The organism is Pseudomonas sp. 39004 (assembly GCF_028682155.1).
GTDB lineage: Bacteria > Pseudomonadota > Gammaproteobacteria > Pseudomonadales > Pseudomonadaceae > Aquipseudomonas > Aquipseudomonas capeferrum.
In genome coordinates, this window is record NZ_JANIAG010000004.1 from 1 (window position 1) to 55,599 (window position 55,599).

54 protein-coding genes and 1 pseudogene (1 of these 55 only partly in view) are annotated in these 55,599 nt (G+C 62.7%); 32 read left to right on the forward strand and 23 right to left on the reverse strand.

The window, feature by feature from the left end; genetic code table 11:
• Nucleotides 1-505: pseudogene (locus tag NP534_RS01120) on the reverse strand (glutamine synthetase); the annotation flags it as partial.
• Between the two features lie 244 nt (nucleotides 506-749).
• Between NP534_RS01120 and NP534_RS01125 the strand changes: the two are divergent.
• The 5 genes from NP534_RS01125 to NP534_RS01145 all read left to right on the forward strand — a co-directional run bounded on the left by NP534_RS01125 (nucleotide 750) and on the right by NP534_RS01145 (nucleotide 5,419).
• Entirely contained in the window at nucleotides 750-1,622 is an 873-nt protein-coding gene (locus NP534_RS01125; protein ID WP_274097469.1) for a LysR family transcriptional regulator, read from the forward strand.
• A 179-nt stretch (nucleotides 1,623-1,801) separates the two neighbouring features.
• Nucleotides 1,802-2,065, forward strand: a complete 264-nt coding sequence (gene rpoZ, locus NP534_RS01130) for a DNA-directed RNA polymerase subunit omega (protein WP_012312123.1) — start codon at nucleotides 1,802-1,804, stop codon at nucleotides 2,063-2,065.
• A 59-nt stretch (nucleotides 2,066-2,124) separates the two neighbouring features.
• Nucleotides 2,125-4,233, forward strand: coding sequence for a bifunctional GTP diphosphokinase/guanosine-3',5'-bis pyrophosphate 3'-pyrophosphohydrolase (gene spoT / locus NP534_RS01135; RefSeq protein ID WP_033702320.1), 2,109 nt, complete (start codon nucleotides 2,125-2,127; stop codon nucleotides 4,231-4,233).
• Nucleotides 4,234-4,256: 23 nt separating this feature from the next.
• Nucleotides 4,257-4,637, forward strand: a complete 381-nt coding sequence (locus NP534_RS01140; RefSeq protein ID WP_033702322.1) for a RidA family protein — start codon at nucleotides 4,257-4,259, stop codon at nucleotides 4,635-4,637.
• A gap of 56 nt (nucleotides 4,638-4,693) precedes the next feature.
• On the forward strand, nucleotides 4,694-5,419 hold the full coding sequence (locus NP534_RS01145; RefSeq protein ID WP_033702323.1) for a hypothetical protein: 726 nt from the start codon (nucleotides 4,694-4,696) through the stop codon (nucleotides 5,417-5,419).
• Nucleotides 5,420-5,482: 63 nt separating this feature from the next.
• On the opposite strand, the gene NP534_RS01150 is transcribed toward NP534_RS01145, so the two are convergent.
• Nucleotides 5,483-6,340, reverse strand: coding sequence for an SDR family oxidoreductase (locus NP534_RS01150; protein ID WP_274097470.1), 858 nt, complete (start codon nucleotides 6,338-6,340; stop codon nucleotides 5,483-5,485).
• 192 nt (nucleotides 6,341-6,532) lie between these two features.
• Between NP534_RS01150 and exbB the strand changes: the two genes are divergently transcribed.
• From exbB to NP534_RS01180, 6 genes are all read left to right on the forward strand, one after another.
• The gene (exbB, locus tag NP534_RS01155) at nucleotides 6,533-7,525 is read left to right on the forward strand and encodes a tonB-system energizer ExbB (protein ID WP_274097471.1); all 993 of its coding nucleotides are present in this window, start codon (nucleotides 6,533-6,535) and stop codon (nucleotides 7,523-7,525) included.
• Nucleotides 7,526-7,528: 3 nt separating this feature from the next.
• Complete coding sequence (gene exbD, locus NP534_RS01160; RefSeq protein ID WP_033702331.1) at nucleotides 7,529-7,957, forward strand: TonB system transport protein ExbD; 429 nt, start codon at nucleotides 7,529-7,531, stop codon at nucleotides 7,955-7,957.
• Nucleotides 7,954-8,685, forward strand: a complete 732-nt coding sequence (locus tag NP534_RS01165) for an energy transducer TonB (protein ID WP_033702333.1) — start codon at nucleotides 7,954-7,956, stop codon at nucleotides 8,683-8,685. Before exbD ends, NP534_RS01165 begins: the two co-directional genes overlap by 4 nt.
• 94 nt (nucleotides 8,686-8,779) lie before the next feature.
• Nucleotides 8,780-9,706 (forward strand): hydrogen peroxide-inducible genes activator, encoded by a 927-nt coding sequence (locus tag NP534_RS01170; protein WP_033702334.1) that lies wholly within the window; start codon nucleotides 8,780-8,782, stop codon nucleotides 9,704-9,706.
• A gap of 3 nt (nucleotides 9,707-9,709) precedes the next feature.
• A complete protein-coding gene (recG, locus tag NP534_RS01175) occupies nucleotides 9,710-11,788 on the forward strand; it encodes an ATP-dependent DNA helicase RecG (protein WP_274097472.1) in 2,079 nt (692 codons plus the stop codon).
• Between the two features lie 78 nt (nucleotides 11,789-11,866).
• A complete protein-coding gene (locus tag NP534_RS01180; RefSeq protein WP_274097473.1) occupies nucleotides 11,867-13,270 on the forward strand; it encodes an aminoacyl-tRNA deacylase and HDOD domain-containing protein in 1,404 nt (467 codons plus the stop codon).
• A 54-nt stretch (nucleotides 13,271-13,324) separates the two neighbouring features.
• On the opposite strand, the gene NP534_RS01185 is transcribed toward NP534_RS01180, so the two are convergent.
• The 4 genes from NP534_RS01185 to NP534_RS01200 form a co-directional block, all read right to left on the reverse strand.
• On the reverse strand, nucleotides 13,325-13,699 hold the full coding sequence (locus NP534_RS01185) for a helicase (protein WP_274097474.1): 375 nt from the start codon (nucleotides 13,697-13,699) through the stop codon (nucleotides 13,325-13,327).
• Between the two features lie 147 nt (nucleotides 13,700-13,846).
• The gene (locus NP534_RS01190; protein ID WP_274097475.1) at nucleotides 13,847-14,146 is read right to left on the reverse strand and encodes an HU family DNA-binding protein; all 300 of its coding nucleotides are present in this window, start codon (nucleotides 14,144-14,146) and stop codon (nucleotides 13,847-13,849) included.
• A gap of 187 nt (nucleotides 14,147-14,333) precedes the next feature.
• Nucleotides 14,334-15,482, reverse strand: a complete 1,149-nt coding sequence (locus tag NP534_RS01195; protein ID WP_274097476.1) for an NAD(P)/FAD-dependent oxidoreductase — start codon at nucleotides 15,480-15,482, stop codon at nucleotides 14,334-14,336.
• 33 nt (nucleotides 15,483-15,515) lie between these two features.
• Nucleotides 15,516-15,683: a rubredoxin gene (locus tag NP534_RS01200; protein WP_274097477.1), complete on the reverse strand. Its 168-nt coding sequence runs from the start codon at nucleotides 15,681-15,683 to the stop codon at nucleotides 15,516-15,518.
• 179 nt (nucleotides 15,684-15,862) lie between these two features.
• Between NP534_RS01200 and NP534_RS01205 the strand changes: the two genes are divergently transcribed.
• The gene (locus NP534_RS01205; RefSeq protein ID WP_274097478.1) at nucleotides 15,863-16,420 is read left to right on the forward strand and encodes a chorismate--pyruvate lyase family protein; all 558 of its coding nucleotides are present in this window, start codon (nucleotides 15,863-15,865) and stop codon (nucleotides 16,418-16,420) included.
• Nucleotides 16,420-17,310, forward strand: a complete 891-nt coding sequence (ubiA, locus tag NP534_RS01210; RefSeq protein WP_156309979.1) for a 4-hydroxybenzoate octaprenyltransferase — start codon at nucleotides 16,420-16,422, stop codon at nucleotides 17,308-17,310. Before NP534_RS01205 ends, ubiA begins: the two co-directional genes overlap by 1 nt.
• Before the next feature lie 61 nt (nucleotides 17,311-17,371).
• Here the strand turns inward: ubiA and NP534_RS01215 are convergent, their stop codons facing one another.
• Nucleotides 17,372-17,743 (reverse strand): COG4315 family predicted lipoprotein, encoded by a 372-nt coding sequence (locus NP534_RS01215; RefSeq protein WP_274097479.1) that lies wholly within the window; start codon nucleotides 17,741-17,743, stop codon nucleotides 17,372-17,374.
• A 173-nt stretch (nucleotides 17,744-17,916) separates the two neighbouring features.
• On the opposite strand from NP534_RS01215, the gene phoB reads away from it, so the two are divergent.
• From phoB to NP534_RS01230, 3 genes are all read left to right on the forward strand, one after another.
• Nucleotides 17,917-18,606, forward strand: coding sequence for a phosphate regulon transcriptional regulator PhoB (gene phoB, locus NP534_RS01220; RefSeq protein ID WP_003253341.1), 690 nt, complete (start codon nucleotides 17,917-17,919; stop codon nucleotides 18,604-18,606).
• 132 nt (nucleotides 18,607-18,738) lie between these two features.
• Nucleotides 18,739-20,046: a phosphate regulon sensor histidine kinase PhoR gene (gene phoR / locus NP534_RS01225; RefSeq protein ID WP_274097480.1), complete on the forward strand. Its 1,308-nt coding sequence runs from the start codon at nucleotides 18,739-18,741 to the stop codon at nucleotides 20,044-20,046.
• Between the two features lie 139 nt (nucleotides 20,047-20,185).
• Complete coding sequence (locus NP534_RS01230) at nucleotides 20,186-21,526, forward strand: hemolysin family protein (RefSeq protein WP_033702357.1); 1,341 nt, start codon at nucleotides 20,186-20,188, stop codon at nucleotides 21,524-21,526.
• 34 nt (nucleotides 21,527-21,560) lie between these two features.
• On the opposite strand, the gene NP534_RS01235 is transcribed toward NP534_RS01230, so the two are convergent.
• From NP534_RS01235 to NP534_RS01265, 7 genes are all read right to left on the reverse strand, one after another.
• Nucleotides 21,561-22,457, reverse strand: coding sequence for a peptidoglycan DD-metalloendopeptidase family protein (locus NP534_RS01235; RefSeq protein WP_033702359.1), 897 nt, complete (start codon nucleotides 22,455-22,457; stop codon nucleotides 21,561-21,563).
• Between the two features lie 148 nt (nucleotides 22,458-22,605).
• A complete protein-coding gene (locus NP534_RS01240) occupies nucleotides 22,606-23,502 on the reverse strand; it encodes a response regulator (RefSeq protein ID WP_274097481.1) in 897 nt (298 codons plus the stop codon).
• Between the two features lie 165 nt (nucleotides 23,503-23,667).
• On the reverse strand, nucleotides 23,668-24,438 hold the full coding sequence (phoU, locus tag NP534_RS01245; protein ID WP_033702363.1) for a phosphate signaling complex protein PhoU: 771 nt from the start codon (nucleotides 24,436-24,438) through the stop codon (nucleotides 23,668-23,670).
• Between the two features lie 94 nt (nucleotides 24,439-24,532).
• Nucleotides 24,533-25,366 (reverse strand): phosphate ABC transporter ATP-binding protein PstB, encoded by an 834-nt coding sequence (gene pstB, locus NP534_RS01250; protein WP_033702365.1) that lies wholly within the window; start codon nucleotides 25,364-25,366, stop codon nucleotides 24,533-24,535.
• A gap of 102 nt (nucleotides 25,367-25,468) precedes the next feature.
• The gene (gene pstA, locus NP534_RS01255; RefSeq protein ID WP_274097482.1) at nucleotides 25,469-27,139 is read right to left on the reverse strand and encodes a phosphate ABC transporter permease PstA; all 1,671 of its coding nucleotides are present in this window, start codon (nucleotides 27,137-27,139) and stop codon (nucleotides 25,469-25,471) included.
• 17 nt (nucleotides 27,140-27,156) lie between these two features.
• Nucleotides 27,157-29,445, reverse strand: a complete 2,289-nt coding sequence (locus tag NP534_RS01260) for an ABC transporter permease subunit (RefSeq protein WP_274097483.1) — start codon at nucleotides 29,443-29,445, stop codon at nucleotides 27,157-27,159.
• 139 nt (nucleotides 29,446-29,584) lie between these two features.
• Nucleotides 29,585-30,583 (reverse strand): phosphate ABC transporter substrate-binding protein PstS, encoded by a 999-nt coding sequence (locus tag NP534_RS01265; RefSeq protein ID WP_274097484.1) that lies wholly within the window; start codon nucleotides 30,581-30,583, stop codon nucleotides 29,585-29,587.
• Nucleotides 30,584-31,149: 566 nt separating this feature from the next.
• Between NP534_RS01265 and rpsF the strand changes: the two genes are divergently transcribed.
• The 6 genes from rpsF to NP534_RS01295 all read left to right on the forward strand — a co-directional run bounded on the left by rpsF (nucleotide 31,150) and on the right by NP534_RS01295 (nucleotide 37,152).
• The gene (gene rpsF / locus NP534_RS01270) at nucleotides 31,150-31,575 is read left to right on the forward strand and encodes a 30S ribosomal protein S6 (RefSeq protein WP_033701800.1); all 426 of its coding nucleotides are present in this window, start codon (nucleotides 31,150-31,152) and stop codon (nucleotides 31,573-31,575) included.
• 28 nt (nucleotides 31,576-31,603) lie between these two features.
• Nucleotides 31,604-31,834 (forward strand): 30S ribosomal protein S18, encoded by a 231-nt coding sequence (gene rpsR, locus NP534_RS01275; protein ID WP_003249563.1) that lies wholly within the window; start codon nucleotides 31,604-31,606, stop codon nucleotides 31,832-31,834.
• A 34-nt stretch (nucleotides 31,835-31,868) separates the two neighbouring features.
• Entirely contained in the window at nucleotides 31,869-32,732 is an 864-nt protein-coding gene (locus NP534_RS01280) for a hypothetical protein (protein ID WP_274097485.1), read from the forward strand.
• Between the two features lie 20 nt (nucleotides 32,733-32,752).
• The gene (gene rplI, locus NP534_RS01285; RefSeq protein WP_033701798.1) at nucleotides 32,753-33,199 is read left to right on the forward strand and encodes a 50S ribosomal protein L9; all 447 of its coding nucleotides are present in this window, start codon (nucleotides 32,753-32,755) and stop codon (nucleotides 33,197-33,199) included.
• A gap of 113 nt (nucleotides 33,200-33,312) precedes the next feature.
• Complete coding sequence (dnaB, locus tag NP534_RS01290) at nucleotides 33,313-34,710, forward strand: replicative DNA helicase (protein WP_186652730.1); 1,398 nt, start codon at nucleotides 33,313-33,315, stop codon at nucleotides 34,708-34,710.
• Nucleotides 34,711-34,851: 141 nt separating this feature from the next.
• A complete protein-coding gene (locus tag NP534_RS01295; protein ID WP_274097486.1) occupies nucleotides 34,852-37,152 on the forward strand; it encodes a YgiQ family radical SAM protein in 2,301 nt (766 codons plus the stop codon).
• Between the two features lie 43 nt (nucleotides 37,153-37,195).
• On the opposite strand, the gene NP534_RS01300 is transcribed toward NP534_RS01295, so the two are convergent.
• Complete coding sequence (locus tag NP534_RS01300; protein WP_033701796.1) at nucleotides 37,196-37,783, reverse strand: TIGR00730 family Rossman fold protein; 588 nt, start codon at nucleotides 37,781-37,783, stop codon at nucleotides 37,196-37,198.
• A gap of 349 nt (nucleotides 37,784-38,132) precedes the next feature.
• Here NP534_RS01300 and azu point away from each other — a divergent pair, with 349 nt between their 5' ends.
• Nucleotides 38,133-38,582, forward strand: coding sequence for an azurin (gene azu / locus NP534_RS01305; RefSeq protein ID WP_274097487.1), 450 nt, complete (start codon nucleotides 38,133-38,135; stop codon nucleotides 38,580-38,582).
• 130 nt (nucleotides 38,583-38,712) lie between these two features.
• Here the strand turns inward: azu and nadE are convergent, their stop codons facing one another.
• Together nadE and pncB are read right to left on the reverse strand one after the other, a co-directional pair.
• Nucleotides 38,713-39,540, reverse strand: a complete 828-nt coding sequence (gene nadE / locus NP534_RS01310; protein ID WP_274097488.1) for an ammonia-dependent NAD(+) synthetase — start codon at nucleotides 39,538-39,540, stop codon at nucleotides 38,713-38,715.
• A 3-nt stretch (nucleotides 39,541-39,543) separates the two neighbouring features.
• Nucleotides 39,544-40,749, reverse strand: coding sequence for a nicotinate phosphoribosyltransferase (gene pncB, locus NP534_RS01315; protein ID WP_274097489.1), 1,206 nt, complete (start codon nucleotides 40,747-40,749; stop codon nucleotides 39,544-39,546).
• Between the two features lie 457 nt (nucleotides 40,750-41,206).
• Here pncB and NP534_RS01320 point away from each other — a divergent pair, with 457 nt between their 5' ends.
• The 6 genes from NP534_RS01320 (at nucleotide 41,207) to NP534_RS01345 (ending at nucleotide 47,668) form a co-directional block, all read left to right on the forward strand.
• Nucleotides 41,207-42,343 (forward strand): branched-chain amino acid ABC transporter substrate-binding protein, encoded by a 1,137-nt coding sequence (locus NP534_RS01320; RefSeq protein WP_274097490.1) that lies wholly within the window; start codon nucleotides 41,207-41,209, stop codon nucleotides 42,341-42,343.
• A gap of 157 nt (nucleotides 42,344-42,500) precedes the next feature.
• Complete coding sequence (locus tag NP534_RS01325) at nucleotides 42,501-43,415, forward strand: ABC transporter permease subunit (RefSeq protein ID WP_033701789.1); 915 nt, start codon at nucleotides 42,501-42,503, stop codon at nucleotides 43,413-43,415.
• 2 nt (nucleotides 43,416-43,417) lie between these two features.
• Entirely contained in the window at nucleotides 43,418-44,719 is a 1,302-nt protein-coding gene (livM, locus tag NP534_RS01330; RefSeq protein WP_274097491.1) for a high-affinity branched-chain amino acid ABC transporter permease LivM, read from the forward strand.
• Nucleotides 44,716-45,591: an ABC transporter ATP-binding protein gene (locus NP534_RS01335; protein WP_047582330.1), complete on the forward strand. Its 876-nt coding sequence runs from the start codon at nucleotides 44,716-44,718 to the stop codon at nucleotides 45,589-45,591. Before livM ends, NP534_RS01335 begins: the two co-directional genes overlap by 4 nt.
• The gene (locus NP534_RS01340; protein WP_274097492.1) at nucleotides 45,588-46,304 is read left to right on the forward strand and encodes an ABC transporter ATP-binding protein; all 717 of its coding nucleotides are present in this window, start codon (nucleotides 45,588-45,590) and stop codon (nucleotides 46,302-46,304) included. The genes NP534_RS01335 and NP534_RS01340 overlap by 4 nt, the downstream gene beginning before the upstream one ends.
• Nucleotides 46,305-46,900: 596 nt before the next feature.
• Nucleotides 46,901-47,668 carry an SDR family oxidoreductase gene (locus NP534_RS01345; RefSeq protein WP_274097493.1) on the forward strand — a complete coding sequence of 256 codons (768 nt, stop codon included), beginning with the start codon at nucleotides 46,901-46,903 and terminating at the stop codon, nucleotides 47,666-47,668.
• Nucleotides 47,669-47,678: 10 nt separating this feature from the next.
• Here the strand turns inward: NP534_RS01345 and NP534_RS01350 are convergent, their stop codons facing one another.
• The 3 genes from NP534_RS01350 to NP534_RS01360 all read right to left on the reverse strand — a co-directional run bounded on the left by NP534_RS01350 (nucleotide 47,679) and on the right by NP534_RS01360 (nucleotide 49,900).
• The gene (locus tag NP534_RS01350; protein WP_274097494.1) at nucleotides 47,679-48,776 is read right to left on the reverse strand and encodes an AGE family epimerase/isomerase; all 1,098 of its coding nucleotides are present in this window, start codon (nucleotides 48,774-48,776) and stop codon (nucleotides 47,679-47,681) included.
• A 50-nt stretch (nucleotides 48,777-48,826) separates the two neighbouring features.
• On the reverse strand, nucleotides 48,827-49,459 hold the full coding sequence (locus NP534_RS01355; RefSeq protein WP_033701781.1) for a TetR family transcriptional regulator: 633 nt from the start codon (nucleotides 49,457-49,459) through the stop codon (nucleotides 48,827-48,829).
• A 123-nt stretch (nucleotides 49,460-49,582) separates the two neighbouring features.
• A complete protein-coding gene (locus tag NP534_RS01360; RefSeq protein WP_274097495.1) occupies nucleotides 49,583-49,900 on the reverse strand; it encodes a hypothetical protein in 318 nt (105 codons plus the stop codon).
• Between the two features lie 338 nt (nucleotides 49,901-50,238).
• On the opposite strand from NP534_RS01360, the gene NP534_RS01365 reads away from it, so the two are divergent.
• Nucleotides 50,239-52,305 carry an AsmA family protein gene (locus NP534_RS01365; protein WP_274097496.1) on the forward strand — a complete coding sequence of 689 codons (2,067 nt, stop codon included), beginning with the start codon at nucleotides 50,239-50,241 and terminating at the stop codon, nucleotides 52,303-52,305.
• Between the two features lie 31 nt (nucleotides 52,306-52,336).
• Here the strand turns inward: NP534_RS01365 and NP534_RS01370 are convergent, their stop codons facing one another.
• Both NP534_RS01370 and osmE read right to left on the reverse strand, forming a co-directional pair.
• Entirely contained in the window at nucleotides 52,337-52,867 is a 531-nt protein-coding gene (locus NP534_RS01370) for a ferritin-like domain-containing protein (protein WP_033701778.1), read from the reverse strand.
• Nucleotides 52,868-52,915: 48 nt separating this feature from the next.
• Nucleotides 52,916-53,257: an osmotically-inducible lipoprotein OsmE gene (gene osmE / locus NP534_RS01375; RefSeq protein ID WP_033701777.1), complete on the reverse strand. Its 342-nt coding sequence runs from the start codon at nucleotides 53,255-53,257 to the stop codon at nucleotides 52,916-52,918.
• 123 nt (nucleotides 53,258-53,380) lie between these two features.
• On the opposite strand from osmE, the gene NP534_RS01380 reads away from it, so the two are divergent.
• On the forward strand, nucleotides 53,381-54,271 hold the full coding sequence (locus tag NP534_RS01380; RefSeq protein ID WP_186652722.1) for an esterase/lipase family protein: 891 nt from the start codon (nucleotides 53,381-53,383) through the stop codon (nucleotides 54,269-54,271).
• Here NP534_RS01380 and NP534_RS01385 read toward each other — a convergent pair.
• Entirely contained in the window at nucleotides 54,252-55,145 is an 894-nt protein-coding gene (locus NP534_RS01385; RefSeq protein ID WP_274097497.1) for a DMT family transporter, read from the reverse strand. The two genes, NP534_RS01380 and NP534_RS01385, sit on opposite strands and share 20 nt — an antisense overlap.
• Before the next feature lie 133 nt (nucleotides 55,146-55,278).
• Here NP534_RS01385 and NP534_RS01390 point away from each other — a divergent pair, with 133 nt between their 5' ends.
• Nucleotides 55,279-55,599: the 5' end (the start) of an AraC family transcriptional regulator gene (locus NP534_RS01390; RefSeq protein ID WP_274097498.1), read on the forward strand. Its footprint extends 468 nt past the window's final position; only the first 321 of its 789 coding nucleotides appear in the window; it begins with the start codon at nucleotides 55,279-55,281; the stop codon falls past the right edge of the window.

The following is a 55,599-nucleotide window of genomic DNA, read 5'->3' on the forward strand; positions in this document are numbered from 1 at the left end:
TCAGGTACACCTGGGTCGACTGCGGGCGCTTGCCGGAAATCGGTGAGCGCGGCGGCTGTGGGCGGCCGTTGAGGTTGTCCTGGTCGATCAGGTAGAACTCGAGTTCGAATGCGGCACAGATATCCAGGCCCAGGTCATCGAACTTGCTCACCACCTGGCGCAGCACTTCGCGCGGGTCGGCGAAGAACGGCTGGCCTTCGATTTCGTGCATGGTCATCAGCAGCTGCGCGGTGGGGCGTTTCTGCCACGGCTCGTTGCACAGCGAGCCGGGGATGGGGTAACAGATGCGGTCGGCATCGCCGATATCCAGGCCCAGGCCTGTGCTTTCAACGGTCGAACCGTTGATGTCGAGGGCAAACAGGGACGCCGGCAGGTTGATGCCTTTCTCGTACACCTTGTGCAGGCTGGCCCGCTCGATGCGCTTGCCACGTACCACGCCGTTCATGTCGGAGATCAGCAGATCGACATACTGAGTGTCCGGATGGGCCTGGAGGAAGTCTTTCATCTCGCTGGAAGAACTGGCGCACGGAGTGACCGACGTCATGGTGTACATCCTTTGATTTGCTGCGGCGATGTGGGGATACGGCTGGCGCCTCACGGGCGACGATGGTTGCAGCTGTTGTTTTTTTCACTTTCCCATCGTGGGGATTGGTTGCCCGACCGGGCGCATTGATTCCCAGGGGCGGTTCCACTATAAAATGGCCTCAACGCAACAGACATTGGCATTTCGGCAAGCAGAGCGTGCACCAATGCAATATCAGATTACCCATGCCGACCTCTCCCTGGTCCTGGCCCTGGAACGTGGCCGCTCCCTGGCAAAGGCTGCCGAACTGCTCAAAGTCGATGTTTCGACGGTGTTCCGTTCGATCCGCCGGCTGGAGTCGGCACTGGGCACGGCACTGTTCGTAAAGAGCCGTAAAGGCTACCTGCCGACCGACACGGCGCAGGCCTTGGCGGAGCAGGCCGAGCGCGCCGAGCAGGCGCTGGAGGCCGCACGCATCGCCATGACCAGTGGCGAGCAGGTAGTCAGCGGTACCGTTCGTCTGACCTGCACCGAGGCAGTGATGCACAGCCTGCTGTTGCCGGCTTTGGCTGAATTCATGCCCAACTACCCGGCCTTGTCGCTGGAAATGGGCACTTCCAATACCTTCGCCAACCTCAGCCGGCGCGATGCCGACATTGCCCTGCGCCTGACCAACACGCCACCGGAGCATCTGGTCGGCCGGTGCCTGGGTTCGACTTCCTATGTGATCTGCGGCCACCCGCAGTGGCGCGAGCGCCTGAACGAGGCGGCCAACAGCGTGCCGTGGATCGCACCGGACGATTCGATGCAGGACCACCCCACCGTGGTCTGGCGCAACCAGCAATACCCCGGCCTGAGCCCGCGTTACCAGTGCAGCGGCATGTCGACCATCGCGCAGCTGGTCAGCACCGGGTTGGGCGTGGCGGCGTTGCCCGATTACATGGTGCACGCCTTGCCAGGCGTCGATGCGCTGAGCGGGCCGCTGGCCGGTTGCGACACCCAGCTGTGGCTGCTGACCCGGCCCGATTGCCGGGCATTGCGCTCGGTGCAGACGCTGTTCGAAGAACTGACCCCACGGTTGCGCGGCGCGATGTTGTGAGATACAAGATCAGGGTGTCTGTTCCGGCCCTTTCGCGGGCAAAGCCGTTACCACAGGGAGCGCTATGATCCGCACCCGGCAAAACATCGCTTCCCTATTGGCTGGTGATTTTTTAAACTATTGAGTCCGCCTGCCCAAATTGGGCTGCACGCCTACCGCATTTGCTACTGAGGAAGACCATGGCCCGCGTAACTGTTGAAGACTGCCTGGAACACGTGGATAACCGTTTTGAGCTGGTCATGCTCTCGACCAAGCGCGCCCGTCAGCTGGCGACCGGCGGCAAAGAGCCACGCGTAGCGTGGGAAAACGACAAGCCGACCGTAGTTGCCCTGCGTGAAATTGCCGAAGGCATCGTCACCAACGAGTTCATCGCCGCTGAAGAGATCGTCACCGAGGATCCGGTCTTCGCCGCGTTCGAGGACGAGTCCAACGAGGCTGTCTGATTGATGCCAGGTCGACGTCGCGCGGCACAAGGCCCTCTTCCTCTGCAAGAGGTGAACCCATGCCGGGTATAGAAGCCTTAGCCGAACGGCTGTCGACCTACCTGGGCCCCGAACAGGTCAACCTGGTTCGTCGCGCCTATTTCTACGCCGAACAGGCCCACGATGGGCAGCGCCGCCGCAGCGGCGAGCCCTACGTGACCCACCCGCTGGCCGTGGCCAGCATCCTCGCCGACATGCACATGGACCATCAGAGCCTGATGGCGGCCATGCTGCACGATGTGATCGAAGACACCGGCATCGCCAAGGAAGCCCTCAGCCAGCAGTTTGGCGAGACGGTCGCCGAGCTGGTCGATGGGGTCAGCAAGCTGACCCAGATGAACTTCGAGACCAAGGCCGAGGCGCAGGCCGAGAACTTCCAGAAGATGGCCATGGCCATGGCCCGCGATATCCGCGTGATCCTGGTCAAGCTGGCCGACCGCCTGCACAACATGCGCACGCTGGAAGTGCTGTCTGGCGAAAAACGCCGACGCATCGCCAAGGAAACCCTCGAAATCTACGCGCCCATCGCCAACCGGCTGGGCATGCACACCGTGCGCGTCGAATTCGAAGACCTCGGTTTCAAGGCCATGCACCCGATGCGCTCGTCGCTGATCCATCGGGCGGTCAAGAGCGCCCGCGGCAACCGCAAAGAGATCGTCGCCAAGATCGAACAGTCGCTGGCCAACTGCCTGGCCGCCGACGGTATCGAGGGCGAGGTCAGCGGCCGGCAAAAACACCTCTATGGCATCTACAAGAAGATGCGCGGCAAGCGCCGCGCCTTCAACGAGATCATGGACGTGTACGCCTTCCGCATCATCGTCGACAAGGTCGACACCTGCTACCGCGTGCTCGGCGCCGTGCACAACCTGTACAAACCGCTGCCCGGTCGCTTCAAGGACTACATCGCGATCCCCAAGGCCAACGGCTATCAGTCGTTGCACACCACGCTGTTCGGCATGCATGGCGTGCCCATCGAAATCCAGATCCGCACCCGCGAAATGGAAGAGATGGCCAACAATGGCATCGCCGCGCACTGGCTGTACAAGTCCAACGACGACGAACAGCCCAAAGGCAGCCACGCCCGTGCCCGTCAGTGGGTCAAGGGTATTCTCGAGCTGCAGCAGCGTGCGGGCAACTCGCTGGAATTCATCGAGAGCGTGAAGATCGACCTGTTCCCGGACGAGGTCTACGTGTTCACGCCAAAAGGCCGCATCATGGAGCTGCCCAAAGGCTCCACGGCCGTCGACTTTGCCTACGCGGTACACACCGACGTTGGCAACAGCTGCATCGCCTGCCGCATCAACCGCCGCCTGGCGCCACTGTCGGAGCCCCTGCAGAGCGGCTCGACGGTAGAGATCGTCAGCGCGCCGGGCGCCCGGCCGAACCCGGCCTGGCTCAACTTCGTGGTCACCGGCAAGGCGCGCACGCACATCCGCCACGCGCTCAAGCAACAGCGCCGCTCCGAGTCCATCAGCCTCGGCGAGCGCTTGCTGAACAAGGTACTGACCGGCTTCGACAGCAGCCTCGAAAAGATCCCCCAAGAGCGCATTCAGGCGATTCTCGCCGAATACCGCCTGGAGCTGATCGAAGACCTGCTCGAAGACATCGGCCTGGGCAACCGCATGGCCTATGTGGTCGCCCGCCGCCTGCTGTCGGCCGAAGGCGAGCAACTGCCGGCACCGGAAGGCCCGCTGGCGATTCGCGGCACCGAAGGCCTGGTACTCAGCTACGCCAAGTGCTGCACGCCGATCCCTGGTGACCCGATTGTCGGCCACCTGTCGGCGGGCAAAGGCATGGTCGTGCACCTGGAAAATTGCCGCAACATCAGTGAAATTCGCCACAACCCAGAGAAGTGCGTGCAGCTTTCCTGGGCCAAGGACATCGCTGGCGAATTCAACGTCGAGCTGCGCGTCGAGCTGGAGCACCAACGCGGCTTGATCGCGCTGCTGGCCAGCAGCGTCAATGCCGCCGACGGCAATATCGAGAAGATCAGCATGGACGAACGCGACGGCCGTATCAGCGTGGTCCAACTGGTGGTCAGCGTGCACGACCGCGTGCACCTGGCGCGTGTGATCAAGAAGCTGCGTACCTTGACCGGTGTGGTCCGCATCACCCGCATGCGTACGTAGTCCGCCAACCGCAAGGAGTCATCATGAGCAAGTCCGTCATTACCAGCGACAAAGCCCCCGCCGCTATCGGTACCTACTCGCAAGCGATCAAGGCCGGCAACACCGTCTACATGTCGGGCCAGATCCCGCTGGACCCAAAAACCATGGAACTGGTCGAAGGCTTCGAAGCTCAGACCGTTCAGGTCTTCGAGAACCTCAAGGCCGTGGCTGAAGCCGCTGGCGGTTCGTTCAAGGACATCGTCAAGCTGAACATCTTCCTCACCGACCTGAGCCACTTCGCCAAGGTCAACGAGGTGATGGGCCGCTACTTCGAACAACCTTACCCAGCCCGCGCCGCGATTGGCGTTGCCGCGCTGCCGAAAGGCTCGCAGGTCGAAATGGACGCGATCCTGGTCATCGAGTGATGCCCCCGGTGACGGGCGCTCTGCCCGTCACGCTCTCTCCCCCAAGGTTACCTACCATGCGTCAAGCACTGCCCCTCGCGCTGGCAGCCCTGCTTTTGAGCGGTTGCGCCAGTCATAAACCCGAAGACTTCAACGGCACCTGGATCAACCAGGACGCCATCAAAGCCGCCGTCAAGGGTGGCAGCCTGCGTCAGGCCCTGAATGAGCATGGCCCGGTGTTCGAGTGGAAACTCGATATAGCCGACCAGCAGGCCAGCTTCAGCAATGGTTTCGAGGCCGCCGATGGCCAACTGAGCGCCACTGAAAAGCAGTGGCAGGCCAGCTTCCAGGGCGGGCAGACCGAGCAGCTTGAGCTGGACGGTGACGAGCTGAAAACCACCGACCAGTCCGGTGCCAAGCAGACCTTCGTGCGCGCCAAGCAGCCGGGCAATGCGCCCCTGGGTGGCAGCTTCGAGAAGGCGCTGTATCAGGCTTACCTGGGCGGCGACTGGAAGATCGTCGAAGGCCAGGGTCAAGGTAGCGTGGTGCGTTTCGCCGATAACGGCGGCGTGACCGGCCTGCCCGGCCCGGACCGTTTTGCCCTGTGCCTGGCGGGCGATTGCGCGACCATGGGCGGCAGCAACGACAGCCTGTGGCTGGAGCGCAAGCAACGTGGTGCGCCGTTCATTCTCAAGCGTGATGGCGACAAGCTGGAGATTTTCCAGGCGGTGAACCGTGCACAGCCGGACGAGATGCCTGCATTGGCAGCCGGTTCTCGTCAGTGGGTGCTTGAGAAGAACTGAAGCCATTCGCGGCCTTGCCGGCCCCGGACCGGCCGGAAAGGGCCGCTAAGCGGCCCCAGCCCGTCAGCCTTTCCCTTGCAGAATGGCCGCGTACCCTTCCTTGTAGCTCGGATACGCCGGCACCCAGCCCAATGCCCGCACGCGGGCATTGCTGCAGCGCTTGCTGCCGGTACGGCGCACCCGCTGCTCATCCGACCACTCGGTAACCCCCATGTACCCGCGCAACCAGGCCACCACATCGGCCAGCGGCGCCGGGTCGTCATCGACACCTATATAGCAATCGTCCAGCGCCACGCCGTCGGCATCCGCCTGCAGCAGGAAGGCCAGCAGGCTCGCTGCATCCTCGGCATGGATGCGGTTGCCATACAGCGGCGGCTGCTCGGCCACCCGATACCCCTGGCGTACCTGGCTCAGCAGCCACTCACGGCCCGGCCCGTAGATGCCGGTCAAACGCACCACGCTTGCCGGGATACCACTGGCCAACGCCAGGCGCTCGGCTTCAAGCATTACGCGCCCGGAATACCCTTCAGGTTCAGTGGCCGCCGTCTCATCGATCCACTCACCCTCTTGTTGCGCAAACACGCTGCTGCTGGACACGAACAACAGGCGTCGTGGGTGCTGCCCACGCGCTGCCAGCCAAGCCAGAACATGGCGCAGGCCGTCAACATAGGCGGCCTGATACCCCACCTCATCGTGCTGGCTGGCCGCCACGCAATACACCAGATAATCCGGCGCACGCTGCGGCCACGCTGCGGGGATGGCCGCATCGGACAGGTCGGCAGCCACCGGCACAACGCCCTCGGGCAGTTGCGCGATCGAACGGCGCAAGCCGCTCACCAGCCAGCCACGGGCAAGCAATTGCCGGGCAAGCCGGCCACCTACATCACCACAACCTACGACCATTACGGACAGGTCCAACATCTCAAAACTCCCTAGACCAGTGGATCAAACCAGCCACGCTACACGATGGGCGGCTAGACGATAGGCGAAAAAAGCAACGAGATTACTTTTGTTAACAAGAATTACTTGCAATAATGGCGCCCCTATCTGTTCTCGGCCGCTCTCGAGGCCTTGGAGAACGTTCACTCTTTTTCTTCATCAGGTCCGGCTAGCATGACACGTACTCAACCCTCCGCTTCGCCAACCCCGTCGCGCGCCTGGCGTGCCATCGCCGCGCTGATGTTCAGCCTGGTGCTGGCCCCAGTGGCCATGGCCGATGAGCCAACCGCCAACGCCAGCACACCTGCTGCTGCCGCTGCCGCCCCCGCTACTCCCGCCGCCGCCCCAGCCCCGGCCGCTGATGGCTCGGCGCCCGTTGCCGACGCGCCTGCCGCGACCCCGGTCGATGCACCGGTCGCTGTAGACCCGGGCGTCGAAGCACTGGTCGAGGATACTACCCTGGGCATGGCCCACGACCTGTCGCCATGGGGCATGTACAAGAACGCCGACATCGTGGTGAAGATCGTCATGATCGGCCTGGCCATCGCCTCGATCATCACCTGGACCATCTGGATCGCCAAAGGCTTCGAGCTGATGGGCGCCAAGCGTCGTCTGCGCGGCGAGATCGCCCAGTTGAAGAAGTCCGCCAGCCTCAAGGAAGCCAGCGAGGTCTCCAACAAGGAAGGCACCCTGGCCCACACCCTGGTCCACGATGCCCTCGAAGAAATGCGCCTGTCGGCCAACGCGCGTGAAAAAGAAGGCATCAAGGAACGCGTCGCCTTCCGCCTGGAGCGCCTGGTCGCTGCCAGCGGCCGCAACATGAGCAGCGGCACCGGCGTACTGGCCACCATCGGTTCCACCGCACCCTTCGTCGGTCTGTTCGGCACCGTATGGGGCATCATGAACAGCTTCATCGGCATCGCCAAGACCCAAACCACCAACCTGGCAGTCGTTGCCCCCGGCATCGCCGAAGCCCTGCTGGCAACAGCCCTGGGCCTGGTTGCGGCAATCCCGGCCGTGGTCATCTACAACGTCTTCGCCCGCTCCATTGCCGGCTACAAGGCTCAGGTGTCCGACGCTTCTGCCCAGGTGCTGCTGCTGGTCAGCCGTGACCTGGACCACCAAGGCAGCGAGCGCGCCGCCCCGCACATGGTGAAAGTGGGGTAAGCCATGGGCCTGCATCTCAACGAAGGTGGCGACGACCTCGCCGAAAACCACGAAATCAACGTTACGCCGTTCATCGACGTCATGTTGGTACTGCTGATCATCTTCATGGTGGCGGCGCCCTTGGCAACGGTCGACATCAAGGTCGACCTGCCAGCCTCGACCGCCAAGCCGGCGCCGAGGCCCGAGAAACCCGTGTTCGTCAGCGTCAAGGCCGACCAGAAGCTGTATGTCGGCGACGACCAGGTACCTGCACCCGCGCAACTTGGCGCGATGCTCGACGCCAAGACCAAGGGCGACAAGGAAACCACCATCTTCTTCCAGGCCGACAAGGGCGTGGATTACGGTGACCTGATGGAAGTGATGAACAACATGCGCGCGGCCGGCTACCTCAAAGTCGGTCTGGTAGGTCTCGAGACGGCAGCCAAGAAATGACGAAGACGCGGCACAATCTGGCGCGTTACAGCGGCAGCCTGGCACTTGTGCTGGGTGTCCATGCCGTCGCTGTGCTGCTCACGCTCAACTGGTCGGTGCCTCAGGCCATCGAGCTGCCGCCGGCAGCCATGATGGTCGAGCTGGCACCGTTGCCGGAGCCTGCGCCACCACCTCCTCCCAAAGCCGCCCCACAGCCGCCGGCACCGGTCGAAGAACTGCCGTTGCCCAAGCTGGTGGAAGCGCCTAAACCCAAGATCGCCATCGCCAAGCCGCCCAAGCCGAAGGCCAAGCCACAGCCGCCCAAGCCTGAGAAAAAGCCTGAGCCGCCGAAGGAAGCGCCTCCGACCGAGGAGGTGGTGGATGCACCGCCAAGCAATACGCCGCCCCAGAAGTCCGCAGCACCGGCACCGAGCATCGCGTCCAACAGCAACGCCCTGCCTACCTGGCAGAGCGACCTGCTGCGCCACCTGGCCAAGTACAAGCGCTATCCGGAAGACGCGCGTCGTCGCGGCCTGCAGGGCATCAACCGCCTGCGTTTCGTGGTCGATGCCGAAGGCAAGGTAGTGTCGTACGCCATGGCGGGTGGTTCGGGGAGTGCAGCACTGGACCGCGCAACGCTGGAAATGATCCGTCGCGCCGGCACGGTACCCAAGCCGCCACCGGAGTTGCTGAACAACGGCACGATCGAAGTCGTGGCGCCGTTCGTCTACTCGCTGGACCGCCGCTGAGACTTTTGTTTCTGTCACAAATCGGCAAGTCTGATAACGTGCGTCTATCGATTGCAGCCGCTATGCTGGGCTCGCAACTTCATGGACGCACGTTATGACCCTCACAGAATTACGCTACATCGTCACACTCGCCCAGGAACAGCATTTCGGCCACGCGGCCGAACGTTGCCACGTGAGCCAGCCGACCCTGTCGGTCGGTGTGAAGAAGCTCGAGGACGAGCTTGGCGTGCTGATCTTCGAGCGCAGCAAGAGCGCGGTTCGCCTGACCCCGGTCGGTGAAAGCATCGTTGCCCAGGCGCAGAAGGTACTGGAACAGGCCCAGGGCATCCGTGAGCTGGCCCAGGCCGGCAAGAACCAACTGACCGCCCCGCTCAAGGTCGGTGCCATCTATACCGTCGGCCCTTATCTCTTCCCGCACCTGATCCCGCAGTTGCACCGCGTGGCACCACAGATGCCGCTGTACATCGAAGAGAACTTCACCCACGTACTGCGCGAAAAGCTGCGCAACGGCGAACTGGACGCGGTGATCATCGCCCTGCCGTTCAACGAAGCCGACGTGCTGACCCTGCCGCTGTACGATGAGCCATTCTGCGCCTTGATGCCCGCCGATCACCCGTGGACGGCGAAAAAAACCATCGATACCGCCATGCTCAACGACAAGAGCCTGCTGCTGCTGGGCGAAGGCCACTGTTTCCGCGACCAGGTCCTGGAAGCCTGCCCGACCCTGAACAAGGGCGGTGAAGGCGCCCGGCACACCACGGTGGAATCCAGCTCGCTTGAAACCATTCGCCACATGGTCGCCTCGGGCCTTGGCGTCTCGATCCTGCCGCTGTCGGCGGTGCACAGCCACCACTACGCGCCGGGCGTCATCGAAGTGCGCCCACTGACGGCACCGGCACCGTTCCGTACCGTGGCCATTGCCTGGCGTGCCAGCTTCCCGCGGCCCAAGGCCATCGAGATCCTCGCCGACTCGATCCGCCTCTGCTCGGTCGCCAAACCCTCTGCGGAACAGCCGGCCTGAGTCATGAGTGAGCTGTCGAAGGTCCCGGTCACGGTACTCAAGGGCGTGGGCGATGCCATGGCGGAAAAACTCGCCAAGGTCGGCCTGGAGAACCTGCAGGACCTGTTGTTCCACCTGCCGCTGCGCTACCAGGACCGCACCCGCGTGGTGCCCATCGGCGCCCTGCGCCCAGGCCAGGACGCGGTCATCGAAGGGGTGGTCAGTGGCGCTGACGTGACCATGGGCAAGCGCCGCAGCCTGGTGGTGCGCCTGGGTGATGGCAGCGGGGTGCTGAGCCTGCGCTTCTATCACTTCAGCAACGCGCAGAAAGAAGGCCTGAAACGCGGCACGCACCTGCGCTGCTATGGCGAAGCCCGCCCTGGCGCCTCTGGCCTGGAGATCTATCACCCAGAGTACCGGGCGCTGAACGGCGACGAGCCTCCACCCCCGGTAGAACAGACCCTGACGCCGATCTACCCGACCACCGAAGGCCTCACCCAGCAACGCCTGCGCCTGCTCTGCCAGCAAAGCCTGGGCATGCTTGGCCCGCGCAGCCTGCCAGACTGGCTGCCCGATGAGCTGGCCCGGGACTACCAGCTGGCGCCGCTGGACGACGCCATCCGTTATCTGCACAACCCGCCGGCCGATGCCGACCTCGACGAGCTTGCCGAAGGCCAGCATTGGGCTCAGCACCGCCTGGCTTTCGAGGAACTGCTGACCCATCAGCTGTCGCAGCAACGGCTGCGCGAGAGCCTGCGCAGCCTGCGTGCCCCCGTGCTGCCCAAGGCCAGCCGGTTGCCGGCGCAGTACCTGGCCAACCTGGGCTTCAAGCCGACCGGTGCCCAGCAGCGTGTGGCCAACGAAATTGCCTACGACCTTGCCCAGGCCGAGCCGATGATGCGCCTGGTACAGGGCGATGTCGGTGCCGGCAAGACGGTGGTCGCTGCACTGGCGGCGCTGCAAGCGCTGGAGGCCGGTTACCAGGTGGCGTTGATGGCGCCCACCGAGATCCTCGCCGAACAGCACTACATCACCTTCAAGCGCTGGCTCGAACCGCTGGGCATCGAGGTGGCATGGCTGGCTGGCAAGCTCAAAGGCAAGGCCCGCGCCAGTTCACTGGAGCAGATCGCCAACGGCGCACCGATGGTGGTGGGCACCCATGCGCTGTTTCAGGAAGAGGTCAAATTCAAGTACCTGGCCCTGGCGATCATCGATGAACAGCACCGATTCGGCGTGCAGCAACGCTTGGCCCTGCGCAAGAAAGGCGTGGCCGGCGAGCTTTGCCCGCACCAGTTGATCATGACCGCCACACCGATCCCGCGGACCCTGGCGATGAGCGCCTACGCCGACCTCGATACCTCGGTGCTCGACGAGTTGCCACCCGGCCGTACCCCCGTGAACACCGTGCTGGTGGCCGACAGCCGCCGCTTCGAGGTGGTCGAGCGGGTACGCGCCGCCTGTGCAGAAGGGCGCCAGGCCTACTGGGTGTGCACCTTGATCGAAGAATCCGAAGAACTCACCTGCCAGGCGGCCGAGAGTACCTATGAGGAGCTTGGCAGCGCCCTGGGCGAGCTGCGGGTCGGCCTTATCCACGGGCGCATGAAGCCTGCGGAAAAGGCCGAAATCATGGCGCAGTTCAAGGCCGCAGAGCTGCAGCTGCTGGTCGCGACCACGGTCATTGAGGTGGGCGTGGACGTGCCCAATGCCAGCCTGATGATCATCGAGAACCCCGAGCGCCTGGGCCTGGCCCAGCTGCACCAGCTACGCGGCCGGGTAGGCCGGGGCAGCGCTGCAAGCCATTGCGTGTTGCTGTATCACCCGCCGCTGTCGCAGATCGGCCGCGAACGCCTAGGGATCATGCGCGAAACCAACGATGGCTTCATCATCGCCGAAAAAGACCTGGAACTGCGCGGCCCTGGCGAGATGCTGGGGACCCGCCAGACCGGTCTGCTACAGTTCAAGGTCGCTGACCTGATGCGCGATGCCGACCTGCTGCCGGCCGTGCGTGATGCCGCCCAAGCCCTGATCGCGCGCTGGCCGGACCACGTCAGCCCGCTGCTTGACCGCTGGCTGCGCCATGGCCAGCAATATGGCCAAGTGTGACGCCAGTTCCAGAATGGATCCAGATTTGCGACGGGACTGGTTATACTTCGCGTTTAAAAGAACGAGTGGATACGGACCATGACTGAAGTTGCCCTGGACACCGCAACCCCACACGCCCCCTCTGTCATCAGGCTGCTGCTCGATAAGGTGGGCGTCACCTACCGCGAAGTGGTCGAGCATGCGCAATTGCCCGCCGCCTCGCGGGTGCAGGCGGTCTTGCTCGACGACGAAATCGGCGCCCTGATGGTGTTGTTCCCACAGAGCCAGCTGCTTGACCTCAATCGCCTGGGCGAGCTGACCGGTCGCAAGCTGACGGCGGTATCGGTGCCACGGCTCAAGCAGATGCTCGACAAGCACCACCTCAAGCGCCTGCCGGGCATTCCGGCGCTGACCAGCTCGCCGTGCCAATACGAAAAAAGCCTGCTCGACTGCGAGACCGTGCTGATTCAGTCCGGTGAAGCCGGCCTGCTGCTCGAGATCGACCGCACGAACTTCAAGCGCATGCTCACCAAGGCCAGCGCCAGCAGCTTTGGCCAGGAGGTCAAGGCCATCAGCCCTAACCTCGACCGGCCGCATGACGACCCCCACGAGATCAGCCAGGCCGTCCAGGCCTTCACGGCACGCCGCATCCAGAAACGCCTGGAAGAAACCATCGAAATCCCGCCATTGGCCGACACCGCGCAGAAGATCATCAAGCTGCGCGTAGACCCCAACGCCAGCATCGATGACATTACCGGCGTGGTCGAGACCGACCCGGCGCTGGCTGCCCAGGTGGTGAGTTGGGCGGCATCGCCCTACTACGCCTCACCCGGCAAGATCCGCTCGGTGGAAGACGCCATCGTGCGCGTGCTGGGCTTCGACCTGGTAATCAACCTGGCCCTTGGGCTGGCCCTGGGCAAGACACTGAGCCTGCCCAAAGACCACCCGCAGCAAGCCACGCCGTACTGGCAACAGTCGATCTACACCGCAGCCATCATCGAGGGCCTGACCCGCGCCATGCCGCGGGCAGAACGCCCCGAAGCTGGCCTGACCTACCTGGCCGGGCTGCTGCACAACTTTGGCTACCTGCTGCTGGCGCATGTGTTCCCGCCCCACTTCTCGCTGATCTGCCGCCATTTGGAGGTCAACCCGCACCTGTGCCACACCTACGTGGAACAGCACCTGCTGGGTATCAACCGCGAACAGATCGGCGCCTGGCTGATGAAACTGTGGGACATGCCCGAAGAGCTCTCGACTGCGCTGCGCTTCCAGCACGACCCGTCCTATGACGGCGACTACGCGGCATTCCCCAACCTGGTATGCCTGGCGACGCGCCTGCTGCGTTCGCGCGGCATTGGCTCAGGGCCACAGGAGGAAGTACCCGATGAGCTGCTGGAGCGGCTGGGGGTAACGCGGGACAAGGCCGAGGATGTGGTGAACAAGGTGCTGGAGGCAGAGACCTTGCTGCGCGAGCTGGCTTCGCAGTTCCACGCCCCGCATTGATGCGCATTGGCCTCTGTGTGGGCGGGTCAACCCGCTCCCGCAGGGCCTGCGACCTCAGCGCTTTTTCTTCGGCTTCAGGTACTTCATCAAGCCCTGGAACCACATCACCAGCGCCGGATTGCCCTTGATCTGGATGTTCTTGTCCTGAATCCCCTGCATGAAGGCCAGCTGCTTGTTGCCCGCCTGCAGCGTGGCGAACCCGTAAGCGGCATCCTTGAACGCAATGGCGAAGGCAGGCTCTGGGTGCGCGCCACCTTTGCTGCTGATGCGTTCGTCACTGACGATGAAGTGCCGGGCGATTTTGCCGTCCAGGGTCTGCATCTGGAAGACCAGGTCCTTGTCCTTGAGCTGCTGCTTGAACGCCGGGTTGTTACGGCTGGCCCTGGCCATCAACAGCCCCATGGCCCAGAGAAGAAAGCGGAACTTCATCAACGCGCCTCGAATAAAAAATGACTGAGTCGCGCAGTTTATCCTCTTATCGAACGATTTACGCAAGTTCGCAACATATCCCCACACAAAGCACAACGGGCGCCCTGGGGCGCCCGCTTGGCTGACACTGAGGTTGTCAGGTGTGGATCATTTGCCTTTCTTGGCCGGCTTGGCAGGCGTGTTAACACTATCGCGCAGGTTCTTTCCAGGCTTGAAGGCTACGGTGTTGCTGGCCTTGATCTTTACCGGCTCGCCGGTCTGTGGGTTCTTGCCGGTACGCGCACCACGGTGACGTTTTTCAAAGGTGCCGAAACCGACCAGGGTCACGGTGTCCTTGTCCAGGGCACCGGTGATGCTGTCGAGAATCGCATTCAGCACCACGTTGGCCTTTTCCTTGGTCAGGTCGGCCTTATCGGCGATGACAGCGGCGAGTTCTGGTTTGCGCATGGTAAAGCCTCTTTGACGGGATTTTTGTTGTTATGCCGTGCTGCCTCTGGGGGCAGCGCTCAAGGCACCGCAGGCTCTAATCTGCGGCAGACGGAAGTGAGAATGGCACGCCCACCGAGGCCGCGCCAGTATCTGGGCGGCCATTGTGTGGGCAACAACCGGGTAAATCCGACAGAACGCCGTCTATTTAGGCCATTACAGGCGGTAACTGGCGATTCAGGGCCAGCTTCTCCATGACTGCCGCACCGGTCAGGGCATAGCCCAGCAGCGTGCCGTCGGCATCGTGGCACAGCACCTTGAGGTCACTGCCCTGCCCTTGCACCTGCCAAGTGCCTTCACGCCCCTGCGGTGGCGGCGAGACAACCAGCGGGCATGCGGGGGTCTTCACGGTGATCGGCATCGGGCCGTAGCTGACGGCCGTGGGGTTGCCGGCCAGGGTCTGCGCCAAGGCCCGGGCACAGCTCATCAGCGGCATGACATAGAGCAGGTTGATGCCATCGACCTCGGCACAGTCGCCCAGGGCGTAGATGTTGTCGTGGGAGGTTTGCAACTGGCGGTCCACAGCCACACCGCGGTTGATCCTGAGGCCGGCGGCAGCGGCCAGATCGGTACGTGGGCGCAGGCCGATGGCCGACACCACCAGGTCACAGGCGATCACGCTGCCATCCGACAGGTGCCCCTCAAGGCCTTCAGCCACGCGCTGCAGACGCGTCAGCACCGGGCCCAGGTGAAAGCGCACGCCAAGCCCTTCGAGCCCGGCCTGCACGGCGGCGGCAGCGGCTGGGTGCAACAGGGTCGGCATGACCTGTTCGCACGGGGCCACCACATCGACCTTGAACCCGCCCAGGCTCATGTCATTGGCAAACTCGCAGCCGATCAGCCCGGCACCCAGCACCAGCACGCGCTGTTTGCCGGCGGCGGCGGCGCGAAAGCGTGCGTAATCCTCCAGGTCATTGATCGGGAAAACCTGCCCGCCAGCATCGCCCTCGATCGGTACCTGCACGGTCTGGGCACCCCAGGCCAGTACCAGGTCGCGATAGGCCACGGCCTCTTCGCCGATCCACAGGCGCTTGTGCCCGGGGTCGATACCGCTGATGCGCGTGTGGGTGCGGATTTCGGCCTTGAGCTGCTCGGCCATCGCGCCCGGCTCGGCCATGCACAGCCCATCGGCATCCTTGAGCTTGGCGAAGCCCGTGGAGAGCATGGGTTTGGAGTAGGAACGACCATCGTCGGCGGTAATCAACAGCAGCGGCGTCTCGCCATCGAGCTTGCGAAATTCACGGGCCAGGTTGTAACCGGCCAGGCCAGTACCGATGATGACAACAGGGGACGTCATGTCGTGCTTTCCTCAGTTGAAACAGGGTTGTGATCAGCCGATGGCGATCATTTCGAAGTCGCTCTTGCCCACGCCGCAGTCGGGGCACAGCCAGTCCTGCGGCACATCTTCCCAGCGGGTACCAGGCTCGATGCCGTCATCCGGCCAGCCTTCGGCCTCGTCGTAAATCAGGCCACAGACAATACATTGCCACTTCTTCATGGGTACGCGGTTCCTCGGTTCAGGCGTTGTGTCGCTGCTGATGGGTTTTCGCGGGCAAGCCGCACACAGGGCCATCGCGCAATCTTTGGGGGCTTTTTACTGGCCCTGCCAGCAGTATGCAAGCAGTCGGGGCAACATGCTAAGCTCGCCGCCTCTCTGGCTGTAACAAGCATACCGACGTGTCGTACGAATCCCCGCAAGCAGCCGCTGTCGCGTGGCTGGCGTATTCACAGCTGGCGACCAAGCTCGACCAGCCGACCCTGGGCTGGCTGTTCGACGAGGGCTCGCTGACTCGCCGCCTGACCCACCTGTCCCGCGAGCACTTCTGCGTGACCCCGCTGCTTGAAGGCTGGCAGACCCTGCGCGATGACGAGTGCCAGGCGCTGGGCATTGCGCCCGGGGCGCAAGGCTGGGTGCGCGAAGTCTACCTGCGCGGTCATGGCCAGCCCTGGGTATTCGCCCGCAGCGTGGCCAGCCGCAGCGCCCTGGAGCGCGGCGGTCTGGACCTCGAGACCCTGGGCAGCCGCTCGCTGGGCGAGTTGCTGTTCTGTGATCAGGCATTCATTCGCCACCCTATCGAGGTGTGCAGTTATCCACAGGCCTGGTTGCCGGCCGAAGCCGCGCACGACAGGCTCTGGGGCCGCCGCTCACGTTTCGAACGGGACGGCCTGGACCTGCTGGTGGCCGAGGTATTCCTGCCAGCCTTGTGGCAAGCGGCCAAGGAGGAAACCCGCTGATGTACCTGCAATTGCTCAAGTCGCTTAACCGCTGGCACCCGCGCGCCTGGGATTTTGTCCAGCTAAGCCGCATGGACCGCCCGATCGGTATCTACCTGCTGCTGTGGCCTACCCTGTCGGCGGTGTGGATTGCCGGGCAAGGTTCGCCGACCCTGGCCAACGTGCTGATCTTCGGCCTTGGCGTTGTGCTGATGCGCGCCGCAGGTTGCTGCATCAATGACTTTGCCGACCGCAAGGTCGATGGCCACGTCAAACGCACCGCCGACCGCCCCCTGGCCAGCGGCCGGGTCAAGCCACGCGAGGCTCTGGCGCTGTTCGCGATTCTGGTCGCGGTAAGTTTTCTGCTGGTGCTGTGCACCAACAGCCGCACGGTCTGGCTGTCGTTCGGGGCGGTAGCCCTGGCGTTCTGCTACCCGTTCATGAAGCGCTACACCTATTACCCGCAGGTGGTGCTGGGCGCCGCGTATTCCTGGGGCATCCCCATGGCCTTCACGGCGGCCGGGGGCGAGCTGCCGGCCAGCGCCTGGCTGCTGTACATCGCGAACCTGCTGTGGACCGTGGGCTATGACACCTACTACGCCATGGTCGATCGCGACGATGACCTGAAGATCGGCGTGAAGTCGACGGCCATCCTGTTCGGCGAAGCGGATCGGGTGATCATCCTGACCTTGCAGCTGCTGTCGTTGGGCTGCCTGCTGCTGGCGGGGAGCCGCTTCGAGCTGGGTGGCTGGTTCCACCTGGGGCTGCTGGCGGCTGCCGTGTGCTTTGCCTGGGAGTTCTGGTCGACACGCAAACTGGACCGGGATTCATGCTTCAAGGCGTTTTTGCACAATCACTGGGCGGGGCTGCTGGTCTTCATTGGCGTGGTCCTGGACTACGCGCTGCGCTGACAGTCAATACAGACCCTGTGGGAGCGGGTCTAACCGCTTCCACAGGGTCATGCAAAGTGCCTCAAGGCTTGGCGACGTGCCAGACGTCTTTCACGCCATCACCGGTCATGTCACCGGCTTTCTTGTCCTTGATGAAGGTATACAGTGGCTTGCCGTCATAAGCCCACTGCTTGGCGCCATCATCACGCATTACCACCGACCACTTGTCCTTGGCAGGCTCATCATCGGCTTTCACCATCAATGGCGGCCAGTTCTTGGCACACTCGCCATTGCACATCGACTTGCCACCGGCGTCTTTGTCAAAGGTGTACAGCGTCATGCCGGCATGATCGACCCACATGCCGTTCTTCTCCATCGCATGGTGGGCCGAGGCCACCCCCGGGAGCGCCAGCGCAGCGAAAAGGGCCATCCAGCTCAGCGTATGTCGTGTCATTGGATTCACCATTGTTACGGGGGAAATGAGTTCGGATTTGCCGCCACAGCGGCCCCTTGAAGCCTAGCCCAGTCATGCAATGTCGCCATAACAGCCAATGTCCTGTCACACAGCTGCAATAATTCCGTTATCTAATGCGGGCCAGACACGATTTTCCAGGAGAGGTTTTGAGCATGGTTGGCAGGAACATTCTGATCGTCGACGACGAAGCGCCTATTCGCGAGATGATCGCCGTTGCATTGGAAATGGCCGGCTACGACTGCCTGGAAGCAGAAAACTCCCAGCAGGCCCACGCGATCATCGTCGACCGCAAGCCTGACCTGATCCTGCTCGACTGGATGCTGCCGGGCACCTCGGGTATCGAGCTGGCCCGCCGCCTGAAGCGTGACGAGCTGACCGGGGACATCCCGATCATCATGCTCACCGCCAAGGGTGAAGAGGACAACAAGATCCAGGGCCTGGAAGTGGGTGCCGACGACTACATCACCAAACCGTTCTCGCCGCGCGAACTGGTCGCCCGCCTGAAGGCCGTGCTGCGTCGCACCGGCCCGAGCGACAGCGAGGCACCGATTGAAGTAGGCGGCCTGCTGCTCGACCCGATCAGCCACCGCGTGACCATCGACGGCAAGCCCGCCGAGATGGGCCCCACCGAATACCGCCTGCTGCAGTTCTTCATGACCCACCAGGAACGCGCCTACACCCGTGGCCAGCTGCTCGACCAGGTCTGGGGCGGCAACGTCTATGTCGAGGAGCGTACCGTCGACGTGCACATCCGCCGCCTGCGCAAGGCGCTGGGTGAAGCTTACGAAAATCTGGTACAAACCGTCCGTGGCACTGGCTACCGCTTCTCGACCAAAAGCTAGCTGCAAGCTGCAAGCTGCAAGCAAAAGCCGGCAGCGTGAAGGCTAGAAAAAGGACTATCAGCATCACAGATCCGCTTCTTCTTGCAGCTTGAAGCTTGCAACTTGCAGCTGGATCCGAAGGATCCCGTCAAATTGAACCAGAACTGGCACGCGACCCTGATTCGCCACCTGCTGCTGCTGATCACTGTCTGCCTGGTCGGCGGGCTGGTCAGCGGCTATTACGGCTGGAGCCTGGCCATCGGCCTGGCGCTGTACCTGGGTTGGACCCTCAAGCAGCTGCTGCGCCTGCATGACTGGCTGCGCAACCACCAACCCGACGAGGCGCCACCCGACGGTTACGGCCTGTGGGGCGAAGTGTTCGACAGCATCTATCACCTGCAACGTCGCGACCAACGCGTGCGCGGCCGCCTGCAAGCGGTGATCGACCGGGTCCAGGAGTCTACTGCCGCGCTGCGCGATGCGGTGATCATGCTCGACAGCGACGGCAACCTGGAGTGGTGGAACCGCGCCGCAGAAACCCTGCTGGGCTTCAAGACCCCGCAGGACGGCGGCCAGCAGGTGACCAACCTGGTACGCCACCCGCGCTTCAAGGAGTACTTCGAAGCGGAGAACTACGTCGAGCCACTGGAAATCCCCTCGCCGATCAATGACCGTATGCGCGTGCAGCTGCACATCACTCGCTACGGCAACAACGAGCACCTGATGCTGGTGCGCGACGTCACCCGCATCCACCAGCTCGAACAGATGCGCAAGGACTTCGTCGCCAACGTTTCCCACGAGCTGCGGACACCGCTGACGGTGATTACCGGCTACCTGGAAACCCTGCTGGACAACGTCGAGGACGTGAACCCGCGCTGGCGCCGGGCCCTGCAGCAGATGAGCCAGCAAGGCTCGCGCATGCAGACCCTGCTCAACGACCTGTTGCTGCTGGCCAAGCTGGAAGCCACCGACTACCCCTCCGACAACCTGCCAGTGTCGATCGATGCCTTGCTGCAGTCGATCAAGGGCGATGCCCAGGCGCTGTCCGGGCCGCGCAACCAGCGCATCAGCCTGGAGGCCGCACCCGGCGTGTGCCTGAAGGGCAGCGAGGCCGAGCTGCGCAGTGCGTTCTCCAACCTGGTGTTCAACGCGGTCAAGTACACCCCGGACGAGGGCAGCATTCGCATCCGCTGGTGGGCCGATGCGCACGGCGCACACCTGAGCGTGCAGGATTCTGGCATTGGTATCGATGCCAAGCATTTGCCGCGATTGACCGAGCGGTTTTACCGGGTCGACTCCAGCCGGGCGTCCAATACCGGGGGCACAGGGCTGGGCCTGGCGATCGTCAAGCATGTGCTGTTGCGCCATCGCGGGCGGTTGGAGATCAGCAGTGTGCCGGGGCATGGGAGCACCTTCACCTGCCATTTCGCACCAGCACAATTGGCTAACGGCAAGGGTTGAACGGGCTGCCCAACAGCCCCATCACGTCCATCACCCTTTGCTTTTGCGGCTTCAACCGCTACATTGGATCCCCTGTGCCAGCCTGTGCTGGCACTTTTTTTCTCCATTCCCCAAAGACGGACCCCGTAAAAAATCCATCATGGACCCTTCCCCTGGTATCAGCCTCACCTCGTTATTCGCCGATTTCGGCATGATCATCTTTGCCTTGCTCCTGGTACTGCTCAACGGCTTCTTCGTAGCCGCCGAGTTCGCCATGGTGAAGCTGCGCTCCACCCGCGTCGATTCCATCGCCGAACTGCACGGCTGGCGTGGCAGCATCCTGCGCAAGGTACACAATCAGCTGGACGCCTACCTGTCCGCCTGCCAGCTGGGCATCACCCTCGCCTCGCTGGGCCTGGGCTGGGTCGGTGAGCCGGCCTTCGCCCACCTGCTGGAGCCGCTGCTGGCCTACTTGGGCGTCGACACGCCGGAGCTGATCAAGGGCATTTCGTTCTTCGTCGCCTTCTTCGTCATCTCTTACCTGCACATCGTGGTCGGTGAGCTGGCGCCCAAGTCCTGGGCGATCCGCAAGCCCGAGCTGCTGTCGCTGTGGACGGCAGTGCCGCTGTACGTGTTCTACTGGGCAATGTACCCGGCCATCTACCTGCTCAATGCCAGCGCCAACACCATCCTGCGCATTGCCGGCCAAGGCGAGCCTGGCCCGCACCACGAGCATCACTACAGCCGCGAAGAGCTCAAGCTGATCCTGCACTCCAGCCGCGGCCAGGACCCGAGCGACCAAGGCATGCGCGTGCTGGCCTCGGCGGTGGAAATGGGCGAGCTGGAAGTGGTCGACTGGGCCAACTCCCGCGAGGACATGGTCAGCATCGACGCCCACGCCCCGCTCAAGCAGATCCTGGCACTGCTGCGCCGCCACAAGTTCAGCCGTTACCCGGTGTACGACGCCGAGCGCGAAGAGTTCACCGGTTTGCTGCACATCAAGGACCTGCTGCTGGAGCTCGCCGAGCTCGACCACCTGCCCGAAACCATTGACCTTGAAGACCTGGCCCGGCCGCTGGAGCGCGTCTCCCGGCATATGCCGCTGTCGCAGCTGCTGGAGCAGTTCCGCAAGGGCGGTGCGCATTTCGTGCTGGTGGAAGAAGCCGATGGCAAGGTGATCGGCTACCTGACCATGGAAGACGTGCTTGAAGTACTGGTGGGCGACATTCAGGACGAACACCGCAAGACCGAGCGCGGCATCCTCGCCTACCAGCCGGGCAAGCTGCTGGTGCGCGGTGACACGCCGCTGTTCAAGGTCGAGCGCCTGCTGGGTATCGACCTTGACCACATCGAGGCCGAAACCCTGGCGGGGCTGATCTATGAAACCCTCAAGCGCGTACCTGAGGAAGAGGAAGTGCTGGAGGTCGAAGGCCTGCGCATCATCATCAAGAAGATGAAAGGGCCGAAGATCGTCCTGGCCAAGGTGCTGAAGCTGGATTGACCTCAGGCGGGGCCGCCTTCCGGCCCCAGCCCGCTCAAGGGTTGCCGGCGGTGAAGTCCGGCAGCCCGCTGATTGGCCTGTCGAACTGATACGGTATCGACTCCAGCGCCAAGCCCACGTTGCGCTGCACCACAAAATGCAGGTGCGGTCCGCTGCTGTTGCCGGTATTGCCTGACTTGGCCAGCATCTGCCCCTGCTTCACCCGCTGCCCCTCGCCCACCACCACCGAACCGCGCATCAGGTGCAGGTACACGCCCATGGTGCCGTCCGCGTGCAGCACCCTGACGAAATTGCCCGAGGGGTTGCTGCCGCGCCCGGTCTGGCTGTTCTCGACCCTTACCACCACGCCTTCGCGTGCGGCAACGATGGTGGTGCCCTCAGGCATGGCGATGTCCATGGCGTAGCGCCCTTTGGGGCCGAAGTGGCTGAAACGGCCGTTGGGCCCCTGGCTCACCCGGAATGGCCCGCCAAGCCAGGGGAAGGCGTAGCGAAAGCCCTGCGGCCGCAGCCCCGGGTCGCCCATGGCTTGCAGCAGCGTCGAGCGGTAACCCAGCAACGTACCGGGGCGGCCCCTGAGCACGCTGAGCATTTGCGTTGAACGCCCTGGCAGCACCCTGCGCACGATACGGGGGGCATTGCCGCCCTGCGCGTTTATCAGCTTGTCCAGGTGCAACTCGACCTGCACCGGCACGTGCGACTCATTGCGCGCAGAGAAGCTGACGCCACCTTGGAAGACGACCGCGTTGAGCCGCACCTGGCTTTCCTGGTACTCGACCATGGATTCGCGCAGCTCCAGTGGCTTGGCGCCGGGGCCTGGCCGGTCGGAATAGGCCGCTACACCGTCGGCATCGGTGATCGGGTAGAGGGTCACGCCCAGGCTCGACGCCGAGGCCATGAGCAATGCACAGAACAGCAGCAGGCGGGCGGGCATGATAGTGGCTTTTTGACAGGTATGATCTGTCGAAGCCTAGCAGCGGCTTTTGCGGTGAGTATGACAGTTGGTCGGATGGTGATCGTCCGCTGTGGCAGCGGCCTTGCGTCGCGCAAAGCCGCACGCACCCACAGGAGGACAGTGGCTATCAGGCGCCGGGCGTGAAGTGCTTTTGCGCCGTGCCGCGGGCAATCAGCCGCGACAGATAATCGAGCTTCTGCGCATCCTGATCGACGAACTTGAACGTCAGCTGCAGCCAGTCGCTGTCGGGCTTGGGCTCCAGCGCCGCGACGGCATGCAGGTAACCGTTCAGCCGCGCAACTTCGGCGTTTTCGCCCTGTTCCAGGTCCAGTACCGCACCTTCTAGCACCTGCGGCAGCGCCTCGCTGCGGCGTACCACCAACAGCGCTTCCTTCAGGCTCAATGCCTTGATCACGCAAGGCTGAATCCCGCTGGCCAAGCGCAGCTGGCCTTGGCCACGGCCAGACGGTGCGGCTGTGGCTGTGGCTGGCGCAGATGCCTTCGCCAAAGGCTTCACCGGCGCTGGCGCAGGTGCCGCAACCTTGGCCGCTTGAGGGTTGCCGCCGGTCAAGGCACTCAAGGAATCATTGGCAAACGCCGAATTCACCCGCGCAGGCCCGGTTGCCATCAGGCTGTCGAGCTTGCCGATCTTGGCCAAGGCCTTCTTCACCTTGGTCAGCAACTGCTCATTGGTGAACGGCTTACCGACGAAGTCGGAAACCCCCGCCTGAATGGCCTGGATCACGTTCTCCTTGTCACCACGGCTGGTCACCATGATGAACTGCAGGCTCTTCAACGCGGGCTGCTGGCGGCACCAGCTGAGCAGCTCAAGGCCAGACATTTCCGGCATTTCCCAGTCGCACAGGACCAGGTCGAACGGCTCCTTGCCCAACATGGCCATGGCCTTGCGACCGTTGACCGCATCGTCGATGACCATGCCGGGAAAGGCATTGCGCAGGCATTTCCTGACCAGGTCGCGGATGAACGGGGCGTCGTCCACGACCAGTACATTGACTTTACTCATCGATACTCCTCTTGAATCCCGACTAGCCTACCGGCAAGCAATGGCCATTTGCCACAACTGCGCGTGTAGCGGGACTTCTTCACACCGTTCGCGGGTGCCTGGTGGCTGCTCGACCGCAAACGAAAACGCCCGGCCTAGGCCGGGCGTTGATGCTCGGGAGCAGTACTATTTATCGTCCGGTTCAGCCGGAACATTAGCGCTTTCAGCCTCTTCGACGGGGGTGCCCTGCACTTCCGCCTTCATGCGCTTGAGGCCCATGTGGCGGACGTCGGTGCCGCGTACCAGGTAAATCACCAGCTCGGAGATGTTGCGCGCGTGGTCGCCGATGCGCTCCAGCGAACGCAAGGCCCAGATGACGCTGAGCACCCGCGAGATCGATCGCGGGTCTTCCATCATGTAGGTCACCAGCTCACGCAGGGCGGTCTTGTACTCGCGGTCGATGGTCTTGTCGTACTGTGCCACCGACAGTGCCAGGTCGGCGTCGAAGCGGGCAAAGGCGTCCAAGGCATCGCGGACCATGTTGCGCACCTGGTCGCCGATGTGGCGCACCTCGACGTATCCGCGCGGCGACTCGCCCTCTTCGCACAGCTGGATGGCACGACGGGCGATCTTGGTCGACTCGTCGCCGATACGTTCCAGGTCGATCACCGACTTGGAGATGCTGATGATCAGCCGCAGGTCGGAGGCCGCCGGCTGGCGGCGGGCAAGGATGCGTACGCACTCCTCGTCGATGTTGCGCTCCATCTGGTTGATCTGCTCATCGACCTCGCGCACTTGCTGGGCCAGGCCCGAGTCGGCCTCGATCAGTGCGGTCACCGCGTCGTTGACCTGTTTCTCGACCAGGCCGCCCATGGCCAGAAGGTGGCTGCGCACCTCTTCAAGCTCGGCGTTGAACTGCTGGGAGATGTGATGCGTAAGGCTTTCTTTGTTGATCATCGTTTCGCTCCGCGAAAAAGCTGCAAGCCTCAAGCCGCAAGCTTCAAGTCGTTCGTGTTATCCCTTGGCCCCCGGCCTGCGGCTGGCAGACCGACTAGCCGTAGCGACCGGTGATGTAGTCTTCGGTCTGCTTCTTCGCCGGGTTGGTGAACAGGGTATCGGTATCCCCGAATTCGACCAGTTTGCCCATGTACATGAACGCGGTGTAGTCCGAAACGCGCGCCGCCTGTTGCATGTTGTGGGTCACGATGACGATGGTGTACTTGGATTTCAATTCGTAGATCAGTTCTTCGACCTTCAGCGTCGAGATCGGGTCCAGTGCCGAGCACGGTTCGTCGAGCAGCAGCACTTCCGGCTCCACGGCAATGGTACGGGCGATCACCAGACGCTGCTGCTGGCCACCGGACAGGCCCAGGGCCGAGTCATGCAGGCGGTCCTTCACCTCGTCCCACAGGGCCGCGCCCTTGAGTGCCCATTCGACCGCTTCGTCGAGGGTGCGCTTCTTGTTGATGCCTTGGATGCGCAGGCCGTAGACGACGTTCTCGTAGATGGTCTTGGGGAACGGGTTCGGCTTCTGGAACACCATGCCCACACGACGGCGCAGCTCGGCCACGTCCTCGCCCTTGCGATAGATGTTGGTGCCATACAAGTTGATGGCGCCCTCCACGCGGCAACCGTCAACCAGGTCGTTCATGCGGTTGAAGGTACGCAGCAGGGTCGACTTGCCGCAGCCGGACGGGCCGATGAAGGCGGTCACGCGCTGCTTGGGGATATTCATGCTGACGTCGAACAAGGCTTGCTTGTCGCCGTAGTACAGGCTCAGGCCCGGTACTTCGATGGCCACGGTCTCTTCGGCCAGGCGCAGGCTCTGCTTGTCGCGGCCCAGGGCAGACATGTCGATGCCGTGGGTATGGGATTCGTGCTGCATGGTCTCACTCCGTTTGTAGCTGCAAGCTTTAAGCTGCAAGCTGCAAGTTAGGGCAAAGCGGCACTCCTTTGGGAGCTTGCCGCTTGTGGCTTAAAGCTTCAATCAGTGGTCGAGGGCCTTGTACTTCTCGCGCAGGTGGTTACGGATCCACACTGCCGAGAGGTTGAGGGTGGCGATCACCAGCACCAGCAACAACGCGGTGGCGTACACCAGCGGCCGTGCGGCCTCGACGTTCGGGCTCTGGAAGCCGACGTCATAAATGTGGAAGCCCAGGTGCATGATCTTCTGGTCCAGGTGCAGGTACGGGTAGTTGCCATCGAGCGGCAACGACGGTGCCAGTTTCACCACACCCACCAGCATCAACGGCGCCACTTCACCGGCGGCGCGGGCCACGGCGAGAATCATGCCGGTCATCATGGCCGGGCTGGCCATTGGCAGGACGATCTTCCACAGTGTCTCGGCCTTGGTCGCACCCAGGGCCAGGGAGCCCTCGCGCACGGTACGTGGGATACGCGCCAGACCTTCTTCAGTGGCCACGATCACCACCGGCACCGCCAGCAGTGCCAGGGTCAGCGAGGCCCACAGCAGGCCCGGGGTACCCAGGGTCGGTGCCGGCAACGATTCGGGGAAGAACAGCCGGTCGATCGAGCCACCCAGCACGTAGACGAAGAAGCCCAGGCCGAATACGCCGTAGACGATCGCCGGTACGCCTGCCAGGTTGTTCACTGCAATGCGGATCAGGCGGGTCACCGGGCCCTGTTTGGCGTATTCGCGCAGGTACACTGCAGCCAGCACGCCGAACGGGGTCACGATCACCGCCATGATCAGGGTCATCATCACGGTACCGAAGATGGCCGGGAAGATCCCGCCTTCGGTGTTGGCTTCGCGTGGGTCGTCGCTGAGGAACTCCCAGACCTTGGCAAAGTAGGTACCCATCTTGGTCAGGCCGGACATACCGTTCGGCTGAATGGCGTGCACCACCTTGCTCAGGTTGATCTCCACTTCACGGCCGTTGCCGTCGCGCGCTACCAGGCTGTCGCGGGAGAAGGCCTGATGCAGGCCGCTGAGGCGGTCTTCGATGGCCTTGTAGCGGCTGTTCAGCTCGGCACGCTCGGCGTCCATGTCGGCCTGGGCGGCGGCGTCGAGCTTGCCGTCCAGTTCCAGCTTGCGGCTGTGCAGGCGCAGGCGCTCCAGGCCATGGTTGATGGCGCCAATGTCTTTTTTCTCGAGTTGCTGCAGCTCGCCGTTGAGCTGGTTGGCGCGCTTGAGGCGGGCCTGTAGCTCGTTCCAGGCGGCAGGGCCTTCGGCAACCACGCGGCCTTCTTCCTTGACGCTGACCAGGTAGCCGTAGAAGTTGCCCCACTCGCGACGTTCCAGCGCCATCAGGTCGGCCGGGCGTTGCTCGTCGACCAGCCACTCGCCCACCACCCAGGAGAAGTCGCTGCCGTTGAGGTCGCGGTTACCGACCTTGATCAGCTCACGGGTCATGAACTCCGGGCCCTGCTCAGGTACCGGCAAGCCGGCACCTTTGAGGCGGGCACGGGGCACCTCTTCTTTTTGCACCACTTCGCCGATGACGATGTGATCAGCTTGGCCCGGCACCTTGTAGGTGGCCTGGATCAGATCGGCCGGCCAGAAGTGGCCCAGGCCGCGCACGGCGATGACCGACAGCAGGCCGATGGTCATGATCACCGCCATGGCAACCGCGCCACCGCTGATCCAGACGCCAGGGGCGCCGCTCTTGAACCAGCCTTTGAGGGAATCCTTTTTCACGGATCTCTACCTTTCTATCAAAGCGACGAGTATTTCTTGCGCAGACGCTGGCGAATCAGCTCGGCCAAGGTGTTCATGACGAAGGTGAACATCAGCAGCACGAGTGCCGCCAGGAACAGCACGCGATAGTGGCTGCCACCGACTTCCGACTCCGGCATTTCCACCGCCACGTTGGCGGCCAGGGTGCGCATGCCTTCGAACAGGTTCATCTCCATCACCGGGGTGTTGCCGGTGGCCATGAGCACGATCATGGTCTCGCCCACCGCACGGCCCATGCCGATCATCAGCGCCGAGAAGATACCCGGGCTGGCGGTGAGGATGACCACGCGGGTCAGGGTCTGCCACGGCGTCGCACCCAGGGCCAGGGAGCCCAGAGTCAGGCTGCGCGGCACGCTGAACACGGCGTCTTCGGCGATCGAGTAGATGTTCGGGATGACCGCGAAGCCCATGGCGATACCGACCACCAGGGCGTTGCGCTGGTCGTAGGTGATGCCCAGGTCATTGGTGATCCACAGGCGCATGTCGCCGCCGAAGAACCAGGTTTCCAGGTAAGGGCTCATGGTCAGGGCGAACCAGCCGGTGAACAGGATCACCGGGATCAGGATCGCCGCTTCCCAGCCATCCGGGACGCGCAGGCGGAACGACTCGGGCAGGCGGCTCCAAGTGAAACCGGCAAGCAGGATGCCGAACGGCATCAGCAGGAACAGGCTGAACACACCCGGCAGGTGGCCTTCCAGGTACGGCGCCAGGAACAGGCCGGCGAAGAAGCCAAGGATCACCGTTGGCATCGCTTCCATCAGCTCGATCACCGGCTTGACCTTGCGGCGCATGCCCGGGGCCATGAAGTAGGCGGTGTAGATGGCGGCGGCAATGGCCAGCGGGGCTGCCAGGATCATCGCGTAGAACGCAGCCTTCAGGGTACCGAAGGTCAGCGGCGACAGGCTCAGCTTGGGCTCGAAGTCGGTGTTCGACGCGGTCGACTGCCAGACGTACTTGGGCTCGTCATAGTTCTCGTACCAGACCTTGCCCCACAGCGCGCTGAAGGAGACTTCCGGGTGCGGGTTCTTGAGGCTCAGCGGCAACAGCTTGCCACCTTCCTCGATGATGATGCGGTTGGCACGCGGCGACAGGGCCAGGATGCCAGCACCCTCTGCAGCCGGCTCGACCAGCAAGGTGCGGTGCGCGGTGCTGTGGAACACACCGAGCTTGCCGTCGGCGTCGAGGGCGATGAAGCCCTTGCGGCGCTCTTCGGCATCGATCTGGACGACCGGCGCACTGCCCATCTGGAAGCTGCGGATCAACTTGAAGCGCGACTCGCCATCGGGGTCACGGGCCATGAACCACTGGCTCAAACCACCCTTGGAGTCACCGAAGATCAGCGAGATACCGCCGACCAGCTGGCCACTGGCCGTGATCTCGGTATTGCCATCTTCCAGCAGCTTGTAGCGGCCGTTGAGGCTTTTGTCGCGCAGGCTGAAGACGTCGGCGGTGGCACGGCCGTTGACCACGTACAGCCACTGCTGACGCGGGTCGATGTAGATGGCCTTGACCGGCTCGGTCATCTGCGGCAGGTCGATACGGCTCTGCTCGCTGGTGACCTCACCGATCATCATGTTCTCTTCGCGGGTCAGCTGGGTGACCTGCAGGTGCGAACCGGTGGAGCCCGCCAGCATCAGGCTTTCGCCGTTGACGTTGACGCTCACGTGTTCCAGCGCGCGGCCCTGGTCGTCAAGCACGAACGCGTCCTTGCCGTAGGGGTAGTCGATGCCTGGGGTGATGGTTTTCTTGTTGTCCGGGTAGGTGATCTTGTAGGTGTGGTGGAACACCAGCGCCTGACCGTTGGACAGCCCCAGCACAACCAGCGGGCTACCCGGCTGATCGGTGCTGATCGAACTCACCTGGGTACCCGCCGGCAGCGGCAGGTCGACGCGTTGCAGCTCGGCACCGGTCTTGGTGTCGAAGAACAGCGCCTGCCCCTTGTCGGAAACCCGCATGCCCACCAGGTTCTGCTCTTCAAGCGCGATCATCAGCGGCTTACCGGCATCCTGTTGCAGCCAGGTCGGCTCCAGGGCCTTCTTGCTGGTCAGTTCGGCGCCCTGGAACAGCGGCAGCACCACGTAGGCCAGGTAGAAGAAAATCAGGGTAATTGCCGCCAAGACGGCAAGCCCGCCTACCAGTACATACCAGCGGGTCAGGCGGTCCTTGAGCGCACGCATGCGGCGCTTGCGTTGCAACTCCGGCGTGTTGAAATCAATCCGCACGGGTTGAGAATTTTGGGTCATGGTGGAGTTGGCCAGATCATTCATGCGCACACCCTAGCGGTCCCGTATGACAAAAACATGACAATGCAGTGACGCAAGAAAGCCCGAAGCGCAGGGATCCTGGCTTCGGACTGAAAATTCGTGGAGGAGGCCGGGCATCGGTACCGGCCTCTTCCTCAGTTACTTACTTCTTTGCAACGTTACCGGCGTGGGACAGGCCCAGGTCAGCCAGGGTCTTGTCGACCACTTTGGCCGGCAGCGGGATGTAGCCATCCTTCACCACGACCTGCTGGCCAGCTTGCGACAGCACCAGCTTGATGAACTCGGCGTCCAGCGGGGCCAGAGGCTTGTTCGGGGCCTTGTTGACGTAGACGTACAGGAAGCGCGACAGCGGGTACGAACCGTTCAGGGCGTTGGCTTCGTTGTCTTCGACGAACTCGCCGCCTTCTTTCTTGGCCAGGGCTACGGTCTTGACGCTGGCGGTCTTGTAGCCGATGCCCGAGTAGCCGATGCCGTTCAGCGAGGAGCTGATCGACTGCACGACCGAAGCCGAGCCAGGCTGTTCGTTGACGTTAGGCTTGAAGTCGCCTTTGCACAGGGCTTCTTCCTTGAAGTAACCGTAGGTGCCCGATACCGAGTTACGGCCGAACAGCTGCACTGGCTTGTTGGCCAGGTCGCCGGTCACGCCCAGGTCACCCCAGGTTTTGACATCGGCCTTGGCGCCGCACAGGCGGGTGGACGAGAAGATCGCATCGACCTGCGCCATGGTCAGGCCCTTGATCGGGTTGTCCTTGTGCACGAAGACTGCCAGGGCGTCTACGGCAACCGGGATGGCGGTTGGCTTGTAGCCGTACTTCTGCTCGAAGGCCTGCAGCTCGACGTCTTTCATCTTGCGGCTCATCGGGCCCAGGTTGGCGGTGCCTTCGGTCAGCGCGGGTGGCGCGGTGGAGGAGCCGGCGGCCTGGATCTGGATGTTTACGTTGGGGTATTCCTTCTTGTAGGCCTCGGCCCACAGCGTCATCAGGTTCGCCAGGGTGTCGGAGCCAACGCTGGAGAGGTTGCCCGATACACCGGTGGTTTTGGTGTAGGTCGGGATTGCTGGGTCGACAGCGGCTACCGCATTGGCGGTGGCAACGCCAGCGGCGGCAAAGGTAAGGGCCGCCATCAAACGCTTCAGTTTCATGCCTTGCTCCTAGCAGGAATATTGGGGGTGTTGGATGGATCGGGCCCAAGTATCTGCAGGCCGCATGAATACGATATGACTTCAATATGACAATTGGATGAAAGGCCATCACCGGTTGTCCGGGATGGCCTTTTCAAAATGTTGCTGGGCGAGGCGCCACACCGGATGCCACTGCGGCAGACACTACAGAGGCGCTTCGGCACGCGCTGAGATGTTACCTGTGGGAGCGGGCTTACCCCGCGAATGGGGGGACGCGGTGCCTGGCACCGGCTTCGCCGGTATTCGCGGGGCAAGCCCGCTCCCACAGGCCTACTGCAGCCTCAGCCATTGCAGTAATCCTGTGGGAGCGGGCTTGCCCCGCGAAGGGTTGGTGCAGGCAAAATATGTTTCTGGCTGTTCAAATAATCGCCAATCACCTTGCTTGTGCGCCACGCCTTCTCTACAATTGCGCCCCTTGCCGAGCTGGCAGGCGCTCATGTGCCTCCCCTCCATGGCAAGACATACAGTGTCATTCACTCCTTGTCTGACCAGCGTTCTGGCAGACTACTAACCCGTAAGGAGCATTCATGCGTCATTACGAAATCATCTTTCTGGTTCACCCGGACCAGAGCGAGCAAGTCGGCGGCATGGTTGAGCGTTACACCAAGCTGATCGAAGAAGATGGTGGCAAGATCCACCGCCTGGAAGACTGGGGCCGTCGTCAACTGGCCTACGCAATCAACAATGTTCACAAGGCTCACTACGTGATGCTGAACGTTGAGTGCACCGGCAAGGCCCTGGCCGAGCTGGAAGACAACTTCCGCTACAACGATGCCGTGATCCGTAACCTGGTCATCCGTCGCGACGAAGCCGTAACCGGTCAGTCCGAGATGCTCAAGGCAGAAGAGAACCGCAGCGAGCGCCGTGAGCGTCGTGAGCGTCCTGAGCATTCTGACTCCGCCGAAGGCGATGACAGCAATGACAGCGACTCCAGCGATAACGCTGACGAGTAATCCACGGACCTTTTGAGGAGCCTATTACATGGCACGTTTCTTCCGTCGTCGTAAATTCTGCCGCTTCACTGCTGAAGACGTGAAAGAGATCGACTTCAAAGATCTCAACACCCTGAAAGCTTACGTATCCGAAACCGGCAAGATCGTTCCAAGCCGTATCACCGGTACCAAAGCTCGTTATCAGCGTCAGCTGGCTACCGCTATCAAGCGCGCCCGCTTCCTGGCCCTGCTGCCCTACACCGACAGCCACGGCCGCTGAGACCGGGTCGTCGACAAGCAGTAAGGGATAAAGCATGCGAGCGTTAGCTGATTTCATCATGCGCGGTCGTGTGCAGGCCACCCTGGTGGTGGTCATCAGTGCAGTGTTACCGCTGTTGTTCTGGTTGAGTGCCGCTGCCGGGAGCCTCGTGCTTCTGCGGCGCGGGTTCAAGGATGCTTCAACGGTCATCGCGTTCGGGCTTTTGCCGGCGGTGGCCATCTGGGCCTTTGGCGACCCAAGCACCTTGCTGGTGCTGTTGGGGACGCTGGGGCTGGCCGCCTTGTTGCGTGCCGGGCATTCCTGGAGCCGGGTGTTGATGTCCAGTGTTGTGCTGGGGCTGGTCTACAGCCTCATCCTGGACACGGTACTGCGTGAAACCTTCGAGGTGTTGGCCAAGGCGCTTGTACAAGCCCTGCCACAAATCGAAGGCAAACCGGTGATCCCCGGTGAGCTGATCGGCCCTGTGCTGGTCGCTTCAACGGCGGTGATGCTGCAGCTGTTCAGCGTGCTGGCTTTGATGCTGGCGCGTTATTGGCAGGCTGCGTTGTACAACCCTGGAGGCTTCGGTCGCGAGTTTCGCGCCCTGAAGTTGCCGCGGGTCACCATGCTGACGCTGGTGGCACTGATGGTGCTGGGTCCGTTCATCGGGCCGCAGTTCATCGTCCTGGCCTCTGCATCCAGCCTGGTGCTCGTCCTGGCCGGCATCGCCTTGATGCATGGGCTGGTGGCACAGGGCCGACTGGCTGGTTTCTGGCTGGTGGGCATGTACGTGACGCTGCCGCTGATCATGCAGCTGATTTATCCGTTGCTCGTGGTTTTGGCCATTGTCGACAGCCTGATTGATTTTCGCGGTCGCAAGTCCCCTGAGGGGAATGACTCCGCGAACGGTGAAGGTTAAAAGTTAAGAGGTTTTACCAAATGGAACTGATCCTGCTGGAAAAAGTCGCTAACCTGGGCAACCTGGGCGACAAAGTAAAAGTTAAGGCTGGTTACGGCCGTAACTTCCTGCTGCCATTCGGCAAGGCCACCGTTGCCAACGCCGCCAACCTGGCTGCGTTCGAAGAGCGTCGCGCCGAGCTGGAAAAAGCAGCTGCTGACCGTAAAACATCGGCTGAAAGCCGCGCTGCCCAACTGGCCGAGCTGGAAGTGACCATCACTGCCACCGCTGGCGACGAAGGCAAGCTGTTCGGTTCGATCGGCACTCACGACATCGCTGACGCCCTGACCGCCTCCGGCGTTGAAGTGGCCAAAGCTGAAGTGCGTCTGCCGAACGGCACCATCCGTCAGGTTGGCGAATACGACGTGGCCGTGCACCTGCACAGCGACGTTGAAGCCACCGTACGCGTGGTCGTCGTAGCTGCCTAAGCTGCGCTGACTGGCTGGCCGTCCGCGGCCCAGCCGGTTAACATCGGGCACGGTCCTGTCTTCTGCAGGCCGTGCCCTTTGTCTTTTTCGTCCCCCAGAATCCTTTCGTGGCCATGAACGAGATCACCACCTCCGAACAGCTCGACCTGCAAACCGCAGCCCTCAAGGTGCCGCCGCATTCCATCGAGGCCGAACAGGCCGTGCTCGGTGGCCTGATGCTGGACAACAACGCCTGGGAGCGGGTACTGGATCAGGTCTCGGATGGCGATTTCTATCGGCATGACCACCGCCTGATCTTCCGCGCCATCCACAAGCTGGTCGACCTGAACCACCCGTTCGACGTGGTCACGTTGCACGAGCAGTTGGACAAGGAGGGCGTGTCGTCGCAAGTCGGCGGCCTCGCCTACCTGGCGGAGTTGGCCAAGAACACCCCGTCGGTGGCCAACATCAAGGCCTATGCCGCGATCATTCGCGAGCGGGCCACGCTGCGTCAGCTGATCAGCATCAGCACCGACATCGCCGACAACGCCTTCAACCCGCAAGGGCGCAACGCCGAAGAAATCCTCGACGACGCCGAGCGGCAGATCTTCCAGATCGCCGAGGCGCGGCCGAAGACCGGCGGCCCGGTGGGGGTCAACGAGCTGTTGACCAAGGCCATCGACCGCATCGACACGCTGTTCAACTCCGACAGTGACATTACCGGTATTTCCACCGGTTACACCGACCTGGATGGGAAGACCAGCGGCTTGCAGGCGGCCGACCTGATCATCGTTGCCGGCCGTCCGTCGATGGGCAAGACCACCTTCGCCATGAACCTGGTGGAAAACGCCGTGCTGCGCAGCGACAAGGCGGTGCTGGTGTTCTCCCTCGAGATGCCAGGCGAATCGCTGATCATGCGTATGCTCTCGTCGCTCGGGCGCATCGACCAGACCAAGGTGCGTTCCGGCCAACTGGACGACGACGACTGGCCGCGCCTGACCTCGGCGGTCAACCTGCTCAACGACCGCAAGCTGTTCATCGACGATACCGCCGGCATCAGCCCGTCGGAAATGCGTGCGCGTACCCGCCGCCTGGCTCGCGAGCACGGTGAGATCGGCATGATCATGGTCGACTACCTGCAGTTGATGCAGATTCCGGGCTCTTCCGGTGACAACCGGACCAACGAGATTTCCGAGATCTCCCGCTCGCTCAAGGCCCTGGCCAAGGAATTCAACTGCCCGGTCATCGCCCTGTCGCAGCTCAACCGCTCCCTGGAGCAGCGGCCGAACAAGCGCCCGGTGAACTCCGACTTGCGTGAATCCGGTGCAATCGAGCAGGACGCCGACGTGATCATGTTCGTTTACCGTGACGAGGTGTATCACCCGGAGACCGAGCACAAGGGCATTGCCGAAATCATCATCGGTAAACAGCGTAACGGCCCCATCGGTTTCATCCGCCTGGCCTTCATCGGCAAGTACACCCGCTTCGAGAACCTTGCGCCGGGCATGTACAACTTCGACGACGACGAATAACAACCCTGTGGCTCGGGCTTGCCCAGCCCCACGGGGTTATTCGTGTTGCAAATGAATCCGACAACCACCGTCGGATTTGATCAAAATTTGTGCTATATTCCGCGCCCGCGATTTCCCTGAACACCAGAACCGGTCACTGACATGCAAGCAGCCAAACCACTCTACGACTATCCCAAGTACTGGGCCGAATGCTTCGGGCCAGCACCGTTCCTGCCCATGAGCAGGGAGGAGATGGATCAGCTCGGCTGGGATTCCTGCGACATCATCATCGTGACCGGGGATGCCTACGTCGACCACGCGTCGTTCGGCATGGCCATCATCGGCCGCCTGCTGGAAGCCCAGGGCTTTCGGGTTGGCATCATCGCCCAGCCGAACTGGCAGTCCAAAGAAGACTTCATGAAGCTGGGCGAGCCGAACCTGTTCTTCGGCGTCGCGGCCGGCAACATGGACTCGATGATCAACCGCTATACTGCGGACAAGAAGATCCGCTCCGACGACGCCTACACCCCTGGCGGCATGGCCGGCAAGCGCCCAGACCGCGCCAGCCTGGTGTACAGCCAGCGTTGCAAGGAGGCCTACAAGCACGTGCCGATCGTGCTCGGTGGCATCGAGGCCTCGCTGCGCCGTATCGCCCATTACGATTACTGGCAGGACAAGGTCCGCCACTCGATCCTGATCGACGCCAGTGCCGACATCCTTTTGTATGGCAACGCCGAGCGGGCGATCGTCGAAGTCGCCCAGCGCCTGTCCCAGGGCGAGAGCATCGAGCACATCACCGACGTGCGCGGTACCGCGTTCGTGCGCCGTGACACGCCCCAGGGCTGGTTCGAGATCGACTCCACCCGCATCGACCGCCCAGGCCGGGTCGACAAGATCATCAACCCCTACGTCAACACCCAGGACACCCAGGCCTGCGCCATCGAACAGGCCAAGGGCGACGTGGAAGACCCGAACGAAGCCAAAGTGGTGCAGATTCTCGACAGCCCGGGCATGACCCGTGACAAGTCGGTGATTCGCCTGCCGTCGTTCGAAAAAGTGCGTAACGACCCTGTGCTGTACGCCCACGCCAACCGCGTGCTGCACCTGGAAACCAACCCAGGCAACGCCCGCGCCCTGGTGCAGAAACATGGCGAAGTGGACGTGTGGTTCAACCCACCACCCATCCCCATGACCACCGAAGAAATGGACTACGTGTTCGGCATGCCCTACGCGCGTATCCCGCACCCGGCCTATGGCAAAGAGCGCATCCCGGCCTACGAGATGATCCGCTTCTCGGTGAACATCATGCGCGGCTGCTTTGGTGGCTGCACCTTCTGCTCGATCACCGAGCACGAAGGGCGGATCATCCAGAACCGCTCCCACGAATCGATCCTGCACGAGATCGAGGAGATGCGTGACAAGGTGCCGGGCTTCACCGGCGTGGTCTCCGACCTCGGCGGCCCGACTGCCAACATGTACCGCATCGCCTGCAAGAGCCACGAGATCGAGAAGCACTGCCGCAAGCCGTCGTGCGTGTTCCCGGGTATCTGCGAGAACCTCAACACCGACCACAGCTCGCTGATCGAGCTGTACCGCAAGGCGCGTGCCTTGCCGGGCGTGAAGAAAATCCTGATCGCCTCGGGCCTGCGCTACGACCTGGCGGTGGAATCGCCGGAGTACGTCAAGGAGCTGGTCACCCACCACGTGGGCGGCTACCTGAAGATTGCCCCCGAGCACACTGAGCGTGGCCCGCTGGACAAGATGATGAAGCCGGGTATCGGTTCCTACGACCGCTTCAAGCGCATGTTCGAGAAGTACTCGAAAGAGGCGGGCAAGGAGCAGTACCTGATCCCGTACTTCATCGCCGCGCACCCGGGCACCACCGACGAAGACATGATGAACCTGGCCTTGTGGCTCAAGGGCAACGGCTTCCGCGCCGACCAGGTGCAAGCCTTCTACCCGTCGCCCATGGCGTCGGCCACGGCCATGTACCACTCGGGCAAGAACCCGCTGCGCAAGGTGACCTACAAGAGCGAAGGGGTCGAGATCGTCAAGAGCGATGAGCAGCGCCGTCTGCACAAGGCGTTCTTGCGCTATCACGATCCGAAGGGCTGGCCGATGCTGCGCGAGGCGCTGGAGCGCATGGGCCGCGCCGACCTGATCGGGCCGGGCAAGCACCAGCTGATCCCGTTGCACCAGCCGCAGTCCGACAGCTACCAAAGTGCCCGGCGCAAGAACTCGACCCCAGCTGGCAGCCACAAGGTGGCCAAGGAACAGAAGATCCTGACCCAGCACACCGGCCTGCCACCGCGCGGCAGCGATGGCAGCAAGCCGTGGGACAAGCGTGAGAAGGCCAAGGCCGATGCGTTTGCCCGCAACCAGCAGGCGGCCAAGGAGCGTAAAGAAGCGGCCAAGGGCGGCAAGGGTGGCAAGAAGCCGCGTCAGCCTGTCATTCCGCGCTGAGTGATTCATTGCGGGGCTGCAAAGCAGCCCCAAAATGCCAAGCTCAATCAGGCTGCTTGTCGACCCACTTCGGCACCACCGGCGCAACGAACTCGTTCATCCCGTCCAGCAGCGCATCCGGCTGCTGACCCAGCAGCAACATGGCCCGATGCTGCGGCCGCACGAAACCTTCTTCGACGATATGGTCGAGGAACCCGCCCAGCTTTTCATAGAAGCCATTGACATCGAGCAGGCCCAGCGGCTTGGCGTGATAGCCCAGTTGCCCCCAGGTCCACACCTCGAACAACTCCTCCAGCGTACCCAGGCCACCCGGCAGTGCAATGAACGCATCGCTGAGTTCGGCCATGCGTGCCTTGCGCGCATGCATGCCATCGACCACTTCCAGGCGGGTCAGGCCTTTGTGGCCGACCTCGGCGTCCAGCAGGCTTTGCGGGATGATCCCGACCACTTCGCCACCTGCGGCCATGGCAGCATCGGCGACGATGCCCATCAAGCCGACCGCGCCACCGCCATACACCAGGGTAAGCCCGCGTCGGGCGATGGCCTGGCCAAGGGCGACGGCCGCTTCACGGTAGGCAGGGTTGGCGCCGATGCTGGCGCCGCAGAAGACACAAACGGAACGTACAGGCATTGCTCATCTCCAGTCACTCAGGGTGACAGGGTACGGCGCCTGCCTGGCAGTTCCAAGGCCGCTTTCACTCCGGCCGGGAGAATTCACAGACGGCGCCAGTGGCGCCTTGGGCATAGGCGGCGAGCAGACTGTTCAGAAAGCTGGACATGGGCATTTGGTATTGCTCCTAAATGAGAGGTTGTCCCATCGTCTATTAAAAGGGCATGATGTGCCCTTAGATTGGTTGTATACAATCCATTGAACAATTCAACTGGCTGGCCACTTGACACCCCCTTGACCCATATCAGCAAGGGGCTGAACGGTTTCAGGCAGTCTCGCAATTGATAAAACCCTGCCAAGGAGATTCATGATGTTTGCGAAAGCTGTAGCGGTATCCCTGCTGACCCTCGCCAGCGCCTCTGTCTTCGCCGCCGAGTGCTCGGTAACTGTCGACTCGACCGACCAGATGTCCTTCAATACCAAGGAAATCACCGTCGACAAGAGCTGCAAGGAATTCACCGTCAAACTGACCCACTCCGGCAACCTGCCGAAGAACGTCATGGGCCATAACCTGGTGATCAGCAAGACTGCCGACATGCAGGGCATTGCCACCGAAGGCATGACTCAAGGCCTGGATAAGGACTACATCAAGGCCGACAACGCCGGCATCATCGCTCACACCAAGATGATCGGCGCGCCAGAGAAAGAAACCGAAGTCAAATTCGACGCTACCAAGCTGGAAGCCGGCGGCGACTACAGCTTCTTCTGCACCTTCCCGGGCCACATCTCGATGATGAAGGGCAAGGTCATCGTCAAGTAAGGACGATGGCGTAGAGGGGAGGGCTTAGCCCTCCATTCGCGGGGCAAGTCGGATCGCCGCACCGCCGCTCCCACAGGTCTGATGCCAGTGGGGGCGGCGGTGCGGCGATCCGACTTGCCCCGCGAAGCTTTTACGGGGCGAACGGCAGTTCGCGCTTGTGCTGGGTCCTGCGGTAGGTGGCGACGATGATGTCGAACGCTTCCTGCTCGACCGGCTCACCCTGTAGGAACGCATCGATCTGCTGGTAGGTCACGCCATGTGACGCCTCGTCCGGCTTGCCCGGCGCCAGGTCTTCCAGGTCCGCTGTCGGGACCTTCTCCACCAGCGACTCCGGCGCACCGAAGCTGCGTGCAATCGCCCGCACCTGGTGCTTCACCAGCCCGCTCAGCGGTGCCAGGTCGCACGCGCCATCACCAAATTTGGTAAAGAAGCCCATCACCGCTTCGGCCGCATGGTCGGTACCGATCACCAGGCCCGCCCGAGCGCCGGCGATGGTGTACTGCGCGACCATGCGCGTGCGTGCCTTGATGTTGCCGACAACGAAGTCCACCAGGGTCGGCGACCCCCCTTGCAGCGCCTCGGTTTCGGCCGCCAGTGCACGCACGGCGGGTGCGATGTCGACGGTGTGCACTTCATCGGCGTTGATCACCTCCAGGCAAGCCTGGGCGTCGTGCTCGTCATGCTGCACCTGATAGGGCAGGCGCACGGCAATGAAGCGGTAGGCCGCATCGCCCGTTTCGGCACGCAGCTCGTTGATCGCGCGCTGGGCGAGCAGGGCGGCGGTCAGGGAATCGACGCCCCCGCTGATGCCCAGTACCAACGTCTTGAGCCGGGCATTGGCCAGGCAGCCCTTGATGAACGCCACGCGCCGGGCCACTTCCTGGTCGAGCGCGGCAGCATCGGCGAACGGCGGCTGCACCTTGAGCGCTTGGGCAATCTCTCGCTGAACGGCTTGCATGGGTTACTCCTTGCTGGGGATTTTGAAAACGTGGCGCATGTAGGCAACGAAGTTTTCGTCGCGGCATTGGGTCTTGGCCGCCTCGTCGGAGATTTTCGCCACCGGCGAGCCGTTGCAGTCGGTCATTTTAAGCACGATGTTCATCGGTGCCACACCCGGGATGTCGCAGGTCAGGTTGGTGCCGATGCCGAAACTGACGTTGATGCGCCCGCGCAGGGCGCGGAAGATTTCCAGCGAGCGGGTCAGGTTCAGGCCGTCGGAAAACACCAGGGTCTTGGTCATGGGGTCGATGCCCAGCTTCTGGTAATGGGTGATGGCCTTTTCCGCCCAGGCCACCGGCTCGCCCGAATCGTGGCGCAGGCCGTCGAACAGCTTGGCGAAGTACAGATCGAAGTCGTTGAGGAAGGCGTCCATGGTGATGCAGTCGGTCAGGGCGATGCCCAGCAGGCCACGGTACTCGCGCACCCAGCAGTCCAGCGCGGCAATCTGGCTGTCGATCAGCCGCGGCCCAAGCTGTTGATGGGCCATGAACCATTCATGGGCCATGGTGCCCAGCGGCTTGATATCCAGTTTCCATGCCAGGTCGACGTTGCTGGTGCCGACGAAGCGGGCCGGGAAGTCATCGCGCAGTACCCGCACCACCTCTTCCTGCACGCGGCTGGAGAAGCGCCGACGGGTGCCGAAGTCGGCCACCTGCAGGTCGGCCAGCTCATCTTCGCTGGCATGCGCACGCAGCCAGTCGAACTTGCGGTACAGCTGGTCACGGGCATCGGCCAGGCGCATGTGCGGGTGCAAGTGGCGGTTGCGTACTTCGCTGATCATGGCCAGCAAGGGCACTTCGAAGAGGATCACGTGCAGCCAGGGGCCACGCAGGCGCAGGTACAGCTGATCGTTTTCGATGCCGATGCGCACGTAGCGCAGGTTGAAGCGGAACAGCCGCAGAAAGCGCAGGAAGTCGGGCTTGAGGAAGCTGATACGTTCTAGAAAGGCCAGTTGGCCGTCATCCAGGGTCAGCTCGCTGAGCCGTTCGAGCTGGTTGCGGAGCTCGCCGAGGTAAGGGCGCAGGTCTTCGCCGTTGCGGCAGCGGAATTCCCATTCCACGTCGGCGTCCGGGTAGTTGTGCAGCACGCCCTGCATCATGGTGAGTTTGTAGAAGTCGGTGTCGAGCAGGTTGTGCACGATGCGCTCGGCGAATGCGCTTTCGCTCATCAAGGGTGGCTCCAGAAGCGGCGAATGGCGGCCATTGTGCCACAGGTACTGGGATGAACTGGCTGGCAGTGGGGCGGGTTTACCCGCGAAGAGGCCAGCACCGGCAAAACAGGTGTTTTTCCGTGCACCAGCTAGCCTTCAAACGGTGCTGCCTGTAGCAGTCGCGCACCAGCGGTGTGCACTTCGGTGACGTCCGCTGTTACAGGGCGGTTGCACGTAAACACTTGCCAGGGTTGCAATGATGGCACTCGACGGTTGCTACTTGTCTGTACGTGTGGTGGCGCCTGCCGCAGGGCAGACGGTTGCACGCTCAATAAAGAAAAGGCCGTCGGTCGCCTGCTGGCGACCTTCACAGTGTGTTTTCCCGGAAGACAAAACCAATGGCACGGCCCTTGCTCAGAGCACAGGGTTGAGAAGTTGTAGTGCCAACCAAAAAAAACTCTAGGAGCACCACCTCATGTCGCAGACGTTTTACAAGAAAGGTTTCCTGGCACTGGCCGTAGCTACGGCACTGGGTGTTTCTTCGTATGTTCAGGCCGACGTAAAGATCGGCGTCGCGGGCCCGATGACCGGTGCCAACGCAGCGTTTGGCGAGCAGTACATGAAAGGTGCCCAGGCGGCAGCCGACGTGATCAACAAAGCCGGTGGCATCAACGGTGAGAAGATCGTCTTGGGGGCGGGTGATGATGCTTGCGAACCGAAGCAGGCCGTGGCCGTGGCCAACCGCCTGGCCGATCAGGACAAGGTGATCGGCGTGGTGGGCCACTTCTGCTCTTCGAACACCATCCCGGCGTCCGAGGTGTATGACGAAGCGGGCATCATCGCCATTACCCCGGGCTCGACCAACCCGCAAGTGACCGAGCGCGGCCTGAACGCCATGTTCCGCATGTGTGGCCGTGACGACCAGCAGGGCATCGTGGCCGGTGACTATATCGTCGATGTGCTCAAGGGCAAGAAGGTTGCCGTCGTGCACGACAAGGACACCTATGGTCAGGGCCTGGCCGATGCGACCAAGGCGCAGTTGGAGAAGCGCGGCGTCAAGCCTGTGCTGTACGAAGGCCTGACCCGTGGCGAGAAAGACTTCAGCGCGTTGGTGACCAAGATTCGCTCTACCGGTGCCGATGTGGTCTATTTCGGCGGCCTGCACCCGGAGGCCGGGCCACTGGTACGTCAAATGCGCGAGCAGGGCCTGAAGGACGTCAGGTTCATGTCCGATGACGGCATCGTCACCGACGAACTGGTAACCACCGCAGGCGGCGCCCCAAATGTCGACGGCGTGTACATGACCTTCGGCGCCGACCCACGTCTGCTGCCCGACAGCAAAGCCGTCGTGGAAGAGTTCCGCAAGAACGGTACCGAGCCTGAAGGTTACACCCTGTACGCCTATGCCTCGCTTCAAGCGCTGGCCGCCGCGTTCAATGGTGCCAAATCGAACAAGGGCGAAGACGCTGCCACATGGCTCAAGGCCAACACGGTCAAGACCGTCATGGGCGATAAAAAGTGGGACAGCAAAGGCGACCTGACGGTCTCCGACTACGTGGTCTACCAGTGGGACAAGACCGGTAAATACCACCAGCTGGAAAAACAAAAATAATAACGGCTACCGGCCCGGGTGCGCATTGCCCCGGGCCGCAGCCCCGCAGTACCTGTCTTTATCCGTAGATCTGCACAGTTCTGCGCTGCGAGGGCCGCTGCATTCATGGCCCGCCGTGGACGGCGCTCGTGCAATCTCAATCAGGTGAGATTGCGTTATGGATGGTATTTTTCTGCAGCAACTGGTCAACGGCCTGACCCTCGGGTCGGTCTATGGCCTGATCGCCATCGGCTACACAATGGTCTATGGCATTATCGGCATGATCAACTTCGCGCACGGCGAGGTGTATATGATTTCCGCGTACCTCGCGGCAATCAGCCTGGCATTGCTGGCCTATTTCGGCGTCGAGTCGTTCCCGCTGCTCATGCTGGGCACGCTGTTGTTCACCGTCGTCGTCACGGGCGTTTATGGCTTTACCATCGAACGCATCGCTTACAAGCCCCTGCGCAACTCCACCCGCCTGGCACCGCTGATCAGTGCCATCGGTATTTCGCTGATCCTGCAGAACTACGCTCAGATCAGCCAGGGCGCTCGCCAGCAAGGCGTGCCGACCCTGCTGGAAGGCGCCATGCGCATCGAAGTCGGCACCGGCTTCGTGCAACTGACCTACACCAAGATCTTCATCCTGATTGCCGCGTTCGTAGGCATGGGCCTGCTCACCTACGTGATCAAGTTCACCAAGCTCGGCCGCATGTGCCGCGCCACGCAGCAAGACCGCAAGATGGCCTCGATCCTGGGCATCAACACCGACCGGGTGATTTCCTACGTGTTCGTCATCGGTGCGGTAATGGCCGCCCTGGCGGGCGTGCTGATCACCATGAACTACGGCACCTTCGACTTCTACGCCGGCTTCATCATCGGCATCAAGGCGTTCACGGCGGCGGTACTGGGCGGCATCGGCTCGCTCCCGGGGGCCATGCTTGGCGGCATCATCCTGGGCATTTCCGAGTCGCTGTTCTCTGGCCTGATCAACTCCGACTACAAGGACGTGTTCAGCTTCTCGCTGCTGGTGCTGATCCTCATCTTCCGTCCCCAAGGCCTGCTGGGTCGCCCGCTCGTGGCTAAGGTGTGAACATGTCCACTGCCAAAACTGCCCCTGTTTCCGAAACCAACGGTTTCGACCTCAAACGCAGCCTGCTGGAGACCTTCGTCGCCGGCCTGCTGGCGCTCATTGTCTTTGGCCCGGTCGTCGGCGTGGTGCTCGACGGCTACACCTTCAATGCCGAACCCCGCCGCGTGGCGTGGCTGGTCGGTGGTGTAATGGTCGGGCGCTTCCTGCTCAGCCTGTACCTGCAGAGCGGCGCTGGACGGCGCATGCTGCAAGGCTTCGACAGTGGTGGCTCGGGCGTGCATGTGAACGCGCCGAACTACAAGTCACGCCTGCGCTACATCATCCCGGCGCTGATCGTGATCGCCATCGTCTTCCCGATCTTTGCCAACAAGTACCTGCTGACCGTGGTCATCCTCGGCCTGATCTACGTATTGCTGGGCCTTGGGCTGAACATCGTGGTCGGCCTGGCCGGCCTGCTCGACCTGGGGTACGTGGCGTTCTATGCCATTGGCGCTTATGGCCTGGCGCTGGGCTACCAGTACCTGGGCCTGGGCTTCTGGAGTGTGCTGCCGCTGGCGGCCATCGCCGCAGCGCTGGCGGGGTGCATACTCGGCTTCCCGGTGTTACGCATGCACGGTGACTACCTGGCGATCGTGACCCTGGGCTTTGGCGAGATCATCCGTCTGATATTGAACAACTGGTTGTCGTTCACCGGCGGGCCGAACGGCATGCCGGCGCCGTCGCCAACCTTCTTCGGCCTGGAGTTCGGCCGTCGGGCCAAGGACGGCGGGGTGCCGATCCACGAGTTCTTCGGCTTCGATTACAACGCCAACCTCAAGTTCGTGTTCATCTACGCCGTATTGTTCCTGGTGGTGCTGGCGGTGCTGTACATCAAGCACCGGTTGACCCGCATGCCAGTCGGCCGCGCCTGGGAAGCGCTGCGTGAAGACGAGATCGCCTGCCGCTCAATGGGCCTGAACCACGTGCTGGTCAAGCTCTCGGCCTTCACCCTCGGGGCATCCACTGCGGGCATTGCTGGTGTGTTTTTCGCCACGTACCAGGGCTTCGTCAACCCGTCGTCGTTCACCTTCTTCGAGTCGGCGCTGATCCTTGCCATCGTGGTACTGGGCGGTATGGGTTCGACGGTGGGCGTAGTGATCGCAGCGTTTGTGCTGACTGTGGCCCCGGAGCTGCTGCGCAGCTTCTCCGAGTACCGCGTGCTGCTGTTCGGCGTGCTGATGGTGCTGATGATGATCTGGCGACCGCGTGGGCTGATCCGCATCAGCCGTACCGGTGTGGTTCCGCGTAAAGGAGTGGCGCCATGAGCGACGAAATCATTCTTTCGGTCGACAACCTGATGATGCAGTTTGGCGGCATCAAGGCGCTCAGCGATGTCAGCCTCAAGGTCCGGCGCAATCAGATCTTTGCCCTGATCGGCCCCAATGGTGCCGGCAAGACCACGGTGTTCAACTGCCTCACAGGCTTCTACAAGGCCAGTGGCGGGCGCATCGAACTGAACGTGCGCGGCAGCCAAACCAACGTCATCCAGTTGCTCGGCGAGCGCTTCCAGGCGGCCGACTTCATATCGCCCGCGCGCTTTGCCAACCGCCTGTACTACAAGATGTTCGGCGGCACCCACCTGGTGAACCGGGCAGGCCTTGCCCGGACCTTCCAGAACATTCGCTTGTTCAAGGAAATGTCGGTGGTGGAAAACCTGCTGGTGGCCCAGCACATGTGGGTCAACCGCAACCTGCTGGCCGGGGTGCTCAACACCAAGGCCTACCGCAAGGCCGAGAGCGATGCCCTGGACCATGCGTTCTACTGGCTGGAGGTGGTCGACCTGGTCGATTGCGCCAACCGCCTGGCCGGTGAGTTGTCGTACGGCCAGCAGCGGCGCCTGGAAATTGCCCGGGCCATGTGCACGCGGCCGAAGATCATCTGCCTGGACGAACCGGCTGCCGGCCTCAACCCGCAGGAAACCGAGGCCCTGAGTGGCATGATCCGCGTGCTGCGCGACGAGCACGACATCACCGTGGTGCTGATCGAACACGACATGGGCATGGTCATGAGCATCTCCGACCACATCGTCGTGCTCGACCATGGCAACGTGATCGCCGAAGGCGCGCCACAGGAAATCCGCAACAACCCGACGGTGATTGCCGCCTACCTGGGTGCAGACGAAGAGGAACTGGTATGAGTGCACCCATTCTCGAGCTCAAGGACCTGGATGTGTTCTATGGGCCGATCCAGGCGCTGAAGAAGGTGTCGATGCACATCAACGAAGGCGAGACGGTGAGCCTGATCGGCGCCAACGGTGCCGGCAAGTCGACCCTGCTGATGTCGATTTTCGGCCAGCCGCGCGCCGCGTCGGGGCACATCGTGTACCGCGGCACCGACATCACCCGCAAGTCGTCGCACTACATCGCCTCCAATGGCATTGCCCAGTCGCCGGAAGGGCGGCGGGTGTTCCCCGACATGACCGTCGAAGAAAACCTGATGATGGGCACCATCCCGATTGGCGACAAATATGCCAAGGAGGACATGGAGCGCATGTACGAACTGTTCCCGCGGTTGAAGGAGCGGCGTACCCAGCGGGCGATGACCATGTCGGGGGGCGAGCAGCAGATGCTCGCCATCGCCCGTGCGCTGATGAGCCGGCCGAAGTTGCTGCTGCTCGATGAGCCGTCGCTGGGGCTGGCGCCGATTGTGGTCAAGCAGATCTTCTCCACCTTGCGTGAGCTGGCCAAGACCGGCATGACCATTTTCCTGGTGGAGCAGAACGCCAACCATGCGCTGAAACTGTCGGACCGGGCGTATGTGATGGTCAACGGAGAAATCCGCATGACCGGGACGGGGCAAGAGTTGTTGGTGAATGAAGAGGTGCGTAGCGCCTATCTGGGCGGGCACTGAGTCGGATACGGGGGCCGCTTTGCGGCCCCAACTGCAATGTGGACAACTTGCCGCACATCGCTCCCAGGCCGCCACAAAACCTCAGCCTAAGTCATTGTTTGCACAGCCTTGTTTTACCCACGGATAATGTGGAGCCGCCTGTGGAAAACATGGGTGCACCTCGCTGTAGCCCTTTGCTGTCGAGGTCTGCAGGGATCTGATCATTTTTTGATCGGTTTGCCCTTGTGGATGATTTCCCAACGATTTTTACCCACATGCAGCTGTGTGTAATCGCCTTGAACACCTGTGTATAACTCTGTGCAAAACCCTTGGACATACCGCTGCAAGCGGCATGGTTTAAAGCCTTGCGCCATCACTAAAAAGATATCCACCGACCCTGTAACGCTGAAAGGGTTCCGCTACCCCGACAAGTTGCCCCCAATCTGTGGGGAAAGCCTTGTGGATAACATGCGCATACATGACGCCAGGCCCTCTGCAACGGGGCTTTCGCCGATATGGTCAATATTTGATCAGTTGCCTCAATGGCTTGCTGCCTGCGTGGCACGAAGGCATGCTGCAACCCCCTGCCGAAATTAATCCACAGCGAGGAACAGAGCATGACGTCCACCGTATTCATCACTGGCGCGACTTCCGGTTTCGGTGAAGCCACCGCCCGACGTTTCGCCGAGGCCGGCTGGAAGCTGATCCTCACTGGCCGGCGCAAAGAGCGCCTGGACGCCCTGTGTGCCGAACTGTCGGCCAAGACCGACGTGCATGGGCTGGTTTTGGATGTGCGCGACCGCAACGCCATGGAACAGGCCATCGCCACGCTGCCGCCCGGTTTTGAGAAGCTGCGCGGCCTGGTCAACAACGCAGGCCTGGCGCTGGGCGTCGATGCGGCGCAGAACTGCAGCCTGGACGACTGGGAAACCATGGTCGACACCAACATCAAGGGCCTGATCTACACCACGCGCCTGCTGCTGCCTCGGTTGATCGCACACGGCCGCGGCGCGTCGATCCTCAACGTAGGTTCGGTGGCGGGCAATTACCCGTACCCGGGCAGCAACGTGTATGGCGGCACCAAGGCGTTCGTCGGGCAGTTTTCCCTCAGCCTGCGCTGCGACCTGCGCGGTACTGGCGTGCGCGTCAGCAACATCGAGCCAGGGCTGTGCGAGAGCGAGTTCTCGTTGGTGCGTTTCGGGGGCGACCAAGCCAAGTACGACGCCACCTACGCGGGTGCAGAGGCGATCCAGCCGCAGGATATTGCAGAGACCATCTTCTGGATCCTCAACCAGCCGGCGCACATCAACATCAACAGCCTGGAGCTGATGCCGGTGAGCCAGGACTGGGCAGGGTTCTCGATCGATCGGTCGCCCAAGGGCTGATCCGAAGGCGTCAAGCCAGGCGCTGCAGCCCTGCCAGGCAGGTCGCCAAGTGATAAGGCGTGGTCGAAGGCATGTCATGCCGGCTGACAGCGCCTTCGCCGTCCCGGCACTCATACCAGCCGCCGTCATGCAGGAACCGCTGCGTCATCGCCTGCAACTGCGCCGCAAGCTTGGCTTCGTTGCCTGAGCGCAACACCAGTGCCCGCAAGTACTCCGCCTGGGCCCAGATCCGCTGGGTGGCATCGATGACCTTGCCGTCCACAGCCAGCATTGCCAATACCGCCGAATCCTTTACCCCGCAATGCTCGGCATAATCGAACGCCCGGGCAATGGCGCCATGCAGCGGGGTGCCGCGTAACAGTGGCGAAGTGTCGAGCAGGTAGAACCATTCGAACTGATGCCCCGGTTCGAACCAGTTATCCACAGCATCGCGTGGTTTTTCCAGCATCAAGCCGTGCTGCGGTTCGATGAACTGTGCCAACAGGGCATCGCACAACTGCAGCAGTGCCTGCTGCACGCTGGCATCTTCACGCACGGCAAGCACCTGCAGGAAGGCTTCGGCCAAGTGCATCTGGGGGTTCTGCAGCGGGCCACTGCCAAGGTCGGCCCAGTCTTCAGCGAGGCTGGCCTCGTACAGGCCGTCGTCGCGGGCGAACTGCGTGCTGACGATTGCCAAGGCAGCGTTCAGCGCAGATTCCACCAGGCTGTCGCGGACCTTGCCCCAGTAATGCGCGCAGGCAAACACGATGAACGCGTGGGTGTAGAGGTCCTTGCGTCGGTCGAGTGGCTTGCCTTCGGCATCGATGCTGTAGAACCAGCCACCGTGCTCGGCATCGTGGAAATGCCGCTGCAGCGAGCGGAACAACGCCGCTGCCCGCTCTGCCGCGCCCGGTTGCTCGATGCGGCTGCTGAACAGGTACAGCTGGCGCGCGCAGGCCATCGCCCGATAGCGCTGAACCGGCAACGGCCGGTGCTGGGCATCGAGGGCCTCGAAGGGCAGGGCCATTTCGACGTTCCAGCCCGGGCCTTGCCACAGCGGCACGATACGCTCGGCAAAGTGCTGGTTGAAGCGGGCCAGTTCGGGCGGAGTGGGGCGGGGGTCGGACATGAATGCGCTCGTCACAATCGGGCAGTGCGCCATGGTAGCAGAACTGCGCTTCAGCCCGGGTTTCCCAGGCCTTGCCAGTGCCGCGCGCCGACGAAAATGAAGCGCAGCTGTTGGGTGATTTTTTCCTGCGCGGACAACGCCTGTGGATAACCTGAATCAGGGTTGTCGATCAGCTCGGGCAGGGTGGCAAATACCGTCTTCACGACCAGGTCGGCCATCACCGCCAGTGCTGCACCGTCCAGGTGCTGCCAGCGTTTCATGCGCGCAAGATCGGTGGCCAGGTCGTCACTGATGTCCTGGCGCAGGCGGGCAATCGCCTGGCGTACCGCCTGCGAGCCACCGTATTGCTCACGGGCCAGGAACAGGAACTGCGCCCGGTGGGCGGCGACCACGTCGAGGAAGATGCGTACCGAGGCGTCGGTGATGCCGCCAAACTCGAATTCGTTCTGGCGTACCAGACGGATGGTCTGGCGGAAGGTGGTATCGACCTCGGCCACCAGGGCCAGGCCCAGGGCGTCCATATCGGGAAAATGCCGGTAGAAACCGGTGGGAACGATACCTGCCGTTTTCGCCACTTCGCGCAGGCTGATGCTGCCGAAACCACGGCCACTCTCCATCAGCTGGCAGGCGGCATCGAGCAGGGCCTGGCGGGTCTGTAGCTTCTGTTCGGCACGCGGCAGCATGGGTCAGGGTTCTGTGTCGGTCGAGGCAGGGCACTCTAGATAATAAAACGAAGCCCGGTCAATGGACCGGGCTTGGAGGTGAGCAGGCATTGTGCCGCAGGTTGTTATTTTCGGCCATGGCGATCAGCTCACACGGCTGAGTTCAACCAGGCGATCCGAGCCACCCTCGGCTACCCGGCCGGAGCGTTCGATCAAGCGGTCCGAACCGCCTTCGGCTACCCGGCCGGAGCGTTCTATCAGGCGGTCCGAGCCACCTTCGGCGACGCGGCCAGTGCGTTCGATCAGGCGGTCCGAACCACCTTCGGTAACCGTTTTCAGGGGCTGGGCGATTTCAGCGGCGCTGGAGCGCGATTCGGCGGTCAGGTGCTGGTCAGCAGCCGGCAGGGCGAAGGCGTTGGCAGCAAGGATCGACAGGGTCAGGGTCAGCAGGTGGCGTTTCATGAGTAGTTGCTCCTCTGGGGGGCTGGAAAGTGGGTACGAAGCCAATGCTACGCCCGGTAACGCCAGAGAAAAGTTCATAAGGATAATGGTAACAATCGACAGCATTGATAGAGCTTTTTGGAGGCTCTAGCGCGGCTGTTTCGACATGCATGGTGGCTTTTGGCCTTCATCTTTGCCAGGTAACGCAACGCCGTTGCCCAGACCAAATGCTGAGCAAGGCGCCAGGAAAAACTTCGCTATCATGGCGCCACCGATAAAACCCAGCGGGTTTTCATCAGTCCGAGTTAATGAGTGCCACCGGTGCCCGCTTTGTGCCATGCCGTCAGGAGAATCACGCAATGACGCGACCCGCCAGAATCCTTGTCTGGACCCTTGCCACCCTGTTGACCCTGTTGGCGATACTGGTGGTGGTAATCGCCACCTTCGACTGGAACCGCGTCAAGCCGTTGCTCAACGAGAAGGTTTCCGAGGCCCTGCACCGGCCTTTCGCAATCAATGGCAACCTTGCGGTGCAGTGGCGTACCGAGCCTGAAGAAGGCGGTTGGCGGGCGTGGGTGCCGTGGCCGCACTTCATTGCCGAGGACCTGACCCTGGGCAACCCCGACTGGCTCAAGGAGCCGAAAATGGTCGGCCTCGAGCGTGTCGAGTTCCGCCTGGCGCCGCTGCCGCTGGTGTTCCAGCAGATCGTCATCCCGCGCATCAACCTGACCAAGCCCACCGCCAGCCTGACTCGACTGGCCGATGGCCGCGCCAACTGGACCTTCGACTTCGGCCCCAAGGATGAAAACGCAGAACCCTCGAAATGGCAGCTGGACATCGGTGCCATCGGTTTTGACCAGGGCAATGTCAGCCTTGATGATCAGACCCTGAAGACCAGCATGAAGATACAAATCGACCCGCTGGGCAAGCCGATACCCTACAGCGACATCGTCGGCAAGGCGCGGGCCGAGAAAACGGCGGGCGCCCAGGACTATGCCTTCGGCCTCAAGGCCCAGGGCCGCTACAAAGGGCAGCCGGTGGCCGGCACCGGCAAGATCGGTGGCCTGCTGGCGCTGCAGGACGCCAGCCAGCCGTTCCCGTTGCAGGCTGACGTGCGCATCGCCGACACCCACGTGGTGCTCGCCGGCACCCTGACCGACCCGCGTAACCTGGGCGCCCTGGACCTGCGCCTGCGCCTGTCCGGCAAGAGCCTGGGCAACCTCTACCCGCTGACCGGCGTGACCCTGCCGGACACCCCGGCCTACGCCACTGATGGCCACCTCACTGCCAACCTGCATGCCGCGCAAGGTGCGACCTTCAATTACCAGGGGTTCAACGGCAAGATCGGCGACAGCGACATCCACGGCGACCTGGCCTTCGTGGCCAGCCAGCCGCGGCCCAAGCTCTCCGGCAAGCTGGTCTCCAACCAGCTGCTGTTCAAGGACCTCGCGCCGCTGATCGGTGCCGACTCCAACGCCGAGCAGAAGGCTCGCGGGGGCGCCAGCAAGCAGCCGACGGGCAAGGTATTGCCGGTCGAGGAGTTCCGCACCGAACGTTGGCGCGCCATGGACGCCGACGTCGAGTTTGCCGGCAAGCGCATCGTCCACAGCGAGCAATTGCCGTTCAACGACCTGTCTGCCCACGTGATCCTCGAAGACGGCCTGCTGCGCCTGGAGCCGCTGCGCTTTGGCGTGGCCGGTGGCAACCTGGCCTCCAGGATCCGCCTCGATGGCCGCAGCGTACCGTTGCAGGGGCGGGCGCAGTTGACCGCGCGGGGCTTCAAGCTCAAGCAACTGTTCCCCACCTTCGCGCCGATGCAGACCAGCTTCGGCGAACTCAACGGCGATGCCGACATCACCGGCCGCGGCAACTCGGTGGCGGCGCTGCTGGGCACGGCCAATGGCGACCTGCGCATGCTGATCAACGATGGCGCGATCAGCCGCAGCCTGATGGAAATTGCCGGCCTCAACGTAGGCAACTACGTGGTTGGCAAGTTGTTCGGGGACGAGGATGTGCAGATCAACTGCGCGGCGGCCGATGTCGGGATCAAGGATGGGCTGGCGAGCACACGCCTGTTCATCTTCGATACCGAGAACGCGATCATCTACATCAACGGCACGGCGAATTTTGCCAGTGAGCAGTTGGACCTGAAGGTGACCCCGGAGTCGAAGGGGCTGCGGCTGTTCTCGCTGCGTTCGCCGCTGTATGTACGCGGGCCGTTTGCCAAGCCGAGTGCGGGTGTGCAGGCGGTGCCGCTGGCCTTGCGCGGGGCGGGGATGGTGGCCTTGGGGGTGGTTGCGGGGCCTGCGGCGGGGCTGCTGGCACTGATTGCGCCTAGCAGTGGGGACGAACCTAACCAGTGCACGCCGTTGTTGCAGCAGATGAAGGCGGGCAAGGCGCCGGCGGCGGTCAAAGGCAAGAAATAATGTAAGGGGCTGCAGGGCAGCCCCCTTTCGATTACAAACCTTGCAACAGATCGGACATATCGTCCGCGTGCTCTTCTTCCTGCGCCAGGATGTCTTCGAAGATGCGCCGCGTGGTCGGGTCCTTGTCACCAATGTACTGAATGATCTCGCGGTAGCTGTCGATCGCAATCCGCTCGGCCACCAGGTCTTCCAGCACCATTTCTTTGAGGTTATTGCCCGCCACATATTGGGCATGGGAGTTCTTGGTCAGGTTGTCCGGGTTGAAGTCCGGTTCGCCGCCCAGCTGCACGATCCGCTCGGCCAGCTTGTCGGCGTGCTCGGCTTCCTGGTTGGCATGCTCAAGAAACTCTTCGGCCGCCACGCTCGCCTTGATCCCGCTGGCCATGAAGTAGTGGCGTTTGTAGCGCAGCACGCAGACCAGTTCGGTGGCCAGCGACTCGTTGAGCAGGCGCAGGATCTCTTGGCGGTCGGCATGGTAGCCCTCGGTCACGGCGCCTTGCTCGACGTGCTGGCGGGCACGTTCGCGCAGGGTTTGCACATCGGTCAGTTCAACGTTGCTCATGGTTATCTCCAAAAAGATCAGGACGGGTGGTCAAGGTGTTGCGTAGGCTCACGCGCCGGGTACGGCTTCGCTGTCCTCTTCTCGTTGCTTGCAAGTCTTGAAGCCCTTGGCATCGACATGGCCGGTGGCGTCGAAGCGCACGTAGTACGCCTGTTGCTTGCCGTCGCGGTTGAGGATGTAGTCGTTGCAGGTGCCGCCGTGGGGCAGGTCGATCGCATTGGATGGGCTGCCACCAATGGCGATGACTTTCTGCATGGTCATGCCGTGCTCCACCTGCTTGACCAGCGGCTCGTCACGGTAGGTGACGTAGTCCACCGGGTTCTCCGGGCGGCTGCCGCAAGCGGCAAGTGTTGCGCTGGCCAGAAGGATTGCCAGGGTCTGTTTGTACATGGTCCCGCTCCTTGCTCAGGGTCTGTTTGGTTTGGAACCGCACGGCGCGCCAGGAGTTCGATTGCGATGGTCATCCAGGCCGCTGTAGTGTTGGCCGGTCGACCACGCAAAGGGGCAGGGGCTATGCCGCAGGAATTGGCCACGCGATACCCACTGGTGCTGGTGCCGGGCATGCTCGGTTTCGTCCGGGTGCTGCTCTACCCCTACTGGTTCGGCATCGTGCCGGCCCTGCGCAAGGGCGGGGCGCAGGTGTTCCCCGTGCAAGTCTCGCCGCTGCACGCCAGTGAGGTGCGGGGTGAGCAGCTGCTGGCGATCATCGAAGCCATCTGCCAGCGCACCGGTGCCGACAAGGTCAACCTGATTGGCCACAGCCAGGGCGCCTTGGACGCGCGCTATGCTGCGGCCAAACGGCCTGAGCGGGTGGCTTCGGTGACGTCCGTGGCGGGGCCCAACCATGGCTCGGAACTGGCCGACCACCTGCACCGTACGGCGCCGGGCGACTCGCCCCAGGGGCGTATCCTCAAGGGCGCGCTGCACGGCCTGGCGGTGCTGCTGGTGTGGCTGGAAACCGGCTGGCGCCGCGAGCCATTGCCCATCGACGTGCACGCCTCGCACCAGGCGCTGACCAGTGCCGGGGTGGCGCTGTTCAACCAGGCTTATCCACAGGGCCTGCCCGACACCTGGGGCGGCGAAGGGCCGGCAGAGGTCAATGGCGTGCGCTACTACTCCTGGTCAGGCACCTTGCAGCCCGGCCTGACCGACCAGGGGCGCAACCGCTTTGACGGCAGCAACCGCTTCTGCCGCCTTTTCGCCCGCAGTTTCGTCAAGGAAAAGGGCCATTGCGATGGCATGGTCGGGCGCTTCAGCTCGCACCTGGGGCAGGTGATCGGCGACGACTACCCGCTCGACCACCTGGACATCGTCAACCAGTCGCTCGGCGCCGTGGGCAAGGGCGCCGAGCCGGTGCGCCTGTTCACCGAGCACGCCGCCCGGCTCAAGGCTGCGGGGCTGTAACGCTGCGGCGTACGGGTGTGGTCCAGCGCTCGGCCAAGATCACCCCCAGCAGGGTCAACAAGCCGCCGACCAGGTGGTAGCTGGCCAGCTGTTCATCGAGTACCCCAGCGGCGATCAGCGCGGTGACCAAGGGCAGCAGGTTGAAGAACAGCGTGGTGCGGCTTGGGCCCAGGCGGTGCACGGCCTGCATCCACACCAGCGGGGCGATCATCGAGGCCAGCACGCAGGCGTACAGCACCAGGCCGACGTTGTGGGCATTCAGGCCGGTCTTGTCCGACAGCAGGAACAGCGGCAGCAACACGACGATGGCCACCAGCACCTGCAGGTACAGCAACTGCAAGGGCGGCAGGCGCAACTGCCATTTTTTCAGCAGGAAGCTGTACAGCGCATAGGCCAGGGTGGCCACCAGCATCAGCAGGTCGCCGCTGTTCAGGCCCTGTTCCAGCAAGGCCCCGGGTTGGCCTGCGCTGACCACTTCAAGCACGCCGAAAAACGACACCAGGGCGCCGACCAGGGCGCCGAAGGTCAGGCGCTGGCCGAGCCAGGCAATCGACAGCGCCAGCGACATCAACGGCATCAGCGAGAGGATGATGCCCATGTTGGTGGCGCTGGTGATGCTGGCGGCGAAGTACGCCAGGCTCTGGTACAAGGCCATGCCCAGCACGCCGAGGACGAACACCTTGCCCAGGTGCGGGCGGATGGCTGCACGGTTGCGCCACACGGCGGGCAGCAAGAAGGGGGTGAACAGCAGGCCGGCCAGCAGCCAGCGGTAGAAGCCGATCTCGGCGGGGTGGATGGCACCGGCCGACAGCTTGGTGACCACGGTGTTGCCGGCCCAGATAAGGATGGCGGTGAGGGGGAACAGGTAATTCATAAACGTGCAACTCTGGGTGAGACCAGGAATTTTGGGGCTGCTGCGTAGCAGGCCCAGGTTGCCCGGTATTATGAGTTGTCTGTCCGCAAGCCTATACTTGTATCCAGACAATCCGCCCTTCGAAGCAGACAGCATGCCGCGCAAATACCTCGACATCCCCGGTTTCGACCGGCTCCCGGCGCCGGTGTACTTGCGCCACGACGAGTTCGGCGCCGATACCCACAGCGCCCCCCATCGCCACGCCTGGGGCCAGCTGAACTACGCGGCGCACGGTGTCATGCACCTGGATGTCGAAGGCCAGCGCTTCCTCTCGCCGCCGCACTACGCCGTCTGGGTGCCACCGGGCATCGAGCATGGCTGTTACAACCCCCAGGCCATCGTCTACCGCTCGCTCTACCTGGACCGCAGCTTGTGTGCCGGGTTGCCGCAGCAGCCGTGCAGCCTGGTCATCAGC

Excerpts from the sequence above, each read along its gene's own strand:
- NP534_RS01335 (WP_047582330.1), top strand. The coding sequence starts at position 44,716 with ATGAGCGACGAAATCATTCTTTCGGTCGACAACCTGATGATGCAGTTT.
- NP534_RS01200 (WP_274097477.1), bottom strand. The coding sequence starts at position 15,683 with ATGAAGAAGTGGCAATGTATTGTCTGTGGCCTGATTTACGACGAGGCC.
- dnaB (WP_186652730.1), top strand. The coding sequence starts at position 33,313 with ATGAACGAGATCACCACCTCCGAACAGCTCGACCTGCAAACCGCAGCC.
- NP534_RS01365 (WP_274097496.1), top strand. The coding sequence starts at position 50,239 with ATGACGCGACCCGCCAGAATCCTTGTCTGGACCCTTGCCACCCTGTTG.
- rpoZ (WP_012312123.1), top strand. The coding sequence starts at position 1,802 with ATGGCCCGCGTAACTGTTGAAGACTGCCTGGAACACGTGGATAACCGT.
- NP534_RS01215 (WP_274097479.1), bottom strand. The coding sequence starts at position 17,743 with ATGACACGACATACGCTGAGCTGGATGGCCCTTTTCGCTGCGCTGGCG.
- NP534_RS01190 (WP_274097475.1), bottom strand. The coding sequence starts at position 14,146 with ATGCGCAAACCAGAACTCGCCGCTGTCATCGCCGATAAGGCCGACCTG.
- pstB (WP_033702365.1), bottom strand. The coding sequence starts at position 25,366 with ATGCAGCACGAATCCCATACCCACGGCATCGACATGTCTGCCCTGGGC.
- pncB (WP_274097489.1), bottom strand. The coding sequence starts at position 40,749 with ATGAGCGAAAGCGCATTCGCCGAGCGCATCGTGCACAACCTGCTCGAC.
- NP534_RS01325 (WP_033701789.1), top strand. The coding sequence starts at position 42,501 with ATGGATGGTATTTTTCTGCAGCAACTGGTCAACGGCCTGACCCTCGGG.
- phoU (WP_033702363.1), bottom strand. The coding sequence starts at position 24,438 with ATGATCAACAAAGAAAGCCTTACGCATCACATCTCCCAGCAGTTCAAC.
- phoB (WP_003253341.1), top strand. The coding sequence starts at position 17,917 with ATGGTTGGCAGGAACATTCTGATCGTCGACGACGAAGCGCCTATTCGC.
- NP534_RS01385 (WP_274097497.1), bottom strand. The coding sequence starts at position 55,145 with ATGAATTACCTGTTCCCCCTCACCGCCATCCTTATCTGGGCCGGCAAC.
- spoT (WP_033702320.1), top strand. The coding sequence starts at position 2,125 with ATGCCGGGTATAGAAGCCTTAGCCGAACGGCTGTCGACCTACCTGGGC.
- NP534_RS01180 (WP_274097473.1), top strand. The coding sequence starts at position 11,867 with ATGACTGAAGTTGCCCTGGACACCGCAACCCCACACGCCCCCTCTGTC.
- NP534_RS01235 (WP_033702359.1), bottom strand. The coding sequence starts at position 22,457 with ATGCCCGCCCGCCTGCTGCTGTTCTGTGCATTGCTCATGGCCTCGGCG.
- nadE (WP_274097488.1), bottom strand. The coding sequence starts at position 39,540 with ATGCAAGCCGTTCAGCGAGAGATTGCCCAAGCGCTCAAGGTGCAGCCG.
- rplI (WP_033701798.1), top strand. The coding sequence starts at position 32,753 with ATGGAACTGATCCTGCTGGAAAAAGTCGCTAACCTGGGCAACCTGGGC.
- NP534_RS01355 (WP_033701781.1), bottom strand. The coding sequence starts at position 49,459 with ATGCTGCCGCGTGCCGAACAGAAGCTACAGACCCGCCAGGCCCTGCTC.
- NP534_RS01140 (WP_033702322.1), top strand. The coding sequence starts at position 4,257 with ATGAGCAAGTCCGTCATTACCAGCGACAAAGCCCCCGCCGCTATCGGT.
- NP534_RS01295 (WP_274097486.1), top strand. The coding sequence starts at position 34,852 with ATGCAAGCAGCCAAACCACTCTACGACTATCCCAAGTACTGGGCCGAA.
- exbB (WP_274097471.1), top strand. The coding sequence starts at position 6,533 with ATGACACGTACTCAACCCTCCGCTTCGCCAACCCCGTCGCGCGCCTGG.
- NP534_RS01350 (WP_274097494.1), bottom strand. The coding sequence starts at position 48,776 with ATGTCCGACCCCCGCCCCACTCCGCCCGAACTGGCCCGCTTCAACCAG.
- recG (WP_274097472.1), top strand. The coding sequence starts at position 9,710 with ATGAGTGAGCTGTCGAAGGTCCCGGTCACGGTACTCAAGGGCGTGGGC.
- exbD (WP_033702331.1), top strand. The coding sequence starts at position 7,529 with ATGGGCCTGCATCTCAACGAAGGTGGCGACGACCTCGCCGAAAACCAC.
- livM (WP_274097491.1), top strand. The coding sequence starts at position 43,418 with ATGTCCACTGCCAAAACTGCCCCTGTTTCCGAAACCAACGGTTTCGAC.
- NP534_RS01150 (WP_274097470.1), bottom strand. The coding sequence starts at position 6,340 with ATGTTGGACCTGTCCGTAATGGTCGTAGGTTGTGGTGATGTAGGTGGC.
- NP534_RS01185 (WP_274097474.1), bottom strand. The coding sequence starts at position 13,699 with ATGAAGTTCCGCTTTCTTCTCTGGGCCATGGGGCTGTTGATGGCCAGG.
- NP534_RS01360 (WP_274097495.1), bottom strand. The coding sequence starts at position 49,900 with ATGAAACGCCACCTGCTGACCCTGACCCTGTCGATCCTTGCTGCCAAC.
- rpsF (WP_033701800.1), top strand. The coding sequence starts at position 31,150 with ATGCGTCATTACGAAATCATCTTTCTGGTTCACCCGGACCAGAGCGAG.
- azu (WP_274097487.1), top strand. The coding sequence starts at position 38,133 with ATGTTTGCGAAAGCTGTAGCGGTATCCCTGCTGACCCTCGCCAGCGCC.
- NP534_RS01240 (WP_274097481.1), bottom strand. The coding sequence starts at position 23,502 with ATGAGTAAAGTCAATGTACTGGTCGTGGACGACGCCCCGTTCATCCGC.
- NP534_RS01280 (WP_274097485.1), top strand. The coding sequence starts at position 31,869 with ATGCGAGCGTTAGCTGATTTCATCATGCGCGGTCGTGTGCAGGCCACC.
- NP534_RS01320 (WP_274097490.1), top strand. The coding sequence starts at position 41,207 with ATGTCGCAGACGTTTTACAAGAAAGGTTTCCTGGCACTGGCCGTAGCT.
- NP534_RS01340 (WP_274097492.1), top strand. The coding sequence starts at position 45,588 with ATGAGTGCACCCATTCTCGAGCTCAAGGACCTGGATGTGTTCTATGGG.
- NP534_RS01380 (WP_186652722.1), top strand. The coding sequence starts at position 53,381 with ATGCCGCAGGAATTGGCCACGCGATACCCACTGGTGCTGGTGCCGGGC.
- ubiA (WP_156309979.1), top strand. The coding sequence starts at position 16,420 with ATGTACCTGCAATTGCTCAAGTCGCTTAACCGCTGGCACCCGCGCGCC.
- NP534_RS01145 (WP_033702323.1), top strand. The coding sequence starts at position 4,694 with ATGCGTCAAGCACTGCCCCTCGCGCTGGCAGCCCTGCTTTTGAGCGGT.
- NP534_RS01125 (WP_274097469.1), top strand. The coding sequence starts at position 750 with ATGCAATATCAGATTACCCATGCCGACCTCTCCCTGGTCCTGGCCCTG.
- NP534_RS01170 (WP_033702334.1), top strand. The coding sequence starts at position 8,780 with ATGACCCTCACAGAATTACGCTACATCGTCACACTCGCCCAGGAACAG.
- osmE (WP_033701777.1), bottom strand. The coding sequence starts at position 53,257 with ATGTACAAACAGACCCTGGCAATCCTTCTGGCCAGCGCAACACTTGCC.
- NP534_RS01265 (WP_274097484.1), bottom strand. The coding sequence starts at position 30,583 with ATGAAACTGAAGCGTTTGATGGCGGCCCTTACCTTTGCCGCCGCTGGC.
- NP534_RS01345 (WP_274097493.1), top strand. The coding sequence starts at position 46,901 with ATGACGTCCACCGTATTCATCACTGGCGCGACTTCCGGTTTCGGTGAA.
- rpsR (WP_003249563.1), top strand. The coding sequence starts at position 31,604 with ATGGCACGTTTCTTCCGTCGTCGTAAATTCTGCCGCTTCACTGCTGAA.
- NP534_RS01165 (WP_033702333.1), top strand. The coding sequence starts at position 7,954 with ATGACGAAGACGCGGCACAATCTGGCGCGTTACAGCGGCAGCCTGGCA.
- NP534_RS01230 (WP_033702357.1), top strand. The coding sequence starts at position 20,186 with ATGGACCCTTCCCCTGGTATCAGCCTCACCTCGTTATTCGCCGATTTC.
- NP534_RS01300 (WP_033701796.1), bottom strand. The coding sequence starts at position 37,783 with ATGCCTGTACGTTCCGTTTGTGTCTTCTGCGGCGCCAGCATCGGCGCC.
- NP534_RS01260 (WP_274097483.1), bottom strand. The coding sequence starts at position 29,445 with ATGAATGATCTGGCCAACTCCACCATGACCCAAAATTCTCAACCCGTG.
- NP534_RS01370 (WP_033701778.1), bottom strand. The coding sequence starts at position 52,867 with ATGAGCAACGTTGAACTGACCGATGTGCAAACCCTGCGCGAACGTGCC.
- NP534_RS01195 (WP_274097476.1), bottom strand. The coding sequence starts at position 15,482 with ATGACGTCCCCTGTTGTCATCATCGGTACTGGCCTGGCCGGTTACAAC.